At 59.5% G+C, this 56844-nt stretch carries 51 protein-coding genes and 1 pseudogene (1 of these 52 only partly in view); 25 read left to right on the top strand and 27 right to left on the bottom strand.

Going from position 1 to position 56844, the window contains the following annotated elements; genetic code table 11:
* From AC1D1M_RS30130 to rpsU, 4 genes are all read right to left on the bottom strand, one after another.
* A protein-coding gene (locus AC1D1M_RS30130; RefSeq protein WP_477778499.1) for a bifunctional diguanylate cyclase/phosphodiesterase crosses the window boundary here: on the bottom strand, positions 1-402 show its 5' portion. It extends 3345 nt beyond the left edge of the window; the window shows 402 of its 3747 coding nt (coding positions 1-402); it begins with the start codon at positions 400-402; its stop codon lies off the left edge, out of view.
* Between the two features lie 122 nt (positions 403-524).
* Complete coding sequence (rpoD, locus tag AC1D1M_RS30125; protein ID WP_477778498.1) at positions 525-2372, bottom strand: RNA polymerase sigma factor RpoD; 1848 nt, start codon at positions 2370-2372, stop codon at positions 525-527.
* Positions 2373-2439: 67 nt separating this feature from the next.
* Complete coding sequence (gene dnaG / locus AC1D1M_RS30120; RefSeq protein WP_477778497.1) at positions 2440-4407, bottom strand: DNA primase; 1968 nt, start codon at positions 4405-4407, stop codon at positions 2440-2442.
* 480 nt (positions 4408-4887) lie between these two features.
* A complete protein-coding gene (rpsU, locus tag AC1D1M_RS30115; RefSeq protein ID WP_002551877.1) occupies positions 4888-5103 on the bottom strand; it encodes a 30S ribosomal protein S21 in 216 nt (71 codons plus the stop codon).
* A gap of 199 nt (positions 5104-5302) precedes the next feature.
* Here rpsU and tsaD point away from each other — a divergent pair, with 199 nt between their 5' ends.
* Positions 5303-6328: a tRNA (adenosine(37)-N6)-threonylcarbamoyltransferase complex transferase subunit TsaD gene (tsaD, locus tag AC1D1M_RS30110; RefSeq protein WP_477778496.1), complete on the top strand. Its 1026-nt coding sequence runs from the start codon at positions 5303-5305 to the stop codon at positions 6326-6328.
* A gap of 23 nt (positions 6329-6351) precedes the next feature.
* On the opposite strand, the gene plsY is transcribed toward tsaD, so the two are convergent.
* Positions 6352-6921, bottom strand: coding sequence for a glycerol-3-phosphate 1-O-acyltransferase PlsY (gene plsY / locus AC1D1M_RS30105; protein WP_007993197.1), 570 nt, complete (start codon positions 6919-6921; stop codon positions 6352-6354).
* 74 nt (positions 6922-6995) lie between these two features.
* Here plsY and folB point away from each other — a divergent pair, with 74 nt between their 5' ends.
* The gene (gene folB, locus AC1D1M_RS30100) at positions 6996-7352 is read left to right on the top strand and encodes a dihydroneopterin aldolase (RefSeq protein ID WP_111285655.1); all 357 of its coding nucleotides are present in this window, start codon (positions 6996-6998) and stop codon (positions 7350-7352) included.
* Positions 7343-7861, top strand: coding sequence for a 2-amino-4-hydroxy-6-hydroxymethyldihydropteridine diphosphokinase (folK, locus tag AC1D1M_RS30095; RefSeq protein ID WP_477778495.1), 519 nt, complete (start codon positions 7343-7345; stop codon positions 7859-7861). The genes folB and folK overlap by 10 nt, the downstream gene beginning before the upstream one ends.
* A gap of 71 nt (positions 7862-7932) precedes the next feature.
* Here the strand turns inward: folK and AC1D1M_RS30090 are convergent, their stop codons facing one another.
* From AC1D1M_RS30090 to AC1D1M_RS30040, 11 genes are all read right to left on the bottom strand, one after another.
* On the bottom strand, positions 7933-9162 hold the full coding sequence (locus AC1D1M_RS30090) for a multifunctional CCA addition/repair protein (RefSeq protein WP_477778494.1): 1230 nt from the start codon (positions 9160-9162) through the stop codon (positions 7933-7935).
* A gap of 63 nt (positions 9163-9225) precedes the next feature.
* Positions 9226-10788 (bottom strand): SpoVR family protein, encoded by a 1563-nt coding sequence (locus tag AC1D1M_RS30085; RefSeq protein WP_477778493.1) that lies wholly within the window; start codon positions 10786-10788, stop codon positions 9226-9228.
* Positions 10785-12056 carry a YeaH/YhbH family protein gene (locus AC1D1M_RS30080; protein ID WP_007993202.1) on the bottom strand — a complete coding sequence of 424 codons (1272 nt, stop codon included), beginning with the start codon at positions 12054-12056 and terminating at the stop codon, positions 10785-10787. Before AC1D1M_RS30080 ends, AC1D1M_RS30085 begins: the two co-directional genes overlap by 4 nt.
* A gap of 203 nt (positions 12057-12259) precedes the next feature.
* Positions 12260-14182, bottom strand: a complete 1923-nt coding sequence (locus AC1D1M_RS30075; protein WP_007993203.1) for a PrkA family serine protein kinase — start codon at positions 14180-14182, stop codon at positions 12260-12262.
* Between the two features lie 297 nt (positions 14183-14479).
* Entirely contained in the window at positions 14480-14809 is a 330-nt protein-coding gene (gene glpE, locus AC1D1M_RS30070) for a thiosulfate sulfurtransferase GlpE (RefSeq protein WP_007982657.1), read from the bottom strand.
* Between the two features lie 33 nt (positions 14810-14842).
* Complete coding sequence (locus tag AC1D1M_RS30065) at positions 14843-15724, bottom strand: symmetrical bis(5'-nucleosyl)-tetraphosphatase (protein ID WP_477778492.1); 882 nt, start codon at positions 15722-15724, stop codon at positions 14843-14845.
* A complete protein-coding gene (gene apaG, locus AC1D1M_RS30060) occupies positions 15724-16104 on the bottom strand; it encodes a Co2+/Mg2+ efflux protein ApaG (RefSeq protein WP_477778491.1) in 381 nt (126 codons plus the stop codon). The genes AC1D1M_RS30065 and apaG overlap by 1 nt, the downstream gene beginning before the upstream one ends.
* A 115-nt stretch (positions 16105-16219) precedes the next feature.
* Positions 16220-17038, bottom strand: coding sequence for a 16S rRNA (adenine(1518)-N(6)/adenine(1519)-N(6))-dimethyltransferase RsmA (gene rsmA / locus AC1D1M_RS30055; protein ID WP_103396625.1), 819 nt, complete (start codon positions 17036-17038; stop codon positions 16220-16222).
* Entirely contained in the window at positions 17035-18024 is a 990-nt protein-coding gene (gene pdxA / locus AC1D1M_RS30050) for a 4-hydroxythreonine-4-phosphate dehydrogenase PdxA (RefSeq protein WP_477778490.1), read from the bottom strand. Before pdxA ends, rsmA begins: the two co-directional genes overlap by 4 nt.
* On the bottom strand, positions 18021-19337 hold the full coding sequence (gene surA, locus AC1D1M_RS30045; protein ID WP_477778489.1) for a peptidylprolyl isomerase SurA: 1317 nt from the start codon (positions 19335-19337) through the stop codon (positions 18021-18023). Before surA ends, pdxA begins: the two co-directional genes overlap by 4 nt.
* Positions 19318-22128 carry an LPS-assembly protein LptD gene (locus tag AC1D1M_RS30040; protein WP_477778488.1) on the bottom strand — a complete coding sequence of 937 codons (2811 nt, stop codon included), beginning with the start codon at positions 22126-22128 and terminating at the stop codon, positions 19318-19320. The genes surA and AC1D1M_RS30040 overlap by 20 nt, the downstream gene beginning before the upstream one ends.
* Before the next feature lie 130 nt (positions 22129-22258).
* Here AC1D1M_RS30040 and AC1D1M_RS30035 point away from each other — a divergent pair, with 130 nt between their 5' ends.
* Genes AC1D1M_RS30035 through AC1D1M_RS30025 form a run of 3 tightly spaced genes read left to right on the top strand, consistent with a single transcriptional unit; the run spans position 22259 to position 24715 of the window.
* A complete protein-coding gene (locus AC1D1M_RS30035) occupies positions 22259-23278 on the top strand; it encodes an aminoglycoside phosphotransferase family protein (RefSeq protein WP_477778487.1) in 1020 nt (339 codons plus the stop codon).
* Positions 23275-23946: an N-acetylmuramate alpha-1-phosphate uridylyltransferase MurU gene (gene murU, locus AC1D1M_RS30030; RefSeq protein ID WP_477778486.1), complete on the top strand. Its 672-nt coding sequence runs from the start codon at positions 23275-23277 to the stop codon at positions 23944-23946. Before AC1D1M_RS30035 ends, murU begins: the two co-directional genes overlap by 4 nt.
* 1 nt (position 23947) lies before the next feature.
* The gene (locus tag AC1D1M_RS30025; protein ID WP_477778485.1) at positions 23948-24715 is read left to right on the top strand and encodes a TerB family tellurite resistance protein; all 768 of its coding nucleotides are present in this window, start codon (positions 23948-23950) and stop codon (positions 24713-24715) included.
* 116 nt (positions 24716-24831) lie between these two features.
* On the opposite strand, the gene AC1D1M_RS30020 is transcribed toward AC1D1M_RS30025, so the two are convergent.
* The gene (locus AC1D1M_RS30020; protein WP_477778484.1) at positions 24832-25821 is read right to left on the bottom strand and encodes an alpha/beta hydrolase family protein; all 990 of its coding nucleotides are present in this window, start codon (positions 25819-25821) and stop codon (positions 24832-24834) included.
* A 73-nt stretch (positions 25822-25894) separates the two neighbouring features.
* Here AC1D1M_RS30020 and AC1D1M_RS30015 point away from each other — a divergent pair, with 73 nt between their 5' ends.
* The 10 genes and pseudogenes from AC1D1M_RS30015 (at position 25895) to trpE (ending at position 38119) form a co-directional block, all read left to right on the top strand.
* The gene (locus tag AC1D1M_RS30015; protein ID WP_477778483.1) at positions 25895-28291 is read left to right on the top strand and encodes a PAS domain-containing sensor histidine kinase; all 2397 of its coding nucleotides are present in this window, start codon (positions 25895-25897) and stop codon (positions 28289-28291) included.
* A gap of 70 nt (positions 28292-28361) precedes the next feature.
* Positions 28362-28991, top strand: a complete 630-nt coding sequence (locus tag AC1D1M_RS30010) for a response regulator (RefSeq protein WP_103396764.1) — start codon at positions 28362-28364, stop codon at positions 28989-28991.
* 272 nt (positions 28992-29263) lie between these two features.
* Positions 29264-30388 (top strand): ABC transporter ATP-binding protein, encoded by a 1125-nt coding sequence (locus AC1D1M_RS30005; RefSeq protein WP_477778482.1) that lies wholly within the window; start codon positions 29264-29266, stop codon positions 30386-30388.
* Positions 30389-30436: 48 nt separating this feature from the next.
* On the top strand, positions 30437-31480 hold the full coding sequence (locus AC1D1M_RS30000) for an ABC transporter substrate-binding protein (RefSeq protein WP_477778481.1): 1044 nt from the start codon (positions 30437-30439) through the stop codon (positions 31478-31480).
* A gap of 181 nt (positions 31481-31661) precedes the next feature.
* Positions 31662-32909, top strand: a complete 1248-nt coding sequence (locus AC1D1M_RS29995; protein ID WP_007980201.1) for an ABC transporter permease — start codon at positions 31662-31664, stop codon at positions 32907-32909.
* Between the two features lie 12 nt (positions 32910-32921).
* Positions 32922-33668 (top strand): annotated as a pseudogene (locus AC1D1M_RS29990) (ABC transporter permease); the annotation flags it as partial.
* 146 nt (positions 33669-33814) lie between these two features.
* Entirely contained in the window at positions 33815-34963 is a 1149-nt protein-coding gene (locus tag AC1D1M_RS29985) for an iron-containing alcohol dehydrogenase (RefSeq protein ID WP_477778480.1), read from the top strand.
* A gap of 115 nt (positions 34964-35078) precedes the next feature.
* Positions 35079-35753 carry a ribulose-phosphate 3-epimerase gene (gene rpe / locus AC1D1M_RS29980; RefSeq protein WP_429490243.1) on the top strand — a complete coding sequence of 225 codons (675 nt, stop codon included), beginning with the start codon at positions 35079-35081 and terminating at the stop codon, positions 35751-35753.
* A complete protein-coding gene (locus AC1D1M_RS29975) occupies positions 35750-36568 on the top strand; it encodes a phosphoglycolate phosphatase (protein WP_477778479.1) in 819 nt (272 codons plus the stop codon). The genes rpe and AC1D1M_RS29975 overlap by 4 nt, the downstream gene beginning before the upstream one ends.
* 69 nt (positions 36569-36637) lie before the next feature.
* On the top strand, positions 36638-38119 hold the full coding sequence (gene trpE, locus AC1D1M_RS29970) for an anthranilate synthase component I (RefSeq protein WP_477778478.1): 1482 nt from the start codon (positions 36638-36640) through the stop codon (positions 38117-38119).
* A 75-nt stretch (positions 38120-38194) separates the two neighbouring features.
* On the opposite strand, the gene estP is transcribed toward trpE, so the two are convergent.
* Positions 38195-40105, bottom strand: a complete 1911-nt coding sequence (estP, locus tag AC1D1M_RS29965) for an esterase EstP (protein WP_477778477.1) — start codon at positions 40103-40105, stop codon at positions 38195-38197.
* Between the two features lie 408 nt (positions 40106-40513).
* Here estP and AC1D1M_RS29960 point away from each other — a divergent pair, with 408 nt between their 5' ends.
* From AC1D1M_RS29960 to AC1D1M_RS29945, 4 genes are all read left to right on the top strand, one after another.
* Positions 40514-41107 (top strand): aminodeoxychorismate/anthranilate synthase component II, encoded by a 594-nt coding sequence (locus AC1D1M_RS29960; RefSeq protein ID WP_007980194.1) that lies wholly within the window; start codon positions 40514-40516, stop codon positions 41105-41107.
* Between the two features lie 9 nt (positions 41108-41116).
* On the top strand, positions 41117-42166 hold the full coding sequence (gene trpD / locus AC1D1M_RS29955; protein WP_223548332.1) for an anthranilate phosphoribosyltransferase: 1050 nt from the start codon (positions 41117-41119) through the stop codon (positions 42164-42166).
* The gene (gene trpC, locus AC1D1M_RS29950) at positions 42163-42999 is read left to right on the top strand and encodes an indole-3-glycerol phosphate synthase TrpC (protein ID WP_477778476.1); all 837 of its coding nucleotides are present in this window, start codon (positions 42163-42165) and stop codon (positions 42997-42999) included. The genes trpD and trpC overlap by 4 nt, the downstream gene beginning before the upstream one ends.
* A gap of 143 nt (positions 43000-43142) precedes the next feature.
* Positions 43143-43844 carry a lipoate--protein ligase family protein gene (locus AC1D1M_RS29945; protein WP_477778475.1) on the top strand — a complete coding sequence of 234 codons (702 nt, stop codon included), beginning with the start codon at positions 43143-43145 and terminating at the stop codon, positions 43842-43844.
* Positions 43845-43854: 10 nt separating this feature from the next.
* Here the strand turns inward: AC1D1M_RS29945 and crp are convergent, their stop codons facing one another.
* Positions 43855-44499, bottom strand: coding sequence for a cAMP-activated global transcriptional regulator CRP (crp, locus tag AC1D1M_RS29940; protein WP_150756616.1), 645 nt, complete (start codon positions 44497-44499; stop codon positions 43855-43857).
* A 227-nt stretch (positions 44500-44726) separates the two neighbouring features.
* On the opposite strand from crp, the gene AC1D1M_RS29935 reads away from it, so the two are divergent.
* Positions 44727-45149, top strand: a complete 423-nt coding sequence (locus AC1D1M_RS29935) for an OsmC family protein (RefSeq protein WP_007941657.1) — start codon at positions 44727-44729, stop codon at positions 45147-45149.
* A gap of 240 nt (positions 45150-45389) precedes the next feature.
* Positions 45390-46181: an adenosylmethionine decarboxylase gene (gene speD, locus AC1D1M_RS29930; protein ID WP_477778474.1), complete on the top strand. Its 792-nt coding sequence runs from the start codon at positions 45390-45392 to the stop codon at positions 46179-46181.
* 105 nt (positions 46182-46286) lie between these two features.
* Here speD and coq7 read toward each other — a convergent pair whose 3' ends face one another.
* The 6 genes from coq7 to hemJ form a co-directional block, all read right to left on the bottom strand.
* Entirely contained in the window at positions 46287-46934 is a 648-nt protein-coding gene (gene coq7 / locus AC1D1M_RS29925; protein ID WP_008051652.1) for a 2-polyprenyl-3-methyl-6-methoxy-1,4-benzoquinone monooxygenase, read from the bottom strand.
* A gap of 148 nt (positions 46935-47082) precedes the next feature.
* A complete protein-coding gene (locus AC1D1M_RS29920) occupies positions 47083-47421 on the bottom strand; it encodes a histidine triad nucleotide-binding protein (RefSeq protein ID WP_007986008.1) in 339 nt (112 codons plus the stop codon).
* Positions 47422-47501: 80 nt separating this feature from the next.
* On the bottom strand, positions 47502-48290 hold the full coding sequence (locus AC1D1M_RS29915) for an SDR family NAD(P)-dependent oxidoreductase (RefSeq protein ID WP_477778473.1): 789 nt from the start codon (positions 48288-48290) through the stop codon (positions 47502-47504).
* A 61-nt stretch (positions 48291-48351) separates the two neighbouring features.
* Positions 48352-49317, bottom strand: coding sequence for a DUF805 domain-containing protein (locus AC1D1M_RS29910; protein ID WP_477778472.1), 966 nt, complete (start codon positions 49315-49317; stop codon positions 48352-48354).
* 92 nt (positions 49318-49409) lie between these two features.
* The gene (locus AC1D1M_RS29905) at positions 49410-50378 is read right to left on the bottom strand and encodes an NAD(P)H-dependent flavin oxidoreductase (RefSeq protein ID WP_477778471.1); all 969 of its coding nucleotides are present in this window, start codon (positions 50376-50378) and stop codon (positions 49410-49412) included.
* A 33-nt stretch (positions 50379-50411) separates the two neighbouring features.
* Complete coding sequence (hemJ, locus tag AC1D1M_RS29900; RefSeq protein ID WP_477778470.1) at positions 50412-50840, bottom strand: protoporphyrinogen oxidase HemJ; 429 nt, start codon at positions 50838-50840, stop codon at positions 50412-50414.
* Positions 50841-50974: 134 nt separating this feature from the next.
* Here hemJ and argC point away from each other — a divergent pair, with 134 nt between their 5' ends.
* Positions 50975-52009 carry an N-acetyl-gamma-glutamyl-phosphate reductase gene (argC, locus tag AC1D1M_RS29895; RefSeq protein ID WP_007980174.1) on the top strand — a complete coding sequence of 345 codons (1035 nt, stop codon included), beginning with the start codon at positions 50975-50977 and terminating at the stop codon, positions 52007-52009.
* A gap of 166 nt (positions 52010-52175) precedes the next feature.
* Complete coding sequence (erpA, locus tag AC1D1M_RS29890) at positions 52176-52526, top strand: iron-sulfur cluster insertion protein ErpA (RefSeq protein WP_007906865.1); 351 nt, start codon at positions 52176-52178, stop codon at positions 52524-52526.
* Positions 52527-52594: 68 nt separating this feature from the next.
* Here erpA and AC1D1M_RS29885 read toward each other — a convergent pair whose 3' ends face one another.
* Both AC1D1M_RS29885 and AC1D1M_RS29880 read right to left on the bottom strand, forming a co-directional pair.
* Positions 52595-53686, bottom strand: coding sequence for an anhydro-N-acetylmuramic acid kinase (locus AC1D1M_RS29885; protein WP_477778469.1), 1092 nt, complete (start codon positions 53684-53686; stop codon positions 52595-52597).
* Positions 53687-53689: 3 nt separating this feature from the next.
* Positions 53690-55114 carry a peptidoglycan DD-metalloendopeptidase family protein gene (locus tag AC1D1M_RS29880; protein WP_477778468.1) on the bottom strand — a complete coding sequence of 475 codons (1425 nt, stop codon included), beginning with the start codon at positions 55112-55114 and terminating at the stop codon, positions 53690-53692.
* A gap of 212 nt (positions 55115-55326) precedes the next feature.
* On the opposite strand from AC1D1M_RS29880, the gene tyrS reads away from it, so the two are divergent.
* Positions 55327-56526: a tyrosine--tRNA ligase gene (gene tyrS / locus AC1D1M_RS29875; RefSeq protein WP_477778517.1), complete on the top strand. Its 1200-nt coding sequence runs from the start codon at positions 55327-55329 to the stop codon at positions 56524-56526.
* The last annotated feature ends 318 nt before the right edge of the window (positions 56527-56844 follow it).

Raw genomic sequence — 56844 nt, 5'->3', positions numbered from 1 at the left:
TGGGCCCCCGACATGGGCCAGGATGACAATTGGAAAGTCCAGATAGGGGCGGGTGAACGACAGGTATTYCTGGCGTTCCGGGGTCGACATGATGCCCGGCAGCAGGTCCAGTTTGCCCTTTTTGGCTTGTTCCAGAACTGCGGTCCAGCTCACCGGTTCGATGGGCGTGAGCCGGGTTGCCAGCCTTTTGCGGATGACTTCGATGTAATCCGCGGCAAGACCCTGGTAGCGGCCCTCATCGTCACGAAACTCGAAAGGCGGCCACGACGCATCGACACCCAGGCGCAAGTCCGGGTGAGCCGCCAGCCAGCTACGTTCATCGTCAGTGAGAGTCAGCGCGCCAGCCGTTGCGGTCCAGGTCATCAGCGACAGCAAAAAAAGCACGGTCGGCAGTCTGGGCATAACGGTCTCGTTATGGCTCTGGGGAATGTTTCGAGTGTAGACGGCTACAGGGCGGAGGGGAGGTGCGGAGATATTAATCTGCCATAAAACAAAACCCCCGGCCTGGGCCGGGGGTTCTGGTATCACTCGTCGAGGAAGGAGCGCAGATGCTCGCTTCTCGTCGGGTGGCGCAGCTTGCGCAGCGCCTTGGCTTCGATCTGACGAATCCGCTCACGGGTCACGTCGAACTGCTTACCAACCTCCTCGAGGGTGTGGTCGGTATTCATGTCGATACCGAAGCGCATGCGCAGTACCTTGGCTTCACGGGCAGTGAGGCCGGACAGCACTTCGCGAGTCGCTTCTTTTAGGCTCTCAACGGTTGCAACATCGATTGGCGACTGCATGGTCGAGTCTTCGATGAAGTCACCCAGATGGGAGTCTTCGTCATCACCGATCGGGGTTTCCATGGAGATCGGCTCTTTTGCGATCTTCAATACCTTGCGGATTTTGTCCTCAGGCATTTCCATGCGTTCACCCAGCTCTTCCGGGGTCGGTTCGCGACCCATTTCCTGCAGCATCTGGCGGGAAATGCGGTTGAGCTTGTTGATCGTCTCGATCATGTGCACCGGAATACGGATGGTGCGGGCCTGGTCGGCGATCGAGCGAGTGATCGCCTGACGGATCCACCAGGTGGCATAAGTCGAGAACTTGTAGCCGCGACGGTATTCGAACTTGTCTACCGCTTTCATCAAGCCGATGTTGCCTTCCTGGATCAGATCGAGGAATTGCAGGCCACGGTTGGTGTACTTCTTGGCGATCGAGATCACCAGACGCAAGTTGGCTTCAACCATCTCTTTCTTCGCGCGGCGGGCCTTGGCCTCACCGATCGACATGCGACGGTTGATGTCCTTGATTTCAGCGATGGTCAAACCTGTTTCGGTTTCCAGCGCGGTCAGTTTCTGCTGGCAACGGATGATGTCCGGCTGCAGACGACCAATGGCTTCAGCGTATTTGCCTTTGCCTTTGGCCAGGGCGTCACTCCAGCTTTCGTCGACTTCGTTGCCCGGGAACTGGCGCAGGAAGTCGGCACGCGGCATGCGTGCATCACGAACGCAGAGTTGCATGATTGCGCGCTCTTGCTGACGCAGGCGATCCAGGGCACTGCGAACACGCTCGACCAGGCCTTCGAATTGCTTCGGCACCAGTTTGATCGGCATGAACAGCTCGGCCAGGGCCAACAGCTCGGCAATCGTTGCCTTGTTGTTGCGACCGTGCTTTTTCAGCGCCTTGCGGGTGATTTCCATCTGATCGGCCACAGCGCCGAAGCGCTGTGCAGCGATGATCGGATCCGGACCGCTTTCGGCTTCTTCCTCGTCATCCGAGGCTTCACCGTCTTCGTCGTCGGAATCGTCATCCGCCTTGACGGCTTTTGCGTCAATCGGCGGCGGCACTTCTGCCGCAGGCGGCGCGATGCCATCGTCCGGGTCGATATAACCGCTCAGGACATCGGACAGGCGACCACCTTCGGTGGTGACGCGGGTGTACTCGGAGAGAATATGATCAACCGTGCCGGGGAAGTGCGCGATTGCGCTCATCACCTCACGGATGCCCTCTTCAATACGCTTGGCGATTTCGATTTCGCCTTCACGAGTGAGGAGCTCCACCGTACCCATTTCGCGCATATACATGCGCACCGGGTCGGTAGTGCGACCAATGTCGGTCTCGACCGCAGCCAACGCTGCAGCGGCCTCTTCGGCTGCGGCTTCGTCGGTATCGGCGTCGGCCAGCATAAGGGAATCCTTATCTGGCGCAACCTCGAATACGTTGATCCCCATGTCATTGATCATGCGGATGATGTCTTCCACCTGTTCCGGATCTGAAATATCCTCCGGCAGGTGGTCGTTGACCTCCGCGTAAGTCAGGTAGCCCTGCTCACGACCAAGTGTGATCAACTCTTTGATACGAGACTGCTGTTGCGCTTTTCCGGACATAACACCCTATCCACTGAAGGTCTTGGCGGGCAAAAAACAAGCCGAGGATTATACCTGAGCTATGACCTCACGCGCCAGTTGAGGTCGGGTTTGATGCGGAAACATTGCGACTCAAGAGGTCGCGCAGTTGATTTTTCTCTTCGCTGGACAATTCGCTTTGACGCGCTTTTCTAAGAAGTTGTTCCAGATTTCGCTCGCGTTGGCGGGCTGACAAGCTAGTAATGGTGTCGAAAAACTGTTGTTCAAGGTTATCTCCGTCAATCAGCCATTCCTTTTCCGCCAGGGCTTTGAGCAAACGGCCTTGTTCTGTGCCGTGCCAACGCGCAATCAGTTGAATTGAGTTTAGCTTGGGATTCTTCTGCACGGCTTCGAGCAGCGCCACCAGCAATTGCGTGTTGGTGTGATCCTCGGCGGCGAAGTGCCCGGCATCCTCGACTTTTTCGGCCAGTTGCGGGTGATGCAGCAGCGTGCGCAAGGCGGCGAGGGTCGGCGGTTCTACGGCGGCGGGCACCCGTGGCGCGCGGGGTTGATCGCGATCACCGCCCCGTTTGCCATTCTTGTCCCACGGTTTCTTGTCCCATTTCTTGCCTCCTGCACCGGGTTTCTTCGGCGTCCATTCCTGCTGCGGCACATACATTTCCTGTGCCTGCGGCTGATGATAGTCGCTGTAATCGGGCATCGCGTCGTAATCGATGCCCGGATCGTAGGCCGGCGGTGCTTCTTGCGGGGCGCTTTGTGCCAGTTGGCTCACCGCTTCGCCGCTAAGGCCGGTGATTTCGCTAAGGCGCTGACGCATCAAGGTGCGCAGGTTGGCGCCCGGGACTTTGTCGATCAGCGGCGCGGCGAGGGTGGCCATGTGGGCCTTGCCCTCGAGCGAGCGCGGGTCGGCTTCTTCCGTCAGTTGCTGGAAGAAATAATCGGCCAACGGCTGCGCATGCTGGTTGATCCGTGCGCGGAAGGCGTCGGTGCCTTCGGAGCGGACCAGGGTGTCCGGGTCTTCGCCTTCAGGCAGGAACAGAAAGCGTGCACGACGACCGTCCTGCAAGCTCGAAAGTGTTGCCTCCAGCGCCCGCCATGCAGCGTTGCGGCCGGCCTGATCGCCGTCGAAGCAGAACAGCACGCTGGGCACGACGCGAAACAGCCGCTTGAGGTGTTCCTCGCTGGTGGCGGTGCCCAGGGTCGCGACGGCATTGCGCAGGCCTTGCTGGGCCAGGGCTATGACGTCCATATAACCCTCGACGACGATGATCTCGTCGAGGTTGCGATTGGTCTTGCGCGCTTCGTACAGGCCGTAGAGTTCCTGGCCTTTATGGAAAACCGGGGTTTCCGGAGAGTTCAGGTATTTCGGCTTGTCGTCGCCCAATACCCGGCCGCCAAAGGCAATGACACGCCCGCGACTGTCGCGGATCGGGAACATCACGCGGTCGCGGAAGCGGTCGTAACGTTTACCGCTTTCGGCGTTTTCGATCAGCAGGCCGGCATCGATCATGGCTTTTTGTTGCAGGATATCGCTGCTCAAGTGTTTGAACAGGTTGTCCCAGCCGGGTGGAGCAAAGCCGAGGCCGAAGTCCCTGGCGATTTCGCCGGTCAGCCCGCGCCCTTTCAGGTAGTCCACGGCGGCCTTGCGCGATGGATGGCTTTTCAGGGCCTGGCGATAAAAGTCGGCAGCGGCGCTGAGTAGCGGATACAGCGGCGAATCGGTCGGCTGCCGCGGTTTGTGCGGGCGGCCGCTTTCTTCGCGGGGGATTTCCATGCCGGCGGCTTTGGCCAGTTCTTCGACGGCCTGGACGAAATCCAGGTTGTCGTGGTCCATGATGAAGCCGAGGGCGTTGCCGCCAGCGCCGCAGCCGAAGCAGTAATAGAACTGCTTGTCGGGGCTGACGCTGAACGACGGAGTCTTTTCCTTGTGGAACGGGCAGCAGGCGGTGTGGTTCTTGCCGGCCTTTTTCAATTGCAGGCGCGAGCTGACCACGTCGACGATGTCGGTGCGGTTCAGAAGGTCGTCAATGAAGCTCTGGGGAATTAGCCCGGCCATGGCGTTCTCGTCATCTGCGCTGAAAGGAACCCGAAACGTACGGCGACCGAACGCGGTCATTGCTTGAGGCGCGCAAAGTGTGCGGCTCGACCAGTGTCGTCTGCGTAATCGCTGTCGGGAAGTGTATCTGCCGAAAATCCACTGACGTTAATGCCAATCAGTATTCGACTGTTTGAATGTGTTGCGCTGAATCCGCTGCGGCCAATCATCGGCCTCGGATGGCTCATCATTTGGCACGCAAGCAGGTGCCTTGGGCTGATCGTCGTGAGAGGAATCAGTGGGTGTGCTCGTCAGTAGCCTTGAAAGGCTCGTCAGAAAAGACGTGCACCGCTGGCAAAAGAGCCAGGTCTGACGCGGTGAAGCAGATTTGTCTCGGTCGCGTCTGCGGCTTTGACGGTGAAGCATCAAGCGTTTTACGCAAATGCCATAAGCCCGGCTGAGGGCCGGGCTTGGCAGAAGCTTGCTACGATCGTCTGTGTATTAGTACAGACGAACGGCGCGGCGCTGTTCGCGCTGAACTTTCTTGGCGTGACGCTTAACAGCGGCTGCTGCTTTGCGCTTACGCTCAGAAGTTGGCTTCTCGTAAAATTCGCGGCTACGAACTTCAGCCAGTACACCGGCTTTTTCGCAGGAGCGCTTGAAACGACGCAGAGCTACGTCGAAGGGTTCGTTCTCTTTTACTTTGACGGCTGGCATCCAGAGCTACCTTCATTCATTACCGGGGTCAACATCCTCGCGGCAAAAGAGCACTTGAAGACGTCGGTTTTTAAGGGTTGCGGATGTTAACCCCTCAACGCTCGGAATGCAAAGCCTCTGATCGAAAACCGCTGGTCGGGGCATCACGCGACGACTATTATGCGCGCCTTCGAATTCAGCCTAAACAAGGCGCAAACCCATGCTAGTACTGGGATTAGAAACCTCCTGCGACGAAACCGGTGTCGCACTTTACGACAGTGAACGCGGCCTGCTGGCCGACGCGCTGTTCAGTCAGATCGACCTGCACCGCGCCTATGGCGGCGTGGTGCCGGAGCTGGCTTCTCGCGATCACGTCAAACGCATGCTGCCCTTGATTCGTCAGGTGTTGGCCGAGGCCGACTGCGTGCCGACCGAGATCGATGCGATCGCCTACACCGCGGGTCCTGGCCTGGTGGGCGCGTTGCTGGTAGGGGCTTCCTGTGCTCAGGCGCTGGCCTTTGCCTGGGGCATTCCGGCCCTTGGCGTGCATCACATGGAAGGCCACTTGCTGGCACCAATGCTGGAGTCGCAACCGCCGGAATTCCCGTTCGTCGCTTTGTTGGTGTCGGGTGGCCATACGCAACTGGTTCAGGTCGATGGAATTGGTCAGTACACGCTTCTGGGTGAGACCCTGGATGACGCCGCTGGCGAGGCCTTCGACAAGACGGCCAAGATGATGGGCCTCAATTATCCGGGCGGACCAGAGATCGCTCGCCTTGCAGAGCAGGGCGTTGCAGGACGTTTCGTCTTTCCGCGTCCGATGTGTGACCGCCCGGGCCTGGATTTCAGCTTCAGTGGCCTGAAAACCTTTGCGTTGAACACCTGGCAACAGTGTGTCAGAGCCGGGGACGACGGCCAGCAAGCCCAATGCGACATCGCGCTGGCGTTCCAGCAGGCCGTGGTGGAGACTTTGACCATCAAGTGCAAGCGCGCCCTGAAAGTCGCCGGCATGAAGCGCCTGGTGATCGCAGGGGGCGTCAGTGCCAACAAGGCGTTGCGCACTTCTCTGGAGAAAATGCTCGGCGATATGAAGGGCGATGTGTTTTATGCCCGTCCGCAGTTCTGCACCGATAACGGCGCGATGATCGCCTTTGCCGGCTGCCAGCGCTTGCAGGCCGGTCAGCAGGAAAGCCTGGCGATCAGTGTGCAGGCGCGTTGGCCGATGGAGCAATTGTCGGCGTTGTGATTAGCAGCGCTCATGCCCGGCAATTAAAAATGCCGTTCGCGCCCGGCAAACAGGTCGCGTAGATTGCCGCGATGACGCCAGACAATCAGCCCGGTGAGCGTGCTCATGGGCAGCAGGGCGGCCGGTTCTTGCCAGGCCAGTAGCGGCAGGGTCAGCGGTGTGGCGATGAGGGCGGCCAGGGAGCTGGTGCGGGTCAGGTAGAACGTCAAGAGCCAGGCGCAGACCGCCAGAAGGGCTGCGGGCGGGTACAGCCCCAGCAACATGCCGGCAGCGGTGGCGACACCCTTGCCGCCGCGAAAGCGAAAGTACAACGGAAACAGATGGCCGATGACGGCATAGACGCCGATCCAGGCCTGTTCCTGCTGCGAAAGACCCGCAAGACGTGCAATCAGTACCGGCAGCAGGCCTTTGCAAAGGTCGCCGAGGAGGGTCAGGATGGCGAGTTTCTTGCCGGCCAGGCGCAACATGTTGGTGGCACCGGCATTGCCCGAGCCACTCATTCGCGGATCGGGGTTACCGGTCAGGCGGCTGAGCAAAATGGCAAAGGACAGAGAGCCGAGCAGGTAGGCGAGGATCGCCAGTAACCAAAACATGCTAACTATTCCGGGCGAGGAAGCCCTGATTCTAACGGCGCATTGCGCCCTTGTCGTGTAGCGGAGAGAAGTGCTTGGACAGAGTGTTTATCGAGGGCCTGGAAGTCGACACGGTGATTGGTGCCTACGACTGGGAGCGAGGCATCCGACAGTGCTTGCGTCTTGATCTGAGCTTCGCCTGGGATAATCGCCCGGCCGCAGCCGGTGATGACCTGACCCTGGCGCTCGACTACGCCAGTGTTTCCTCGCGCATCCAGGCGTTTGCCGAGCAGGCGCAATTCCAGCTGGTCGAAACCTTTGCCGAGCGTCTGGTTGAAGTGCTGATGAGCGAATTCAAGATCACCTGGGTGCGCCTGAAGCTGACCAAACCCGGCGCCATCCCGGCTGCCACCGGCGGTGTGGGCGTGGAGATCGAGCGCGGATGTCGCTGACTCAGGTGTACCTTGGGCTCGGTAGCAATATCGAGCGTGAAACCCATTTGCGGGCGGGGCTCGATGCTTTGGCGGCGTTCCTTGTCGATATCCGCTGTTCAGCGGTGTTCGAAAGCCAGCCAGTCGGTATCAAGAGCGGGCCGTTCTTCAATTTCGTGGTGTCGGCGTATACCGATCTGTCGTTGATGGAGCTCGATCGTCGGTTGAAGTTCATCGAGGCGGATAACGGCCGTTACGCCCCGGATCGCCGAGGTTTGCCGCTGGATATTGATGTGTTGTTGTTCGGTGAGCTGGCGGGCAACTTCGACGGTTTGATCCTGCCGCGGGCAGAAATTCTGAAAAATGCCTTCGTTCTGTGGCCGTTGTCGTTGATAGCGCCGGATCGGGTGCACCCGGGCGTAGGTAAAAGTTTCGCAACGTTGTGGGCCGAATCGCAGATCGATCAGGTGCTGGCGCCGGTGGCTTTCGAATGGCGCGGTGAGCAACTGACACCTTCAGATTTGATGTGATCTGACTGGAGCAAGCCCGCTCCCACAGGTTTGCGCTAACCCTGTGGGAGCGGGCTTGCTCGCTAAGCTTTTCAGGCAGGCGCCGCCTGTTTGTAAGCCTTCAACGCCTTCAGCCGTTCACGCTTGATCTCCTCCCCCAGTTCCGGCCCCTTGAAGCCTTTCTCCAGCAACGGCTGAACCGCCACGCTACGAGCAGCGGTTGCCGCGCCGCGCAAATAATCCGCCTGTGGATAACTTCTTTCTTCCAGTCCTTCGCGCCCACGCGCATCCATCTCGCATGCCGCGATGAACTCTTCGAACCGCTGTGGCCGACGGTAAATGTCGAAACTTTGCAGCAATTCCAGCAATGTCGATGGCTTCAGCTCAAGGGCGCGATGCCCGTGGGTGTGGTACTCGCCCACCAGCAGCGCCAGTTCCTGGCAGTCTCTCGGCACCTTGAAGCGTTCATTGATCGCTTTGATCAGCTTCAGGCCCTTGAACTCGTGGGCAATGTGCCGCGGCCATTCTTCCTCCGGCGTCAGGCCCTTGCCCAAGTCGTGCAGCAGGCAGGCCCAGCGCACGGTCAGCGGCTGTTTGTGCCGTGCTGCTTGCTGCAAAACGCTCAGGGTATGCGCGCCAGTATCGATTTCCGGGTGGTGGGCTGGTGGTTGCGGAACGCCAAACAGCGCGTCGACCTCTGGCATCAGTACCTTGAGTGCGTCGCATGCGCGCAAAACCTCAACAAACACCTGTGGCTGATCTTCCATCAGGGCGCGGGAAATTTCCTTCCAGCTGCGCTCCGGGGTCAGCGCCTCAAGCTCGCCTGACTCGCTGAGTTGTCGCATCAGTTCCAGGGTTTCCGGGGCGACGGTAAAGCCCAGCGCCGCATAACGCGCCGCAAAGCGGGCTACACGCAGGACCCGGAGCGGATCTTCGGCAAATGCCGGGGAAACATGACGCAACAGGCGCGCTTCGAGATCGCGTTGGCCGTGGTATGGGTCGGTCAGGTTCTGCTGATCGTCTTCGGCCATGGCATTGATGGTCAGGTCGCGGCGGATCAGGTCCTCTTCGAGGCTGACTTCAGGGCTGGCGTGAAATGTGAACCCGCCGTAACCGCGCCCGCTTTTGCGCTCGGTGCGGGCGAGGGCGTATTCCTCACCGCTTTTTGGATGAAGGAACACCGGGAAATCCGCACCCACCGGGCGAAAGCCCTTGGCGAGCATTTCTTCGGTAGTGGCGCCAACCACGACCCAGTCGATATCGGTGACCGGGTTGCCCAGCAGGCGATCGCGTACTGCACCGCCGACTTTATAAATACGCATAAAAAACCTCCGTTAGCTCGACAGGATAACCGTTGCATCGAGCTTTCGGAGGCGCAAACCGGATCAAAGATGGATGACGGCCAGGTCCAGGCGGCCGTAATCACCTTCGCTGTGCTCGCTTCTGGGCGGCACATGGTGGGTTTTCATCACGGTTTCCCCTTGCAGGGTTTCCAGGTGAATGTCGAAGCCCCAGAGGCGGTGCAGGTGTTTGAGCACTTCTTCGGTCGAGTCCCCCAGCGGTTTGCGGTCGTGTTGCTGGTGACGCAGGGTCAGGGAGCGATCACCACGCCGGTCGATGCTGTAGATCTGCACGTTGGGCTCGCGATTACCCAGGTTGTACTGTGCCGCGAGAGTTTCACGGATGATGCGGTAGCCACCTTCATCGTGAATGGCCGGCACCAGCAGGTCGTCCTTCTGGTCGTCATCGAGAATGCTGAACAGCTTCAGGTCACGGATCACCTTCGGCGACAGGTATTGCAGGATGAAGCTTTCATCCTTGAAGCTGCTCATGGCGAACTTGATGGCTGCCAGCCAGTCGGTGCCGGCAATTTCCGGGAACCAGCGGCGATCCTCGTCGGTGGGTTCTTCGCACATGCGCCGGATGTCCCGGTACATGGCAAACCCGAGTGTGTAGGGGTTGATTCCGTTGTAGTAAGGGCTGTCGAAGCCCGGCTGAAAGACCACGCTGGTATGGGATGTCAGGAATTCCATCATGAAGCCGTCGGTGACCAGGCCTTCGTCGTACAGGTCATTCATCAGGGTGTAGTGCCAGAAAGTGGCCCAACCCTCGTTCATCACCTGGGTCTGACGCTGTGGATAAAAATACTGGGCGATCTTGCGCACGATCCGCACGATTTCCCGCTGCCACGGCTCCAGTAGCGGAGCGTGTTTTTCGATGAAGTACAGGATGTTTTCCTGAGGTTCGGCGGGGAAGCGTGCATTGTCCTTGTCGCTGTACTTGTCAGCGCCTTTTGGAATGGTGCGCCACAAATCGTTGATCTGCTTCTGCAAATGCTCTTCCCGATCCTTTTGCCGGCGCCGTTCTTCTTCAGCGGAAATCGGGTAGGGGCGTTTGTAGCGGTCGACGCCGTAGTTCATTAGCGCGTGGCAGGAGTCGAGCAAATCCTCCACCGCGTCGATGCCGTGGCGCTCCTCGCACTGCATGATGTACTGCTTGGCGAATACCAGGTAATCAATGATCGAACTGGCGTCGGTCCAGGTGCGGAACAGGTAATTGCCTTTGAAAAAGCTGTTGTGCCCGTAGCAGGCATGCGCAACGACGAGCGCTTGCATGCAGATGGTGTTTTCTTCCATCAGGTAAGCGATGCAAGGGTCCGAGTTGATCACGATCTCGTAGGCCAGCCCCATCTGCCCGCGAGTATAGGATTTCTCCGTGCTGAGGAAGTGTTTGCCATATGACCAATGGTGATAACCCAGCGGCATACCGACAGAGGCGTAGGCGTCCATCATCTGCTCGGCGGTGATCACTTCGATCTGGTTGGGATACGTGTCGAGTGCGTAACGAGCCGCCAGGCGACTGATTTCGCGGTCGTAGGCCTGGATCAGCTCGAATGTCCATTCGGAGCCGGTGGAAATGGGTTGGCGCTTCTGCTCTTTGGCGGTCATGTCACTAACCTGCGCTGGAAGAGTTCACGGAAGACCGGATAGATATCCCCGGCCGAGACCAGTTGTTGCTGGGCAAAAGTGTCGGAAAAGGCTTCGGCGATGCGCTCGTATTCGAACCACAGGGCCTGGTGTTCGCGCGGAGTGATCTCAACGTAAGTGTAGTACTGCACGAATGGCATGATCTGGTTGATCAGGATGTCGCGGCAGATCGGCGAGTCGTCGTTCCAGTTGTCACCGTCGGAGGCCTGGGCGGCGTAGATGTTCCACTCGTTGCTCGGATAACGCTCGGCCATGATCTCCTGCATCAGTTTCAGGGCGCTGGAGACGATGGTGCCGCCGGTTTCCCGGGAGTAGAAAAATTCCTCTTCATCCACTTCGCGGGCGCTGGTGTGGTGACGGATGAACACGACGTCGATCTTTTCGTAGTTCCGCTTGAGAAACAGGTAAAGCAGGATAAAGAAGCGTTTGGCGATGTCCTTGGTCGCTTGGGTCATCGAGCCGGACACGTCCATCAGGCAGAACATCACAGCCTTGGAACTGGGGTTGGGTTGCTTGATGAGCAGGTTGTACTTGAGGTCGAATGTGTCGAGAAACGGTATGCGGTGAATGCGCGCACTGAGTTTTTCGATTTCTGCTTCGATTTCCTGAATATCGCCGAAGTTGTCCGGTTCTTCCTGCTTGAGTCGAAGAAGTTCTTCCTTGGCTTCGCGCAGTTTTGCCCGGCTGCTGCCGGACAGGGCGATCCGCCGGGCGTGGGCTGAGCGCAGGGTACGAATGATGTTAATCCGCGACGGGTTGCCCTCGTTGCTGATCCCTGCTCGCACGGTCTTGAAGGTGTCGGTGCCGGTCAGGTTGCGCTTGACCAGGTTGGGCAGTTCGAGATCCTCGAACATGAATTCGAGGAATTCTTCCTGGGTGATCTGGAAGACGAATTCGTCCATCCCTTCGCCGGAATTGCCGGCCTTGCCGGGGCCTCGACCGCCACCGCCTCCCGGTGGACGGGCGATATGTTCGCCACTGGTGAATTCCTTGTTGCCCGGGTGCACGACCGTTTGCTTGCCGCCGCGACCGTGGTGGAGCACCGGCTCGTCGATGTCGCGGCCGGGAATGCTGATTTGTTCGCCGTGTTCCATATCGGTAATGGAGCGCCGGCTGACCGCCTCTTCGACAGCCTTTTTAATGTGATCACGGTAGCGCCGCAGAAACCGCTGGCGGTTCACCGTGCTTTTGTTCTTGCCATTGAGACGTCGGTCGATCACATAGCTCATGACTGCTCCTTAGAAGCTGTCCTGAAAGGGGCGAGCGGTGATACAGCATCGAACCGAGAGCCGAGGGATATTGAACGCTCCCCCAAGCGCTTTGGATGCTGCCTGAACTCGCTACCGACTTTCGAACACCTTCCAGAGGCCTGTGTAACAGAAAAGCCCACACAGGTCTCTGGCTGACGACAACCGGTCTGACCGGCAGCGGGTTATTGTGATTTTCTGACCCGCAGGTACCACTCGGACAGTAGTCGTACCTGTTTGTCGGTGTAGCCCCGCTCGACCATCCGTGTGACGAAGTCGTTGTGTTTTTGCTGGTCCTCTTTGCTGGCCTTGGCATTGAAGCTGATGACTGGCAGCAGGTCCTCGGTGTTGGAGAACATTTTCTTCTCGATGACCACCCGCAGTTTTTCGTAGCTGAGCCAGGTCGGGTTCTTGCCGTTGTTGTTGGCCCGGGCACGCAGGACGAAGTTGACGATTTCGTTGCGGAAATCCTTCGGATTGCTGATGCCGGCCGGCTTTTCGATTTTCTCCAGTTCTTCGTTCAGCGCTACGCGATTGAGGATTTCTCCGGTTTCCGGGTCTCGGTATTCCTGGTCCTGGATCCAGAAGTCGGCGTACAGCACATAACGATCGAAGATGTTCTGGCCGTACTCGCTGTAGGACTCGAGGTAGGCTGTCTGGATCTCCTTGCCGATGAATTCGATGTAGCGCGGTGCCAGGTACTCCTTGAGGAAGCGCAGATAGCGTTCGCGGGTCTCCGCCTGGAACTGTTCCTGTTCGATCTGTTGTTCCAGCACGTAGAGCAGATGCACCGGGTTGGCGGCAATTTCGTGCGGATCGAAGTTGAACACTTTCGACAGGATCTTGAACGCGAACCGGGTGGAGAGACCGTTCATGCCTTCATCGACACCGGCGTTGTCGCGGTATTCCTGGATCGACTTGGCTTTCGGATCGGTGTCCTTGAGGTTCTCGCCGTCATACACGCGCATCTTCGAGTAGATGTTGGAGTTTTCCGGCTCCTTGAGGCGCGAGAGCACGGTGAACTGAGCCAGCATCTTCAGGGTATCCGGTGCGCAATGCGCCTTGGCCAGCGAACTGTTGAACAGCAGCTTGTCGTAGATCTTCACTTCGTCACTGACCCGCAGGCAGTACGGCACTTTGACGATGTAGATCCGGTCGATGAAGGCTTCGTTGTTCTTGTTGTTGCGGAAGGTGTGCCACTCCGATTCGTTGGAGTGGGCCAGCAGGATGCCGGTGAACGGAATCGCGCCGAGGCCTTCGGTACTGTTGTAGTTGCCTTCCTGGGTGGCGGTCAGCAGTGGGTGCAGCACCTTGATCGGTGCCTTGAACATTTCGACGAATTCCATCAGGCCCTGGTTGGACCGGCACAGTGCGCCCGAGTAGCTGTAGGCATCGGCGTCGTTCTGTGGGAATTCTTCCAGCTTGCGGATATCGACCTTGCCCACCAGTGCTGAGATGTCCTGGTTGTTTTCATCGCCCGGTTCGGTCTTGGCCACCGCGATCTGGTTGAGGATTGACGGATAGAGTTTGACCACGCGGAACTGGCTGATGTCGCCGCCGAATTCGGCCAGGCGTTTGGTGGCCCATGGTGACATGATGGTGTTGAGGTAGCGCCGTGGAATGCCGAAGTCTTCCTCGAGGATCGCGCCATCTTCGGTGGCGTTGAACAGACCCAGGGGCGACTCGAAAACCGGCGAGCCCTTGATGGCATAGAAGGGCACTTTTTCCATCAGTTGCTTGAGCTTCTCGGCCAGGGACGATTTACCGCCACCAACAGGGCCGAGCAGGTAGAGAATCTGTTTCTTTTCTTCCAGGCCCTGAGCGGCGTGGCGGAAATACGACACGATCTGGTCGATGCATTCTTCCATCCCGTGGAAGTCTTCAAAGGCCGGATAGCGGCGGATCACCTTGTTGGAAAAGATTCGCGACAGTCTCGAGTTGGTCGAGGTGTCGAGCAGCTCCGGTTCTCCGATGGCCAGCAGCAGACGCTCGGCGGCGGAAGCGTAGGCGCTGCGGTCCTTTTTGCACAGCTCCAGGTACTCTTGCAGAGAGAGTTCTTCCTGGCGTGTGGACTCGAAGCGTTGTTGGAAGTGGCTAAAGATACTCATGACGTCACCTCGCTCGATACGTGGAGCCGACGCCGGATCATTCAGTCGATGCTGGCAGCAACCGAACAGGCGGTTGCTGTTTACCCCCCAGAACTCCCTCAAGGCTTACCGCCCCGAAAGCTACTCCCGATGACCCGTGCGCCGGTGTACCGGCTCTCCCCTGTTTTGGATGGCCTGCGCTTAAGGATAGTTGGGAATTCGGCAGGTAAAGGCGAGATACGTAATTGTTTGTGGCAGACCGTTCGTCTGCCACCGCGCCAGCCCGCGGGGGCCGGGGCCTGCAACGTTACAAAAAAATTATTCGGAGGTGCCTTGCGCCGTTTCCGCAGGATACGTCGTACGCCACAACTCAAATCCGCCATCCATGCTGTAGACGTCGGAGAAGCCCTGGCTGATCAGGTAAGCGGCCGCGCCCTGGCTGGAATTGCCGTGATAGCAGACCACCACGGTCGGTGCATCGAGGTCGGCACCCTGGATGAAGGCGTGCAGGGAGTGATTGTCCAGATGCTTCGAGCCTGCGATGTGCAGGGCGGCAAAAGTGGCCGGGTCGCGGACGTCGACCACCACTGCGCCTTGTTCGCGCAGGGCCTGGGCCTGTTCCGGGGGGATACGTTTGAATTCGCTCATGGCGGGCTCCTGTGGCTCGGCAGAATGGGCAGTCTAGCGCGGGGCGCTGGCTGACGATGTTTCGGGAGTGGATGAGGCGACTGGCGGCACGGCATGACCGTGTTCGTCGCATTTGCAGGACAGGCGCTCACCGCTGTCGACGTTCATCAGGGTCAGGGCGCCGCCCCAGACGCAACCGGTGTCGAGGGCCGAGATACCCGGCTCGTCGCACTTGCCTTCAAGTGCTGCCCAGTGACCGAAGAGGATTTTCAGATCCTTGGTCTTGCGTTCCTTGTGCTGGAACCAGGGCTTGTAGCCAGGTGGTGCGGTATCGAGGCCTTCCTTGCTCTTGTGGTCGAGTTTGCCTTCGGCGGTGCAAAAACGCATGCGGGTGAAATAGTTGGTGATCACCCGCAGGCGCGTCACGCCTTTGAGGTCGTTGTCCCATTTCGCCGGATCGTTGCCGTACATGCCATCGAGGTAGGGCGGCAACAGGTTGTCGTCACGCAAGGCCGTCTCGACTTCGGCAGCACACTTCAAGGCTTTGCGCAGCGACCACTGGGGTGGAATGCCGGCATGGACCAGTGCAATGTTGCGCTGTTCGTCGTAGTGCATGAGCTTTTGCTGGCGCAGCCATTCGAGTAGTTCGGCGCTATCCGGCGCTTCAATGATCTCGCGCAGGGTATCGGCCTTCTTCAGGCGTTCGATGTTGCGTCCGGCCGCCAGCAGGTGCAGGTCGTGGTTGCCGAGCACGCACACCAGCGATTCGCGAATGCTGTAGAGGAAGCGCAAGGTTTCCAGAGACTGCGGGCCGCGGTTGACCAGGTCGCCCACCAGCCAGAGGCGATCCTGCTGCGGATCGAAAGAGACTTGCTTGAGCAGGCATTGCAACGCTTCAAGGCAGCCTTGCAGGTCACCGACCGCGTACGTTGCCATCAGTGCAGGGCTCCGGGCACCGCCAGGCGGAAGGGCGCGATGATGGCATCGAAATGTTTGCCGTCGTCGGAAAGCATCTGATAGGTGCCTTGCATGGTGCCGACCTTGGTGGTCATGACCGTGCCGCTGCTGTAGGTGTGGCTCTTGCCGGGGTCGATCAACGGCTGCTGGCCAACCACGCCTGCGCCTCGCACTTCTTCGACATGCCCGTCACCGTCGGTGATGACCCAGTGCCGCGAAAGCAGTTTGGCGGGAAACTGGCCATTGTTTTGCACGGTGATGGTGTAGGCGAAGGCAAAGCGGTCGTGCTCGGGTTGCGATTGTTCTGCCAGATAGCGGGTGACGACGCTGACGTCGACCTGATAACGAGGATCGGACATGCAAAGGGCCTTAAAAACGAAGCGGGACGCGGGGCGTAGCTGATTGAGTTCAGTCTAGGCCAAGTATCGGGTAGTAGACCAGAGTGGCGTCCTACCCGATAGCGCTCTTCGCCTGTCAGTCAGCGGCAGGCTTTTGTGGCGCTTGCTCGCTGAGCTTGTCGGCCAGGCGCACGAAGGCTGCCAGGTCGAGTTGCTCGGGACGCAGGCTGCCATCGACGCCGGCGGCTTCGATTTCAGCATTGCTCAGCAACAGCTTGAGGGTGTTGCGCAGGGTTTTGCGGCGCTGGTTGAAAGCCTCGCGCACGACGCGCTCCAGCAAGCGGTGATCCTTGGCCGGGTGCGGCAGTACCGCGTGGGGTACCAGGCGTACGATGGCCGAGTCGACTTTCGGCGGCGGGTTGAAAGCACCCGGGCCGACGTTGAACAGGTGCTCGACCCGGCAGTGGTACTGAACCATGATCGACAGGCGGCCCCAGTCACCACCACCCGGGCCGGCAGCCAGGCGCTCGACCACTTCCTTTTGCAGCATGAAGTGCATGTCGCGAATCAGGTGCGAGTTGTGCAGGAGGTGAAAAATCAGTGGCGTGGAAATGTTATACGGCAGGTTGCCGACCACTCGCAGACTGCCTGGCGCGGCATTGAGGCTATTGAAGTCGAACTTCAGCGCATCGCCCTGATGCAGGTTGAAGTTGCTCTTGCCGGCAAACTGCTGGTTGAGAATCGGGATCAGGTCCTTGTCCAGTTCCACCACGTCGAGTTGCGCGCCGCTGCTGAGCAGGCCTTGGGTCAGTGCGCCCTGGCCCGGGCCGATTTCCAGCAGGCGATCTTCTGCCTTGGCATGAATGGAGCGCAGGATGCGGTCGATAACGCCGGCATCGTGCAGGAAGTTCTGGCCAAAGCGTTTGCGCGCCTTGTGTTGGTATTGCTCGGTCATAAACGGGTCTCGGCCATCTGGTAGGCGGTTTCCAGGGCGACTTGCAGGCTGCCGGTGTCGATCTTGCCGCTGCCGGCCAGGTCCAGGGCGGTGCCGTGGTCGACCGATGTGCGGATGATCGGCAAGCCGAGGGTCACGTTGACTGCCGCGCCGAAGCCTTTGTACTTCAGCACCGGCAAGCCCTGGTCGTGGTACATCGCCAGCACCGCATCGCAGTGCTCCAGATATTTGGGGGTAAACAGAGTGTCGGCGGGCAGGGGGCCTCGAAGGTCCATGCCCTCGCCGCGCAAGCGCTCTAATGTGGGTTCGATGATATCGATTTCTTCATGGCCCAGGTGTCCGCCTTCGCCGGCATGGGGGTTGAGCCCGCAGACCAGGATGCGTGGCCGGGCGATGCCGAACTTTTTTTGCAGGTCGGCGTGCAGGATTCGCGTGACGCGTTCCAGACGCTCCGGCGTGATTGCATCGGCAATCTCGCGAAGGGGCAGGTGAGTGGTCACCAGAGCCACGCGCAAACCGCGTGTGGCCAGCATCATCACCACTTGCGCGGTGTGGGTCAGGTCGGCGAGGAATTCGGTGTGCCCGGAAAAGGCGATGCCGGATTCGTTGATCACACCCTTGTGCACCGGCGCGGTAATCATGCCGGCAAAATCCCCGCTCAGGCAGCCCTGGCCGGCGCGGGTCAGGGTTTCCAGAACGAAGGCAGCGTTGGCCTTGTCCAGTTGCCCGGCAACGACCTTGGCATTGAGCGGTGTATCCCAGACATACAGACTGTTGGCTGGCGCAGGTGCATCCGGCCAGTTGTCCGGTGTGACCGGCAGCAAGTCGACAGCCACGCCCAGTTGCGCGGCCCGCTCAATGAGCAGGTCGCGGCTGGTAATGGCAATCAGGGGGTGAGGCTGGGCTTGCGAGGCGAGCAGCAGGCACAGGTCGGGACCTATGCCGGCCGGTTCACCGGGTGTCAGCGCAAAACGTTGAGGTTTCACTGCGCTGCCTGGTCGGCGCCAGGGAGTTTGATTTCCACGTACGCTTCGTCACGGATCTGACGCAGCCAGGTTTGCAGCTCTTCGTCGTATTTGCGGTTACGCAATACAGTCATTGCTTGCTGCTCGCGAGCCTGTGTGGTGCTGTCGGTGGCGCGACGGCCAAGGACTTCCAGAACGTGCCAGCCGTATTGAGTCTGGAACGGCTTGGACAGCTGACCTTGCGGGGTCTTGGCCATCACTTCGCGGAACTCGGGCACCAGCGCGCTCGGGTCGATCCAGTTCAGGTCGCCGCCGTTGAGGGCAGAACCCGGGTCTTCCGAGTAGCTTTTCGCCAGCTCGCCGAAGTCTTCGCCAGCCTCGATGCGGCTGTAGAGCGACTCCACCAGGGCCTTGGTTTTCGCTTCGTCGCGGATCGGGCTCGGTTTGACCAGGATGTGGCGCACATGCACTTCATCGCGCATCTGGGTCTCGCCGCCACGCTTGCCGAGGATCTTCAGGATGATGAAGCCGCCCGGGGTACGCATTGGCTGAGTGACATCACCCACCGGCATGGTGCTCAGCAGGCGATCGAACGGCGGAGGCAGTTGAGCGGCTTTACGCCAGCCCATGTCACCACCTTCCAGTGCGGTTTCGCTGGCGGACTTGGCGATTGCCAACTGACCGAAGTCAGCGCCTTGCTTGAGCTGCTGGTAAATCGCATCGGCCTGTTTGGCTGCATTCTGAATCGCGTCGGAGTTGGCGCTTTCCGGCGTTGGAATCAGGATGTTGGCAAGGTGGAACTCTTCGGACAGCTGCATTTTGCCCAGGTCGGACGCCAGGAAGTTCTTCACTTCCTGCTCGGAGACCTGAATGCGTTCGGCGACCCGGCGCTGGCGCACGCGGCTGATGACCATTTCGCGACGAATCTGCTCACGCGCGTCGTCGTAGGACAGGCCGTCGCGAGTCAAGGCGGCGCGGAACTGCTCGACCGACATGTTGTTGCGCTGGGCAATGGTGCCGACTGCCTGGTTCAACTCTTCATCGGTAATGCGGATACCGGAGCGATCACCGATCTGCAATTGCAGGTTTTCGACGATCAGGCGCTCAAGTACCTGCTGCTCCAGGACGCTGGCCGGCGGCACGGCAGAACCACGCTTGGCAATGGTTTGCTGAACATCATGAACGCGTTGGTCCAGTTGGCTCTGCATGACCACGTCGTTGTCGACGATGGCCACCACTTTATCGATGGACTGTACGGCGGCGCTGGCCGCCGTACTCAGGAACAGCGCGCCCAGCATCAGCGGGCGCAGACAATCAGAAAGCTTGGTCTTCACGTTCACGATAACCTTGAATGCCTTTGTCGAGGAAGCTCTCTGCCTTGGCGCCGGTGAGGCCGCCGAGTCCCTTCAGAACAATTTGGAGGAAGACGCCATGGTCGCCTTTTTCGTTTTGCGGTGCTTGCTGGCTGAACTCGTCATAATCAACGAAGTAGCGGTTGATCAGGCGCAGTTTCCAGCAGCAGCTGTCGTACTCGAAACCACCGAAGGCTTCCAGGGTACGGTTGCGGTTGTAGTCATACTGCCAACGGCTGATAGCGCTCCATTGCGGCACGATCGGCCAGATCACCGAGAAGTCGTGCTGCTGGATCTTGTAGTAATCCTTCACGAAGTCAGGCTGGCCAGGGGTGCCGTAGTCACCGCCGAACTGCCATTTACCGGTGTTCTGGTTGTAGATCACCTGGTCGTTACGATAGCGATAGCCAACGTTGACGACCTTGTTCGGGTTGTCTTCAGGCTGGTAGTGGAACATCGCGCTGCCCGAACGAGGGCTGCGGCTGTCCGGGTCCCAGTTGTAGTCGGCCGTGGTACGCCAGTCGCGGTTCCAGCGATACTCGTATTCCAGTGCATATGGGGAAACGCTGGCTTTGGCGTCGTCACGGTCGTTGAAGTTCACGCCTGGCAACTGGACTTCACGGTCCTTGAAGTACAAGGCCTGGCCGACACTGATGCGTTGACGCTCGAAACCGTTGTCTTCGATCCAGCGGCTGGTCACACCCAGGGACAATTTGTTCTCGTCGCCGACACGGTCGGAGCCGGAGAAACGGTTGTCACGGAACAGCGACGCAAAGTTGAAGGTGTATTCGCTGGTATCGAATACCGGGATGTCTTCCTGGTCGACCTCAGGCACGTACAGGTAGAACAGGCGCGGCTCGAGGGTCTGGCGGTAGTTCTTGCCGAAATACTGGGTATTGCGATCGAAGTATAGGCCGCTGTCGATGCTGGCGATCGGTACGCCGCGGTTCTGGTTGCTGTCAAATTGGCCGTTGAAATTTTTAGTCCCGGCTGCAGCTGCGGCTTGATCTTGAGCCACGATTTGACTTTTGCCGGTACTGTCCAGATCCAGTTGGTACTGGGTGTACTGGTACTTGAGCGTCGGTTTCAGGAAGCCGTAGGTCCAGTTCAATGGCAGGCTGACAGCCGGAGCCAGGTTGAGTCGGTCGCCATTGGCGCGAGCCAGGCCTTGAATGTTGTTATCAAGACGGGGAGAGCCAACGCCGTCTTCGTCAAAGTATTCCCCGTTCTGCAGATCCCGGTCAAACCGTACGACTTCGGTGTTGTACGTGAAATCCAGGCCTTCCGGATGATAAGGCAGCATACCGTCGAGGGTGATCTGCGGCAGGCGGTCGTACGGCGTAATGTTCGAAACGGTCGCCAGCTGAAAGGCCTGGGCATTTACGCGAGCGGTATAGCTGTCGCCGCGATAGGTGACGGAACCCTGCTGGTTCACGTAGTCCTGGCTTTTCACGCCAATCTGGTCGGTCTGCAGATCCTGGAAGTAATACGGATCGCTGATCTTGGTGTAGTCGACTTGCGTGAGCACTCGCGAGTCGAGGCCACCCTTGTGCTGCCAGTTGTACATGTAGCGGGTTTTTTCGGCGTCTGACTGCTTGTCGCGCTCGTCGCTTTCGTCGTTGAGGTACGCCGCACCGAACTGGCCTTCACTGGACTTGGTCAGGTAGCGGAATTCGCCTTCCATCAACAAACCGTGCTTTTCCATGTAGCGCGGGTACAACGTGGCATCGTAGTTCGGCGCCAGGTTGAAGTAGTACGGGGTGACCAGCATGAAGCCGGTATCGCTGCCGGTGCCGATGGTTGGCGGCAGGAAGCCGGACTGGCGACGGTCGTCGATCGGGAAATAGATGTACGGCGTGTACAGGACCGGAATGTCCTTGACCCGCAGCGTCACGTTGGTCGCCGTACCGAAGCCGGTGGCCGGGTTCAGGGTGATGTTGTTGCCCTTGAGCTGCCAGGCGTTGCTGTTCGGTTCGCACGTGGTGTACGTACCGTCCTTGAGGCGGATGATCGCGTTCTCGGCACGTTTGGCGTACAGCGCATTACCGCGGACGCGGGATTTGTGCATCACGTATTCGGCGTTGTCGACCTTGGCTTCACCGGTGTCGAGCTGCACGTCGGCGTGGTCGCCGACGATCAGCGCGCCGTTGTCGCGAATGCGCACGTTGCCGTTCAGGTCGCCACGGCTCTCGGCCTGGTACAGGTTGGCTTCGTCGGCTTCGACCTGCATGCTGCCCTGACGCATGACAACGTCGCCGGCCAGGGTCGCGACCTGCTCATCCTGCTTATAGCGGGAGGCTTTTGCACCGATAAAGGTGGGTGCGTCACTTTTATTCGTCTTGTCATTCATGCCAGGACGAATCGGTTCGATATAGGAACCAGAGCAATAAGGACCGGTTTCGGCCAATTGTGCGGCGGTGAGCTGCTCGCGCGGAACCCAGTCGAGGTGACTGTAGTCTGCGCTACGCGACTTCAGGCCACGGCCTTTGGATTCGGTGACCAGCGCGGGTTTGGCGCCAGAGTCTTCGCTGGAACCGTTCTCGGCCGGGGCTTCGCCGGTGGCGGAAACTGCGCCGCCGTCATGGACGGGGCGCGGTGGCAATGCAGCAGCCGGCGACTTTGGCGCACAGTCCCAGGAACCCGAAGCAGAGACTGAGCAGTCAAACTGTTCCGCGGCGACCACGTAGGAAGTGGCGAGGGGTTGCAGCGCCAGCAAACTGCCGGTAACCAACAACGGAAATTTTTTACGAAACGCGGGGGATTTCAATGCCATCTTATTAGTCCGGGCTTCCTGCGTGCCATCTGCCCGCGGTGTGGGCCGCACGCCTCTCGATGGTCTGAAAAAGATGCTGGATAATAAAGCATGACCCGCTTGACGGCTAGCGCCGTCGGAGACCCTTGCAATGCCTGATCAAGATGTACGCTTGCAACACCTGAAAGTTTGGCTCGATGAACAATTGGCGACCCTTTTTGCCGAGCAGGGCTGGGGCGACGTACCCCCGGCCACGTTGACTGCGGCCAGCAGTGACGCGAGTTTTCGGCGGTATTTCCGTTGGGAAGGCGGTGACAAAAGTTTCATCGTGATGGACGCGCCGCCACCCCAGGAAAACTGTAAACCCTTCGTGGATATCGCCTTTTTGCTGGCGAAATCCGGAATAAATGTGCCGAAAATTTATGCCGAAGACCTCGAGCGCGGTTTTCTTTTGCTCAATGACCTGGGCAACAAGACCTATCTGGACGTCATCGACAGCGAAAACGCCGACGATTTGTTCGAGGATGCCCTGCAAGCGTTGCTGGCTTTCCAGCAGTTGCCGATGGTTGCGCCGCTGCCGAGCTATGACGTGGCCTTGCTGCGCCGCGAGCTGGAACTGTTCCCCGAGTGGTACGTGAAGCGCGAATTGGGCATCGAATTTGACGCGGCGCAGCAAGTGCTCTGGCAGCAGGTCAGCGAGCTGTTGATCGACAGCGCCCTGGCACAGCCAAAAGTCCTGGTGCATCGCGACTACATGCCGCGCAACCTGATGCTCAGCGAGCCCAATCCCGGAGTACTGGATTTCCAGGATGCGGTGTATGGCCCGGTGACCTACGACGTGACCTGCCTGTTCAAGGACGCCTTCCTCAGCTGGCCGCAAGAGCGCGTGCACGGCTGGCTCGAAAGCTACTGGCAGCAGGCGGGCGCCCTCGGTATTCCGGTTCAACCCGAGTTCGAGGACTTCCTGCGTGCCAGCGACTTGATGGGTGTGCAGCGTCACCTGAAAGTCATCGGTATTTTCGCGCGCATCTGTCATCGCGACGGCAAGCCGCGTTATCTGGGCGATGTGCCGCGTTTCTTTGCCTACATAGAAGCTGTGATCGCCCGTCGCCCTGAACTGGCCGAGCTGGATGTGTTGCTGGCCAGTCTGCGTGCCGGAGTGAAAGCATGAAGGCAATGATTCTGGCCGCGGGCAAAGGCGAGCGCATGCGCCCGCTGACCCTGACCACGCCAAAACCGCTGGTTCGTGCCGGCGGCGTGCCGCTGATCGAATATCACCTGCGAGCGCTGGCTGCCGCCGGGTTCACCGACATCGTGATCAATCACGCCTGGCTCGGTCAGCAGATCGAAGACTATTTGGGCGATGGTTCGCGCTATGGCGTGAGCATTCAGTACTCGGCGGAAGGTGAGCCCCTGGAAACCGGCGGCGGGATTTTCCGCGCGTTGCCGTTGTTGGGGGATGAAGCGTTTGTCGTGGTCAACGGCGACATCTGGACCGACTACGACTTCAGCGTGCTGCATCAGCCCATCAATGGCCTGGCGCACCTGGTGCTGGCCGGCAACCCGCCCCATCATCCGGCCGGGGACTTCAGCCTGGTCGGAACCCAGGTGCGCGACGGTCAGCCGCGGGCCCCTACCCTGACTTACAGCGGCATCGCCGTGTTGCATCCGCAGTTGTTCGACGGTTGCACCGCGGGGGCCTTCAAGCTCGCGCCGCTGTTGCGCAAGGCCATGGCTGACGGTCAGGTGACCGGCGAGCAATTGAGGGGGCACTGGGTCGATGTCGGCACTCACGAGCGTCTGGCCGAAGTTGAAACATTAATAGAAGCGAGCCGCTGACATGCTGTGGCCAGGGACTCTGATTGGAGCCGGAGCGGGTTTTGCCATAGCCAGCATTCCGGGGGCCTTGCTTGGCGCGTTGTTGGGGCAGGCGCTGGACCGGCGCTTGCACCTGCAGAGCTGGGGGCACTTGCGGGAAAAGCTGGGCGGTCGCCCGGTGTTGCGTAACGATGAATTGCTGTTTGTCCTGTTGGGGCGCCTGGCCAAGTGCGACGGCCAGGTGATGGCCGGGCACATCGATCAGGCACGAGCGGAAATGCGCGCGCTGGACATGTCCGAACCGGCCCAGCGTCGTGCGATTGCCGCGTTCAATCGCGGCAAGTCGGGCCGCGACCGGCTACGCGGTTATCTGCGTCGCCTGAGTGCCCAGCCCCATGCGGCAGAAGGCGTGTTGCGCGCCTGCTGGCGGATGGTCTGGGCCGATGGTCGTGCCGGCAGCAGTGAGCGTGAAATGATCGGTCAATGGGGCAAGTGGCTGGGCTGGACGCCGCACCAGGTGCAGGCGTTGGCCCACGACTATGAACCGCAGAAACGGCCATTGGGCAGCAGCGTGCCAAGTTATCAGGACGCGTTAAGGCTTTTGGGGGTGTCGGCCACCACTGAACCGGCGCAGATCAAGCGTGCCTATCGGCGCCTGCTCAGTCGTCATCACCCGGACAAGATTGCTGGCAGCGGGGCGACGGCGACGCAGGTTCGTGAGGCCACCGAGAGAACGCGTGAATTGCATAACGCCTACACGCTGATTCGGGAACGGCGGGATTTTCGCTAACTAGTGCTACCGCTATCGCGAGCAAGCTCGCTCCCACAGGTTTTGTGTCGTACGCAATTTTGTGATCGGCATAAAACCTGTGGGAGCGTGGCTTGCCCGCGATGAAGGCGACGCGGTCAGTCTGTCGCAGGCTGCGGATTCAACCAACCCCGCACCCGCCGGAATAGTTGCTCCTGTTCGGCCTTGGTATCGGGCAACGCCTTGAGCGCGACCTGGCTGAATGCCGGTGACTTCAAGCGCTTGCTGGCTTGCAGGCGCTCAAGTGCTGCGTTGCGATCCGGCGCTTTGTCCTTGTAGAAAATATCCGCGGTCGGCAGTTTCAGGGTCGGGGTCAGCTCCGCCAACTCGGGCTTTGCTGCTGCTGGTGTCCGGGCGGCGACCATCACCAGCTTTTCGACCTGCGATGACTGCTTCTCGCTCAGGTAGCGCGCGGCCCAATAGGCGCCGGAACCATGCCCCAACACCACGATATTGCGGGCGCTTTGCTGTTCGGCGAAGGCGAGCGCGGCGTCGATCCGGGCGAAGATGCGCTCGGCGTCTGCCTTGGATTGCTCTTCGGTGGTTTCGGCGATGGTCTTGTCGGCCACATCGGCCTCGCCACCGGCCACCTGTTCGATGGGGGCCGCGGTGGTCGAGTCTTTACTGCCGGTTTCGGGGGCCTTGGGAGCAGGCGTCCCTTCTACGATTCGTGGCGCAATGGCATCGCTTTGCAGATCCGGCAAGGTGATGCTCAGGCTGCTCCACTCGGCGTCCGGCAATTTGCGCCGCAAAGGGCCGACCGCTTGCGGCCAGTCAACGGTTTCGCCGGCGCCCGGGATGATAATCACCGCGCCTTTGGGTTCGGCGGTATTGGCCGGTTTCCACAAGGCCAGAAACGTGTCGGTGCCCGCTTGCAGTTGTTGCTGTTCCTGAGCCGGGATTCTTCGCTCAAGTGCATTCGCTTCTTCCTGACTACGCTCAGGCAGCGGCTGACGTTCGAGTGGTTTTTCTTCGGCGGTTTTTTCATCAGCGGCAGGCGCCGGGTCGGCCGCCTCGACGGAAAAAACGCAAGGCAGGATCAGCGACAGGCACAATGCTGGCAGTGCCAGGCGGTAGACAGGGGGCATTGGATATTCCAGGCCAGAAGTTGTTCCGGCAGCCTAATGGGTTGGTCATTATTTGTCAGTGTGTGAGAGTTCAATGATGCGTTTTCGCTGCCTGTGGGTTATCGGCTGTTTGTGGTTTCCCTTGATGGGTTGGGCGGCCGCCGCGCCTCCGGCGCCTGTTGCCCAACTGTCCCCGAAACAGCAGCACTGGCTGGCGCAGCAGGGCGAGTTGCGGGTCGGCGTGGTGCTGCAGGCGCCCTATGCGCAATACGATCGTCGCTTGCAGCGCCTGTCCGGGGTGAACGTCGAGTTGATGAAGTGGCTCGCAAAAAACCTCAATGTCGAACTGAGCTGGCGCAATTTTCCCGACCTTGAACAATTGGAAGCCGCGGCCCGCGAGGGCGAAATCGACATCGCCCCGGGGTTGACTCAAACCCCTGGCGGGTTGCGCCTCTGGCAGTTTTCCGACCCCTACATGCGGGTGCCGCAATTGGTGGTCAGCGACCAGAAAAGCGCCGGTGCGGTCGAGCTGGAAAAGCTCGACAGCCAGACCCGCGTCGCCGTGCGCATGCCCAGTGCCATCGCCGATTACCTGCGCGGCAACTACCCGCACCTGAATCTGCAAGGCGTACCGATGGAACGCCAGGCATTGCAATTATTGGTTGGCCAGCAGGCGGCTTATGCGGTGATCGATGAGGCGCAGCTGGGACGCTTGTCGGTCGAGCCGGAGTTTGCCGGGTTGGTGGTAGTCGGGGATGTCGGCCTGCCGCAGCTGTTGCGGGTGGCCACGCGCCGCGACAAGCCGGAGCTGGTGGGCATCGTCGAAAGTGCGTTGCGGGCGATCCCGGCCAAGGATCTGGAACAACTGCACAATCAATGGTTGCAACCCAAGTATCCGCGACTCACCGAGTCCCCGGGGTTCTGGCAAAACCTCTGCCTGTTGCTGGTCGTGCTGACGTTGAGTTGCATGGCCATCGTGTTCTGGCAGCGGCGCCAGCAGCACAGCCTGGAACAACGCCTGCTGGCCGCGCAGGAAGACATTGCCTTGCGTGCCGCCAGCGAGGAGGCATTGCGGCTCACTCAGTTTTCCATCGATCAAAGCACCGTCGGCATCCTCTGGGTCAACTGGGACAGCCACGTGCGCTATGCCAACCATGCGGCAGAAAGCATGCTCGGCTACCTGCCCGGCGGGATCATCGATCGGCCCTTGATCGATTTCGAACCTGGCCTGCACATGGACCGCTGGCTCAATCTGTGGAAGCGCGCCCGGGCCAGTGAAGACGGCCCGCAAAGCTTCGAAACCAACTGCGTGCGCGCCAACGGTAGCATTCTGCCGGCTGATGTCTCGTTGAGCTTTCTGCGCTTTCGCGAAGGCGAATACCTGGTGGTTTACCTCAACGACGTCACCGAGCGGCGCCGCGCCCTGGCGGCCTTGCAGGAAAGCGAGGCGAGGTTGCAAGGCATCGCCGCCAACGTTCCGGGGCTGGTTTTCCGCCTGGAGCGGGCGCCGGTGACCGGCCAGATCGACTTTGCCTACATCAGCGAAGGCAGCGAAAGCCTGGTGGGTTACTCGCCGGCCACGCTGGCGCATCGCGACAAAGGCTTGCGCAGCCTGGTGCATCCGGATGACAAGGCCAGTTATCACCAGACCCAGGATCATGCGCTGGATACCGACAGCGACTGGTCGTGGCAGGGGCGAATCCTCACGCGTCAGGGCGAGCAGCGTTGGGCTGAAATCAAGGCCATCACCCGTCAGCTGGAAGACGGCGCCTATGTCTGGGACGGGATCGTCTGGGACATCAGCGAGAGCAAGCGCATCGAACTTGAACTGGCCAGCTCCCGGGAACAACTGCGTGAGTTGTCCGCGCACCTGGAAAGCGTGCGCGAAGAAGAAAAAGCGCGCATCGCCCGGGAAGTTCACGATGAGTTGGGTCAGATGCTCACCGTGTTGAAGCTGGAAACCTCCATGTGCGAACTGGCTTACGCGCAACTTGATCCGGGCCTTAACGAGCGCCTGGGCAGCATGAAGCGCCTGATCGCTCAACTGTTCCAATTGGTTCGCGACGTGGCGACCGCATTGCGCCCGCCGATTCTCGATGCCGGTATCGCCTCGGCCATCGAATGGCAGGCCCGGCGTTTCGAGGCGCGCACGCAGATTCCGTGTCTGGTGCGGGTACCGGACAACTTGCCGGTGCTCAGCGATGCCAAGGCGATCGGTTTGTTCCGGATCCTTCAGGAAGCGCTGACCAATGTCATGCGCCATGCCCAGGCGCATACTGTCGAACTGACACTGGCGCTGGAAGGCGACGAGTTGTGTCTGACGGTCAGCGATGATGGCGTAGGATTTGTCGCCGCACCTGGCAGGCCAACGTCTTTTGGGATCGTCGGAATGCGTGAGCGGGTGTTGATCCTGGGCGGTGAGTTATCCCTTGAGAGTGAGCCGGGTGAAGGCACCTCCTTGAGTGTGCGCGTTCCTCTGGATGCAGCCTGATGTTTATCTATTGTTTGCTCTGACGTCATCGCGAACCTGCTCGCGATAGATCTTGAACCTGGAGAAGAACGTGATCCGTGTACTGGTAGCCGAAGACCACACCATCGTTCGCGAAGGCATCAAGCAATTGATCGGCCTGGCCAAGGACTTGCTAGTGGTGGGGGAGGCGAGTAATGGCGAGCAGTTGCTCGACACCTTGCGTCATGTGCCCTGCGAAGTGGTGTTGCTGGACATCTCCATGCCGGGCGTCAACGGCCTGGAAGCGATTCCGCGGATTCGCGCCCTGAACAATCCGCCGGCGATCCTGGTGTTGTCGATGCACGACGAAGCGCAGATGGCCGCCCGGGCGCTGAAGGTCGGGGCTGCGGGTTATGCGACCAAGGACAGCGACCCGGCGCTGTTGCTGACGGCCATTCGCAAAGTGGCGTCAGGCGGGCGCTATATCGATCCGGATCTGGCCGACCGCATGGTTTTCGAGGTCGGTCTTACCGACTCGCGTCCATTGCACTCGTTACTCTCCGAGCGCGAATTTTCCGTGTTCGAACGCCTGGCCCAGGGCGCCAACGTCAACGACATCGCCCAGCAACTGGCGCTGAGCAGCAAGACCATCAGCACTCACAAGGCGCGGCTGATGCAGAAGCTCAACATCACCTCGCTGGCGGAACTGGTGAAGTACGCGATGGAGCACAAGCTCCTCTAAACAACACCGCGCTCCCACAGGGATCTGCATTAGCTATGTATTGGTGCACATATCCAATAACGACGTGCCTGATGAGCCGCTTTTGCCATTACTTGCGGCTTGTAGCTGATCGCTGCCCCTGCATTTGCCAAAACGCGCCATTCTTGTAGGGCAATCCCTACCCCAAGCCTTCCATCCGGCTGAGGCGAATCTCTCTTGCCCCCCGATTTGCGCGGTCCCCAGCGTCCACTAGGCTTAATCCCACAGCAGTCATCAATAACAAAGGTGTGGGTATGAGCCAGGTCGATTCAAGCGCAGGGGCCAATGATGTTCTGGTCAGCTTTCGTGGAGTGCAGAAGAGCTACGACGGCGAGAACCTGATCGTCAAAGACCTCAACCTGGACATTCGCAAAGGCGAATTCCTCACGTTGCTCGGGCCGTCCGGCTCCGGCAAGACCACCAGCCTGATGATGCTCGCCGGCTTCGAAACACCGACCGCGGGCGAAATTCTGTTGGCCGGGCGCGCAATCAACAACGTGCCGCCGCACAAGCGCGACATCGGCATGGTGTTCCAGAACTACGCCTTGTTCCCGCACATGACGGTAGCCGAGAACCTGGCGTTCCCGCTGACCGTGCGCGGCATGAACAAGAGCGACGTCAGTGCCCGGGTCAAGCGCGTGCTGAGCATGGTTCAGCTCGATGCCTTCGCCCAGCGCTACCCGGCGCAGCTTTCCGGCGGTCAGCAACAGCGTGTGGCATTGGCCCGTGCGCTGGTGTTCGAGCCGCAACTGGTGCTGATGGACGAACCCCTCGGCGCGCTCGACAAACAGCTGCGTGAACACATGCAGATGGAGATCAAGCACCTGCACCAGCGCCTGGGCGTCACCGTGGTCTACGTGACCCACGATCAGGGCGAAGCCTTGACCATGTCCGACCGTGTGGCGGTGTTCCATCAGGGCGAAATCCAGCAGATCGCTCCGCCGCGCACCCTCTACGAAGAACCGAAGAACACCTTCGTCGCCAACTTCATTGGCGAGAACAACCGCCTCAATGGCCGACTGGTCAGCCAGAACGGCGAGCGCTGCGTGGTCGAGCTTGGTCGCGGGGAAAAAGTCGAAGCGCTGGCGGTCAACATCGGCCAGACCGGCGAGCCGGTGACCCTGTCCATTCGTCCGGAGCGGGTGAGCCTCAATGGCTCCAGCGACCAATGCGTCAACCGCTTCTCCGGGCGAGTCGAGGAATTCATCTATCTGGGCGACCACGTCCGGGTTCGCATGGAAGTCTGCGGCAAGACCGACTTCTTCGTGAAACAGCCGATTGCCGAGCTTGATCCCTCGCTCGCCGTCGGCGACGTGGTACCGCTTGGCTGGCAGGTCGAACACGTTCGCGCGCTCGACCCACTTCTAGAGGCGCATTGATCGCCCCGGCAATACCAACACCAACCCTGCACGTGGAGAGAACAATAAATGTTGAGATCCCTGAAATTCACCGCTTTGGCACTGGGCATGATGGGCGCGGCACACGCAATGGCGGCCGGCCCGGACCTGACCGTGGTGTCCTTTGGCGGGGCGAACAAGGCGGCTCAGGTCAAAGCCTTCTACGCACCGTGGGAAGCGGCAGGCAACGGCAAGATTGTGGCCGGCGAGTACAACGGCGAAATGGCCAAGGTCAAGGCCATGGTCGATACCAAGAGCGTTTCCTGGGATCTGGTAGAGGTTGAATCGCCGGAACTGTCCCGTGGTTGCGACGAAGACATGTTCGAACAGCTTGATCCGAAGTTGTTCGGCAAGACCGAAGACTACGTCAAGGGCGCCATCCAGCCTTGCGGCGTGGGTTTCTTCGTGTGGTCGACCGTGCTGGCCTACAACGCCGACAAGCTGAAAAGCGCACCGACCAGCTGGGTGGATTTCTGGGACACCAAGCAGTTCCCGGGCAAGCGCGGCCTGCGTAAAGGCGCCAAGTACACCCTGGAATTCGCACTGATGGCCGACGGCGTTGCGCCGAAAGACGTCTACAAAGTGCTGGCCGGCAAGGACGGTCAGGACCGCGCGTTCAAGAAGCTCGATGAGCTCAAGCCGAACATCCAGTGGTGGGAAGCCGGCGCACAACCGCCGCAATACCTTGCTTCCGGTGACGTGGTCATGAGCTCGGCCTACAACGGCCGGATCGCTGCCGTGCAGAAAGAAAGCAACCTGAAAGTGGTGTGGAACGGCGGTATCTACGACTTCGACGCATGGGCCATTCCAAAAGGCCTGGACAAGGCACGGGCCGAAGCGGCGAAGAAGTTCATCGCTTACTCGGTGATGCCACAGCAGCAGAAGACCTACTCGGAAAACATCGCCTACGGCCCGGCCAACACCCAGGCCGTACCGTTGCTGACCAAGGATGTCCTGAAAGACATGCCGACCACCCCGGAAAACATCGCCAACCAGGTGCAGATCGATGTCAGCTTCTGGGCTGACAACGGCGAGCAACTGGAACAGCGCTTCAACGCCTGGGCTGCGAAGTAATCCTTCGCCTGTAGGAGCTGCCGAAGGCTGCGATCTCTTAACTTTGCCTTTCCAAGATCAAGAGATCGCAGCCTCGTTGCACTCGACAGCTCCTACAGCGGCAGGTGTGTTTCATGAGTGTTGATGTAATGCGGCATCACCGTGGGTGGTGCCGCCCATTCAAAGATTCCCGGAGTACGTCATGGCTATCGCCGTTCCCCTGAACGAGGGCACCAGCCCCACCTTGAAGCAGCGGCTCAAACACGCCGAGCGGGTCAACCGCTGGAAGGCCCAGGCGTTGATCGCGCCGCTGGTGCTGTTTCTGTTGCTGGTGTTCCTGGTGCCGATCGTGGCGCTGCTCTACAAAAGCGTTGGCAACCCGGAAGTGGTCGGCGGCATGCCGCGCACCGTGACCGCCATCGCCAGTTGGGACGGCCGCGGCCTGCCCGCTGAACCGGTTTACAAAGCAGCGGCCGAAGACCTCGCCGAGGCTCGCAAGAATCAGACCCTGGGCGATCTGTCCAAGCGCCTGAACATGGAACTGGCCGGCTACCGCAGCCTGCTGACCAAAACCGCTCGCGCCTTGCCGCTCGCCACTGAGCCGGCTTCTTATAAAGAAGCGCTGGAAGGCCTCGACGAGCGTTGGGGCGACCCGGCCTACTGGCAAGCGGTACGCCGCAACACCAGCAGCATCACCCCGTATTACCTGCTGGCGGCCGTCGATCATCGCATCGACGACCTCGGTGAAATCGCCCCGGCTACCCCGGATCAGGCGATCTACCTCGACATCTTCGCCCGCACCTTCTGGATGGGCCTGATCATCACCGTGATCTGCCTGGTGCTGGCGTATCCCCTGGCCTACCTGTTGGCGAACCTGCCGTCGCGGCAGAGCAACCTGCTGATGATTCTGGTGCTGTTGCCGTTCTGGACCTCGATCCTGGTGCGGGTCGCGGCGTGGATCGTGTTGCTGCAATCCGGTGGCCTGATCAACAGCGGCCTGATGGCCATGGGCATCATCGATAAGCCGATCGAACTGGTGTTCAACCGTGTCGGTGTCTACATCTCGATGGTGCACATCCTGCTGCCGTTCATGATCCTGCCGATCTACAGCGTGATGAAAGGCATCTCGCCGACCTACATGCGCGCCGCGATTTCCCTCGGCTGCCATCCGTTCGCCAGCTTCTGGCGGGTGTACTTCCCGCAGACCTATGCCGGTGTCGGCGCCGGTTGCCTGTTGGTTTTCATCCTCGCCATCGGCTACTACATCACCCCGGCATTGCTGGGCAGCCCGAACGATCAGATGGTCAGCTACTTCGTCGCCTTCTACACCAACACCAGCATCAACTGGGGCATGGCGACCGCACTGGGTGGGCTGTTGCTTCTGGCGACCGTGGTGCTTTATCTGATTTACAGCTGGCTGGTGGGCGCAAGCCGCCTGCGCCTGAGCTAAGGGGAGAACGAAATGCTGAGTCCTTATATGTCGCCCATCGAACGGGTGTGGTTCTACAGCTTGCGGATTCTCTGCGGCTTGATTCTGTTGTTCCTGATCCTGCCGGTGCTGGTGATCATTCCGCTGTCGTTCAACTCGGGGAGTTTTCTGGTCTATCCGCTGCAAGGCTTTTCGCTGCACTGGTACCAGGATTTTTTTGCCTCGGCGGAATGGATGCGTTCGTTGAAAAACAGCATCATCGTGGCCCCGGCAGCGACGGTACTGGCGATGATCTTCGGCACGCTGGCGGCGATCGGCCTGACCCGAGGCGATTTCCCGGGCAAGCCGCTGGTGATGGCGCTAGTGATTTCGCCGATGGTGGTGCCGGTGGTGATCATTGGTGTGGCCAGTTACCTGACCTTCGCTCCACTGGGATTTGGCAACAGCTATACCTCGCTGATCGTCGTGCATGCCGTGCTCGGTGTCCCGTTTGTGATCATCACAGTGTCGGCGACCTTGCAGGGGTTCAACCAGAACCTGGTACGGGCTGCGGCAAGCCTGGGCGCTTCGCCGCTGACCACGTTCCGCCGGGTGACCTTGCCACTGATTGCGCCGGGCGTGATCTCCGGCGCGCTGTTTGCCTTTGCGACTTCGTTCGATGAAGTGGTGGTGACGCTGTTCCTCGCCGGCCCTGAACAAGCGACCCTGCCACGGCAGATGTTCAGCGGCATCCGCGAAAACCTCAGCCCGACCATCGCCGCCGCCGCGACGCTGCTGATTGAACTACCTCATCGCGAGCAAGCTCGCTCCCACAGGGATTTTTGGCGTTTTCGAGGTCCTCGGTCATTCACGACCTGAATAGAAGACAACCTCTAATCCCCAGCTACTATTGTGCCCAGCTCCCCTACCTATAAGAGGCTGCGCACATGAGTCTTTCCTCTTTCAAAATCGCTCACAAATTGATCACCGGCGCAGGTGCCATCGAGCAACTGTCTGCCGAACTGGCGCGTCTGGACATAGACAACCCACTGATCGTTACTGATGCCGCTTTGGTGAAATCCGGCACGGTAGAACTGGCACTGGCGCAGCTGGGCGAACGCAGTTACGAGATTTTCGACAGGGTACTGCCGGACCCGGAAATCGCCATCGTCGAAGACTGCATGCGGGTCTACCGCGAAGGCGGGCACGATGGCTTGATCGGCCTGGGTGGCGGCAGTGCCATCGACATCGCCAAGAGCGTGGCGGCCTACGCCGGGTACCACGGTGCGCTGGAGGACTTGTTCGGTATCGATCAGGTACCGCGCAAAGGCCCGCCGCTGATCGCCATCCCGACCACCGCCGGCACCGGCTCGGAGGTGACCAACGTGGCCATCCTTTCCGACAAGGTCGCGCAACTGAAGAAGGGCATCGTCAGCGACTACCTGTTGCCGGACGTGGCGCTGGTCAGTCCGCAAATGACCCTGACCTGCCCGCGCAGCGTCACGGCGGCCAGCGGCGTCGATGCGCTGGTGCATGCCATCGAGTCCTATCTGTCGGTCAACGCCTCGCCGATTACCGATGCCCTGGCCATCGGCGCCATCAAGTTGATCGCCAAGGCTTTGCCCAAGGCCTACGCCAACCCGTCGAACCTGCAAGCCCGGGAAGACATGGCCACCGCCAGCCTGATGGCCGGCATGGCGTTCGGCAATGCCGGGGTTGGCGCGGTGCATGCGCTGGCGTATCCGCTGGGCGGGCGTTTCAACATTGCCCATGGGGTCAGTAATGCCTTGCTACTGCCCCATGTCATGACCTGGAACAAGATGGCCTGCATCGAACGCATGCAGGATATCGCTGAGGCCATGGGCGTGAAGACCACTCACTTGAGCATCAACGAAGCGGCCGACAAAGCCGTGCAAGCCATGTCCGAACTGTGCGCCACCGTGGAAATTCCCCAGGGCCTGCGCAGCTTCGGTGTGCCCGAGGAGGCCATCCCGTCCATGGCCGTGGAAGCAGCGGGGATCGAGCGCTTGATGCGCAACAATCCGCGCAAGTTGAGTGCCGTCGATATCGAAAAAATCTATCGCGCGGCGTACTAGAGCCTTTGCTGTTATTGGATGATGGCAAGGTCCAATCATCGCGCTCACGGTGCGCGCGTCAAAGCATGAGGTATACAATGCGCGCCATCGTGATTCTGCTCAGAAAAGGTGCGTCATGCAGCCCTTCGTAATTGCTCCGTCGATTCTCTCCGCCGACTTCGCCCGCCTGGGTGAGGAGGTGGACAACGTCCTGGCCGCCGGCGCCGACTTCGTGCACTTCGATGTCATGGACAACCACTACGTACCGAACCTGACCATCGGCCCGATGGTCTGCTCGGCGCTGCGCAAGTACGGTGTGACTGCACCGATCGACGCGCACCTGATGGTCAGCCCGGTGGACCGCATCGTCGGCGACTTTATCGAAGCCGGCGCTACTTACATCACCTTCCACCCGGAAGCTACGCAGCACATCGACCGCTCCCTGCAATTGATCCGCGAAGGCGGCTGCAAGTCGGGCCTGGTGTTCAACCCGGCGACCCCGCTGGACGTGCTCAAGCACGTCATGGACAAGGTCGACATGATCCTGTTGATGAGCGTCAACCCGGGCTTCGGCGGGCAGAAGTTCATCCCCGGCACCCTCGACAAGCTGCGTGAAGTGCGGGCGCTGATCGATGCGTCGGGCCGTGACATTCGCCTGGAAATCGACGGTGGCGTGAACGTGAATAACATTCGCGAAATCGCAGCGGCAGGCGCTGATACCTTCGTCGCCGGCTCGGCCATCTTCAATGCGCCGAACTATCAGGAAGTCATCGACAAGATGCGTTCCGAACTGGCGCTGGCTCGCCCATGAGTGGTTTTGAGCAGCTGTTCCCGGGGCAACTGCCGCGGCTGGTGATGTTCGATCTGGACGGTACCTTGATCGACTCGGTCCCGGACCTGGCAGTGGCTGTGGACAAGATGCTGCTCAAACTCGGTCGTAAGCCCGCCGGTCTGGAAGCGGTACGCGAATGGGTCGGCAACGGCGCGCCGGTGCTGGTGCGTCGTGCGTTGGCTGGCGCTATCGATCATTCGACGGTCGATGACCACGAGGCCGAACGGGCGCTGGAGTATTTCATGCAGGCTTATGGCGAGAGCCATGAGTTGACCGTGGTTTACCCCGGCGTGCGCGACACCCTCAAATGGCTGCAAAAGCAGGGCGTCGAGATGGCGCTGATCACCAACAAGCCGGAGCGTTTCGTCGCGCCGCTGCTGGATCAGATGAAAATCGGCCGTTATTTCCGCTGGATCATCGGCGGCGACACCCTGCCACAGAAAAAACCCGATCCGGCCGCGCTGTTTTTCGTGATGAAAATGGCCAACATTCCGGCTTCGCAATCGTTGTTCGTCGGTGATTCGCGCAGCGATGTGCTGGCGGCGAAAGCGGCGGGGGTCAAGTGCGTGGCCCTGAGCTACGGCTATAACCACGGCCGGCCAATTGCCGAAGAATCGCCGGCGTTGGTGATCGACGATCTGCGCAAGCTAATTCCCGGTTGCCTGGATCCGGCGGCTGGGATAACGTTGGCCGACGCTGTCAAACCCCCTTCTGGAAACGCCATCGTGGTGGTCACTCGCAAACTCTGGATGAAAGTCATCAAGGCCCTGGCCCGCTGGCGTTGGCGCGCCTGACTTGATCCTGGCCGGCTTCCGGCGCGTTTGCACACCTGACTGTTCGACCCTCAAGCCACGAGGCACCTCATGATCCGCGAAGAATTCCTGCGTTTGGCCGCTGCCGGCTACAACCGCATCCCGCTTGCCTGTGAAACCCTGGCCGACTTCGACACGCCGCTGTCGATCTACCTGAAGCTGGCCGACGAGCCCAATTCCTACTTGCTGGAGTCCGTACAGGGCGGCGAGAAGTGGGGCCGTTACTCGATCATCGGCCTGCCGTGCCGCACCGTGCTGCGGGTTCACGACCATCATGTCAGCGTGACCGTCGACGGCGTCGAGACCGAAAGCCACGACGTGGAAGACCCGCTGGCCTTCGTCGAAACCTTCAAGGCTCGCTACAACGTGCCGACCATCGCCGGCCTGCCACGTTTCAACGGCGGCCTGGTGGGCTACTTCGGTTATGACTGCGTGCGTTACGTGGAGAAGCGTTTGGGCAAGTGCCCGAACCCGGATCCGCTGGGCGTGCCGGACATTCTGCTGATGGTCTCCGACGCCGTCGTGGTGTTCGATAACCTGGCTGGCAAGATGCACGCCATCGTTCTGGCCGCCCCGTCCCAAGACAACGCCTTCGAGCAAGGCCAGGCACGCCTGGAAGAGCTGCTGGAAAAACTCCGTCAGCCAATCACGCCGCGCCGTGGCCTGGACTTCAGCAAGCAACAATCGGCCGATCCGATATTCCGCTCCAGTTTCACCCAGGACGATTACGAAAAAGCCGTCGACACCATCAAGGAATACATCCTGGCCGGTGACTGCATGCAGGTCGTGCCGTCCCAGCGCATGTCGATCGACTTCAAGGCTGCACCGATCGATCTGTACCGCGCGCTGCGTTGCTTCAACCCGACGCCTTACATGTACTTCTTCAACTTCGGTGACTTCCACGTCGTCGGCAGTTCGCCGGAAGTGCTGGTGCGGGTCGAAGACAACCTGATCACCGTGCGCCCGATTGCCGGTACCCGTCCACGGGGGGCCAACGAAGAGGCTGACCTGGCGCTGGAAAAAGACCTGCTGTCGGACGACAAGGAGATCGCCGAGCACTTGATGCTGATCGACCTCGGTCGCAACGACACCGGTCGTGTATCGGAAATCGGCTCGGTGAAACTCACCGAGAAAATGGTCATCGAGCGTTACTCCAACGTGATGCACATCGTGTCCAACGTCACCGGGCAACTGAAAGCCGGACTGACGGCCATGGATGCACTGCGAGCGATTCTGCCGGCGGGCACCTTGTCCGGTGCGCCGAAGATTCGCGCGATGGAAATCATCGACGAACTGGAGCCGGTCAAGCGTGGTGTCTACGGCGGTGCGGTCGGTTACTTCGCCTGGAACGGCAACATGGACACCGCCATTGCGATCCGCACGGCGGTGATCAAGAACGGCGAACTGCATGTGCAGGCCGGTGGCGGCATCGTCGCCGACTCGGTGCCAGCGCTGGAATGGGAAGAAACCCTGAACAAGCGCCGCGCGATGTTCCGCGCCGTTGCCCTGGCGGAACAGACCCCGGAAAGCTGAGTTCACCACTAGGGTTGCACCACCATAAAAAAACGCGGCGCCTGTGAGGGCGCCGCGTTTTTTATTGGCTACACATCAGAAGTCCAGCGCAACACCTACGTTGATGCCCTGTTGGGTGAAGTCATCGTCCTTGCGGATGTTGTAGCTGGCGCGCAGTGCCAGGTCTTTGGTGAGGTTGTGACTCACTCCCAGGTTCACACGTTGCAAGTGACTTTGCGGGGTGTAGCCTTCCAGCGTGAACTGGTTGTTCGGCAGGCTGTTGAGGTTGATGTCCACGTCCTGGGTATCGTCGTTGTACTCGCGCTCGATTGCCGCTTCGCCGAAAACCTGGGTTTGCGGGGTGATCTGGTATTTGCCCTGCAGGCCAGCGCCCAGACGCCGGGAAATACGCTCCTGATCGGCGAAGGTCAGCGCCGTGGAATCGTTGCCGTCCTCCGAGTAACCGTCGACCTGCACCTTGGCGAAATCGGCGCTGACAAACGGCGACAGGTGCCAAGGGCTGCTGGCTTGTTGCGCAATGTCGTAACCCACGCGTGCGCTGAAGGCTTCGACGTAACCGCTGGTATCGCCTTTTTCGCCGCGTTCGTTGACGCCCAACTGGAATTTACGCTTGAGGCTATCGTAATCCAGATGCCCGGCCGTCAACGCCGCATCAGCCCACACACGGTTTTGCTGGTACTGGGCGAATGCCGTACCCAGGTAAGTGTTGAGCTTGTAGTCGGAGTCGTTGCTGCCAGCTTCGAGTTTCTGGTTATAGAAACCGGCCACCAGGCCAACACGCCAGGCATCGTCGAGACGATAGCTGCCACCGATGTTCAGGTTGGCTCCGTTTCCGTCGGCGCTTGCTACGCTGTCCTGACCGTCAAAGTCCTGATGCTGTCCGCCGCCGGAAACAATGGCTCGCCATTGGCCGACGCCTTGCCAGTTTTCCCAGTCGGCCAGCCACTGATTGCGCAATTCATCCTGATGCGCGCGCACGGTGCCCTGGGCCATTTCCGGCAGCAAGGTCAGCTCCCACGGCGCCGCCAGCAGGGAATACGCGTAATCGGCAATCAGGCGCTGCCCGGTTTCGGTGGGGTGCACCGAGTCGTTGTAGATCAGCTTGGTCGGGTCCGGCGTGGCGCTGTTGATGCCGTAGCGGGCGTTCTCGGTGCAGCCGCTGCCGCTGAAGCAAGTGGCGATGAGGTTCTGGTCGGTGGCCAGGCCAAACTGTGCCGGGTTGGCGAACGTCTCTTTGAGCAGTACCGGAATGTTGAGCGGGATGACTTCGGCATTGATGTTTTGCAGTCGGCTTACCAGTTCAGTGTTGAACTGGGCGCTGAGTTGGGACGTGAACGCTTGCAGCGGGGTGCCGTTGAACGCCGGGGTAAAGCCGATATCGGGCAGCAACCAGACCATGACGTATTTGGCGCCGGCGGTTTGCAGCGTCTGCACGCTGTCGGCCAGGCGGTCGGCGGCGGCGCTGGCCTGGGGCAGGCTGGTGACGCGACCTTGCAGGAAGTCGTTACCGCCACCCGACAGGTAATACAGTGCGTTCGGGTCGGCACGGAAGTTATTGGATGGAAGATAGCCGGCCCGGGTGCGTTCGCCGGTGGCGGAGGTGCTGGTAATCGAATCAAGAATCTGGTCGGTACGGTAGCCGCTTACAGCCCAGTTGTTACCATCAGGCAGGCCTTCGTTGGCGCGAACTGCTGAAGCAGAGGATGCCGTCTGGTCCGGTGAAAACCCCAGTTTCCCACCCAGAATCTGTGTGGAGTTGAGCGAGCGGACTTCGCCGCTGCCATCCAGGTACACCGGCCCCGTCCGGTTGGTGAAGCGCTGTGTCGCCCCGGCAGGCCCGCCCGTGTCGGCAAAGGTCCCTGCATCGTTGAGGCTGTCCCCGAAGACAATGAAACTTGTATAAGGATTAGGTGCGGCGTTCGCCTGGGCGCATGCGATCGCGAGCAAGCATCCTGCGAGCGGTACAAACAACGACTGTTTGATCATGAGCAAGTCCGTTTATTTATTGTTTTAGTGAACGAAACGACAGTACCAAAAACCTTCGGCCTTTTGCCATCTGTCGCGAAGCCTTTGATAGTTTCGCGGGCAGTGCCCCCGGCGATATTGCGCGCTCTGCCCAGCTAAGTTACTGTGCCGGGACGTACGAACGAGACCTTCCCCGTGTTGATCATCAGTAAACTCCTGGATCAAGTCATCAAGGCACACGCCCGCTGGCGTTGGCGCGCCTGAATTCTTTTGCCGGCCTCGCCGGACCTGTATCGCTTCGCCTTCTTTACCTGTTTGAAATGCCGCTTTGCTGGCGCTGCTCCAGCACCTGACAAAGCGCAGCGCTCTGCGGGTAAGTCATTCGAAAGCCATCTTTAAAGTCAGTGAATTCAAGAGGTTCTTAACGCCATGTTGCTGATGATCGATAACTACGACTCCTTTACCTACAACGTTGTGCAATACCTGGGCGAGCTCGGTTCCCAGGTCAAAGTCGTGCGCAACGATGAACTGACCATCGCTGAAATCGAAGCCCTCAATCCTGAGCGCATTGTTGTGTCCCCCGGTCCTTGCACTCCGACCGAAGCCGGCATCTCGATTGAAGCGATCAAGCATTTCGCCGGCAAACTACCGATTCTTGGCGTCTGCCTCGGCCATCAGTCCATCGGACAGGCCTTTGGCGGTGATGTGGTGCGTGCCCGCCAAGTGATGCACGGTAAGACTAGCCCGGTATTTCACGAGGACAAGGGCGTGTTTGCAGGCCTGAATCGTCCTCTGACGGTGACCCGCTATCATTCATTGATCGTCAAGCGCGAAACCCTGCCCGATTGTCTGGAGCTGACGGCCTGGACCCAGCTCGAAGACGGCTCGGTCGACGAGATCATGGGCCTGCGTCACAAGACTCTGAACATCGAAGGCGTGCAGTTCCACCCTGAGTCGATCCTCACCGAACAGGGCCACGAACTGTTCGCCAACTTCCTCAAACAAACCGGCGGCACGCGCTAAGGACTTTTCATGAATATCAAGACAGCCCTGAGCCGAATCGTCGATCACCTCGACCTCAGCACCGATGAAATGCGCGATGTGATGCGCGAAATCATGACCGGGCAATGCTCGGACGCGCAGATTGGCGCGTTCATGATGGCCATGCGCATGAAGAGCGAAAGCATCGACGAAATCGTCGGCGCGGTGTCGGTGATGCGCGAGCTGGCGGACAAGGTCGAACTCAAGACCCTCGACGGTGTGGTCGATGTGGTCGGTACCGGCGGTGACGGTGCCAATATCTTCAACGTGTCGACCGCTGCTGCGTTCGTGGTTTCCGCTGCTGGCTGCACCGTGGCCAAGCATGGCAACCGTGCAGTCTCGGGCAAGAGCGGCAGTGCCGACCTGCTGGAGGCGGCCGGTATCTACCTGAACCTGACCCCGGTGCAAGTGGCGCGTTGCATTGACAACGTTGGTATTGGTTTCATGTTTGCCCAGACTCATCACTCTGCGATGAAATACGCCGCCAGCCCGCGCCGCGAGCTGGGCCTGCGTACTTTGTTCAACATGCTCGGCCCGCTTACGAATCCGGCCGGTGTGAAACATCAGGTGGTGGGCGTGTTCACCCAGGCCTTGTGCCGGCCGCTGGCGGAAGTGTTGCAGCGTCTGGGCAGCAAGCATGTACTGGTGGTGCATTCGAAGGACGGCCTGGATGAGTTCAGCTTGGCAGCACCGACCTTCGTGGCAGAACTGAAAAACGACCAGATCACCGAGTATTGGGTCGAGCCGGAAGACCTGGGCATGAAGAGTCAGAGCTTGCATGGCCTGGCGGTGGATAGCCCGGCGGCGTCCCTGGAACTGATTCGCGATGCCCTGGGCAAGCGCAAGACCGAGAACGGTCAGAAAGCGGCCGAGATGATCATGCTCAATGCCGGTGCCGCACTGTATGCGGCCGACCATGCCAGCAGCCTGAAAGAAGGCGTCGCCTTGGCGCACGATGCGCTGCACACCGGTCTTGCTCGAGAAAAGCTTGAGGAGCTGGGTGCATTTACCGCGGTATTCAAAGTGGAGAATGAGGGATGAGTGTACCGACGGTTCTGGAAAAGATTCTGGCGCGCAAAGTCGAGGAAGTCGCCGAGCGTAGCGCCCGTCTCAGCCTTGCCGAGCTGGAAAATCTGGCCAAGGCGGCCGATGCACCCCGTGGTTTTGCCAAGGCCTTGCTGGCTCAGGCCAAGCTGAAGCAGCCGGCAGTCATTGCCGAAATCAAGAAAGCCTCGCCGAGCAAAGGCGTGATCCGCGAGAACTTCATTCCCGCCGACATCGCTAAAAGCTACGAGAAAGGCGGCGCGACCTGCCTGTCAGTACTCACCGATATCGATTACTTCCAGGGCGCCGATGTCTATCTGCAGCAGGCCCGTGCGGCGTGCAAACTGCCGGTGATCCGCAAGGACTTCATGATCGATCCATACCAGATCGTCGAAGCCCGGGCCCTGGGTGCGGATTGCGTGCTGTTGATCGTTTCCGCGCTGGATGACGTGAAAATGGCCGAGCTGGCAGCCGTGGCCAAAAGCGTCAACCTCGATGTGCTGGTGGAAGTCCACGATGGCGACGAACTGGAGCGGGCCTTGAAAACCCTCGACACTCCGCTGGTTGGCGTGAACAACCGCAATCTGCACACCTTCGAAGTCAGTCTGGAAACCACCCTCGACCTGTTGCCGCGTATCCCGCGTGATCGTCTGGTCATCACCGAGAGCGGCATTCTCAACCGCGCCGATGTCGAATTGATGGAAATCAGCGACGTCTACGCGTTCCTGGTCGGCGAGGCGTTCATGCGCGCGGAAAGCCCGGGTACCGAGTTGCAGCGTCTGTTCTTCCCTGAGCGCGGTATTCCCGTCAGCGGCTCGACCCTCGACTAAAAAGCATCGCGAGCAAGCTCGCTCCCACAGGGTTTGATGGTGGCCACAAAATCTATGAGCTGCCGGGATCAAATGTGGGAGCGAGCTTGCTCGCGATAGCGGCATAAGAAGCACCACAGACTTTATGTCCTACGGAATACCTTATGACCTCACCTATTTCCCTGACCATCGAAGCCGGCCTGCAAGCTGAACAGGATCTGTTGGCCTCGGTCTGCGCCGGCGACGCGGAGTTCGGCCTGCTGTTCTGGCAGCCGAGTGATCGGGCGCTGGTCATGCCGCGCCGTTTGAATCGCCTGCCCGGTTTCGAGGCTGCATGTGAAGTGTCGGCAGAGGCAGGTTGGCCAGTACTGTTGCGTGAAACCGGTGGCGAGCCGGTGCCGCAATCGGCCTCAACGATCAACATTGCACTGGTTTACGCGCCGCCGCGCGGCGAAGGGGATCTGAACCGCATCGAAACCGGTTACCGCCGCTTGTGCGATCCAATTTGTCAGTTGCTCGATGAGTTGGGTGGTACTTCATCCCTGGGTGAAATCGAAGGCGCGTTCTGTGACGGTCGCTTCAACGTCAACCTCGATGGTCGCAAGATGGTCGGCACCGCCCAGCGCTGGCGCCAGAGCCAGGGTGGGCAGCGTCCGGTAGGACTGGTGCACGGAGCGATGCTGATCGATAACGAGCGAGAGTCGATGGTCGCCGCGGTCAATCGTTTCAACGAGGCCTGCGGGCTGGAGCAACGCGTGCGCGCCGAAAGCCACATCGCGCTGCATGAGAAGTTCACGGCACCCAATGCTCTGGCACGTCTGGACGAACTCTACCGGTTGATGCTGGCGCAGATGTTCAGCGGCTAGGTTTTCGAGCTTATCGCGTACCAAAGACCACCATGGTCTTGCCTTTGACGCCCACCAGGTTGCGTTCTTCCAGATCCTTGAGCACGCGACCGACCATCTCCCGGGAACAACCGACAATCCGCCCGATTTCCTGACGGGTCACCTTGATTTGCATGCCATCGGGGTGAGTCATGGCGTCTGGCTGTTTACACAGTTCCAGCAGGCAGCGGGCAACGCGGCCGGTCACGTCAAAAAATGCCAGGTCACCGACCTTGCGCGTGGTGTTGCGCAGGCGCTGTGCGATTTGTCCGCTGAGCACGTAAAGAATGTCCGGATCCAGCAGGGATAACTCGCGGAATTTTGCGTAGCTGATTTCCGCGACTTCGCATTCAACCTTGGCCCGCACCCAGGCGCTGCGCTCCTGCTCCAGGCCAGCTTGCTCAAACAGGCCCAACTCGCCGAAAAAGTCCCCGGTGTTCAGGTAGGAAATGATCATTTCCCGACCGTCGTCATCTTCGATCAGGATGGTGACTGAGCCTTTGATGATGAAGAACAGCGTTTCCGAGCGGTCGCCGGCACAAATGATGTTGCTCTTGGCCTGATAACGGCGGCGCTGGCAATGCATCAACAGCTTGTCGAGGTTCTTGATCTTGGGGTTGGGGGCAATCGCAACCATGGTTGTATCCCGAAAAGACTGCACGGTGTGTTTGGTTTTTATAAATAGCGAACGCTGGAATAAAGCTGGCCATGCGCCATTGAATTGGCGTCAGCTTAACAGACACTTCCTGAAATATTCGAGCATTTACCTACAAGGCGGCGGGATATGTCCTAGGACGCCGGGCGCTGTCAATCACGGGGCCTGTGCTAAGCTGGCGACCCTTTTTATACAGTGGAGTCTTGGCGATGAAGGCACGCATCCAATGGGCTGGCGAAGCCATGTTCCTCGGCGAATCCGGTAGCGGTCATGTCGTGGTCATGGACGGTCCGCCCGATGCCGGCGGACGTAACCTGGGTGTCCGGCCGATGGAAATGCTGCTGCTGGGTGTCGGCGGTTGCAGCAATTTCGATGTGGTCAGCATCCTCAAGAAGTCCCGCCAGGCGGTCGAAAGCTGTGAAGCCTTCCTCGAAGCCGAGCGTGCGACCGAAGATCCAAAAGTGTTCACCAAGATCCACATGCACTTTGTGGTCAAGGGCCGCGGGCTGAAAGAAGCCCAGGTCAAACGCGCCATCGAGCTGTCTGCCGAGAAGTATTGCTCAGCCTCGATCATGCTCGGCGCGGCCGGCGTGGCAATTACCCACGACTACGAGATCATCGAGCTCGGTTGAATCGACATTCAACTATCATAAAAGCAGTGCAGACTCTGGCGAACACAAGCTGACGTCTGCATAATGCGCCACTTTTTTCAGGGTAGTGGCCCGTCAGCCGACAGGCCTCGCACCCGAAACAGACAACCAAAATCGCCATCGCGAAGAGGTGTTAACCGTCCTACGCAGGTGCGTTGTTCGCATTTGACGGGCATGCTTGATCACGCGGCCGGGCCGCAAACACATAGAGAGTTTTTAACGGTGAAAAGCAGACTCAAGCTCCACGGGTTCAATAACCTGACAAAGACCTTGAGCTTCAACATCTATGACATCTGCTACGCGGAAACCCCGCAAGACCAGCAGGCTTACGTCGAGTACATCAATAAAGAGTACAACGCGAAACGCCTGACGCAGATCCTCACGGAAGTTGTCGATATCATTGGTGCCAACATCCTGAACATTGCCAGTCAGGACTATGAGCCGCAGGGCGCCAGCGTCACGATCCTGATCTCGGAAGAGCCGGTAACCCCGACCGACAGTCAGATCGAAGAATCCCCGGGCCCGCTGCCTGAAATCATTCTGGCTCACCTCGACAAGAGCCACATCACGGTGCACACCTACCCGGAAATCCATCCGGTCAGCGGTATTGCAACCTTCCGTGTGGACATCGACGTGTCGACTTGCGGGGTCATTTCACCGCTTAAAGCGCTCAACTTCCTGATTCACCAGTTCGATTCGGACATCGTGACCGTGGACTACCGTGTGCGCGGCTTCACCCGTGACGTTGAGGGCAAAAAGCACTTCATCGACCACGAGATCAATTCGATCCAGAACTACCTCTCCGATGACACGTACGACGCGTACCAGATGACCGACGTGAACGTGTATCAGGAAAACCTGTTCCACACCAAGATGCTGCTGAAGAACTTCGAACTGGATAACTACCTGTTCGGCGACGCCACCAGCAACCTGTCCTCTGAGCAACGCGCCCAGGTGACCGAGCGGGTGAAACACGAAATGCTCGAAATCTTCTACGCGCGCAATATGGCGTAAGATTCTCGAACGCAAAAAAGGCGACTCCCTCACGGCAGTCGCCTTTTTTATTGTTATTGTCGAGCCTCTGTAGAAGCAGGCTTGCCCTATCGGGCAACAGAGATATCAGATCCGATAAGTACTCTTTGTCATCACCTTGGCCATCAGACTCATCCCGAACTTCACTGGTGCCGGAAAGCGGAACCCGCCAGCATCCAGCGCACTTTCGGCATGCTGTTCTTCATCGATGCGCATCTGCTCAAGAATCGCCCGGGACTTTTCATCCTCGGCCGGCAATTGCTCCAGATGTTCGTTCAGGTGTTTGCACACCTGGTCTTCCGTCGCCGCAACGAACCCCAGGCTGACTTTATCGCTGATCAGGCCGGCCACTGCGCCAATCCCGAACGACATGCCATAGAACAGCGGATTGAGGATGCTGGTGTGGCTACCCAGTTGATGGATGCGTTGTTCGCACCAGACCAGGTGATCGATTTCTTCTTCGGCGGCATGCTCCATCGCAGCACGCACTTGCGGCAGCTTGGCGGTCAGCGCCTGCCCTTGATACAGCGCCTGGGCGCAGACTTCGCCGGTATGGTTGATGCGCATCAAGCCGGCAACGTGGCGCGTGTCTTCGTCGCTCATTTTCGCATCAGGCTGCACGATGGCAGGCGACGGACGGTACGGCTGGCCGCTGAAGGGCAGCAGGGTGCGCATCGCGGCATCGGCTTGCAGCAGAAGGCGGTCAATTGGCGAGTAGTGACGTTGGGTAGTCATGCTGACCTCCGGGGGAATTTCGGCGGCCAGTTTAACCCAATCGGCCGGGGAAGGTTTGCGCTGGGTCATTGTGATGCAGAGGCTGTGACAGTGTTGTGATGCCTTTTGTGGAAGCGGCAGTGCGCCGCTTCCACAAGGTTTGGCGCAATCAGCCCGGCGGCCAGTGCATTTGGCGCTGACCCAGCACGTGCATATGAATGTGGTAGACGGTTTGTCCGCCTTCTTCATTGCAGTTCATGACGACGCGGAAACCTTTTTCGCAGCCCAGTTCCAGTGCCAGGCGCTGGGCGGTGAACAAAATGTGCCCGGCCAATGCCTTGTCGTCCTCGGTCAGGTCGTTCAAAGTGCGAACCGGTTTCTTCGGGACCACCAGGAAATGTACCGGTGCCTGTGGGGCAATGTCGTGGAAGGCCAGTACCTGGTCGTCCTCGTAAATGATCTTCGCCGGGATTTCCCGGTTGATGATCTTGGTGAACAGAGTATCCACAGCTGTTTTCTCCGTTGTTTGGGCTGGCCTGAGTGTACTCATGGTGTATGCCAGCGCCCAGCCTTTTACCTTGAGTTGGATCAGCGCGGGCAGTAAGCCTTGTTGACCATGCCGGCGATGGTGCGAGTCAGCCAGCGCGAGCCGAGCCGCGGCAGGAAGGCGAACCAGCGGTTGCGCCGTCCCGGAATAATGATCGCTTGATTCTTTTCCAGTGCGCGCACGGTGTAGAGCGCCACTTCCTCGGGGCTCATCAGCAGTTTGCTGTTGGCCAGTTTGTCGCTGTTGAGTTGTGCGGTACGGAAAAATGCCGTGCGGGTCGGCCCGGGACAGAGCACCGAAACCTTGATCGCACATTTTTTCAGCTCAACGCGCAATCCTTCGGAAAAGTGCAGCACATACGCCTTGCTGGCGTAATAGGTGCTCATCCACGGCCCCGGTTGAAACGCCGCCACCGAGGCAACATTCAGAATCTGCCCGCCGCCTTGCAGGGCCATGCTGTTGCCGATCGCGTGGCACAGGCGGGTGAGGGCGAGGATATTCACTTCGATCAGGTCTTGCTCGGTCATCCAGTCCTGGGCCAGAAACGGGCCGCATGTACCGATACCGGCGCAATTGACCAGCAGATCGATCTGCCGGTCGCCTTCTTCCAGCTCCAGCAGGAATCCGGACAGGCGCAGCGGTTCGCCCAGGTCACAGGCACGGAACAAGACTTCCACGCCGAACCTTTGGGTCAGTTCAATCGCAATACTTTCCAGCTGATCACGTTGTCGGGCCACCAGAATCAGGCTGCGGCCGCGCCGGGCCAGCGCTTCCGCCATTGCCAGGCCGATGCCACTGGAAGCGCCAGTGATCAGAGCGTAACGGGTCATGCAGTTCTCCATCGCAACAGCTCCGCGCCGCGACGCAGGTGTCACGGGCCAGGAGCGCTGTTCATTCTTTCGCAGAGTCTACAGGGGGCTGGGCCTTTTCGGCTGTATCGTCGGTGGAATTTGGCACCGGTTCGACCTCGACGTCGATTTCATCGGTGGTGACCGAACTGCTTTCGTAGCTGCTCTGGGCGGCGCTTTTGTATTCTTCCTGTATCGTCGCGAAACTACCGGCCAGCGCGCCGACCAGGATCAGCGCGATAACGATCAGCCACAGCGAAGACAATACCTTGACCGCGGTACTGTTCGGCGGAGGCGGCGGGCCGTAGCGGTTGGCAGTGTCGTTGCCCGGTACGACCATGATCACGAACGGAAAGAAACTGCCAACGAGCGGCACCAGGTTCAGCAGCCACAGCCAGCCAGACCAGCCGACATCGTGCAAGCGTTGAACAGTGATCTGGATGCTGATGAATACAAATCCGACGAACAGGATCAAGGCCAGCAAGCTGCCCAATATCAGGCCGGCGGTCGAATCCGCGCCGATGAGAGCCAAGGCGACCAAGGCAAACACCCCGCAAACGGCCAGGAGCACAGTTGACAGCACCAGCGTCCAGGCGAGGTAACGCAAGCGGCCGATACGGCCATCGAAACTGAAGGGCTTGAGCGTGGCGAATTCCGCCGCGGCTTCGCCGACGGGCGCGCGAGGCGGCGCGTAAGGGGACTGCGGATCTGCAAAAGACGCCTGGCTGCTGGCCGGAGCATGGTCATGAACGTCGGCGAGGTTCAGCTCGATCGGCGTTTCGGCTTCGATGCGGGCGTCGATACCGGTTTTGCTCAGCGCGTGGAGATAGGTCTGGGCATCGGCTTGCGACAGGTTGCGTTTGAGCGCTACCGGACGTCCGGTGAACAGGCGCTCGATGGCCGTGACATCGCTTTTGAACAACTCGGCGAGATTGAGCTTTGCCGTGGTGATGTCGACACCGGGCAGCAAGGCGCCCTCGAATACGATCTTGAAATGATTTTCGCCCATGTGCGAAGCATCCTTGTCGCGAGAGGTTGAAAGTAGAATGTTGTGTTCGGCGAGTGTAGGACCAGCCGGGCAAGACTGGCCAAGGTTTGCTGTCAGCTCGGCCAGCGTTTGGTCAACTGGGCAGCCTGCTCCAGGGCCTTGCGGTACTCCGCGTCGAGACGTGCAATCAACTGCTCGACACTCGGCAAGTCCTCGATTTCTCCCACGCCCTGGCCGGCAGACCAAACGGTTTTCCAGGCTTTGGCCTCATCGCTCACGGGTTTGAGCTTGGAACCGAAGTTGATCTCTCCCTTGCCTTGCAAGGCGTTCATGTCGAAACCGGCGGCCTCCAGGCTCTGGCGCATGAAGCTCGCCGGAACACCTGACACGGCTGGAGTATGGATGATGTCTGCCGCTTTGGATGTCAGCAGCATTTCTTTGTAGGCGTCAGGCGCGTGACTTTCGGTCGTGCCGATAAATCGTGTGCCAAAGTAGGCCAAATCCGCGCCGAGCAATTGTGCGGCAAGAATTTCGTGGCCATGGTTCAAGCAGCCGGCCAGCAACAGGGTCTTGTCGAAGAACTGGCGGATTTCGGCAATCAGTGAGAACGGACTCCAGGTCCCGGCGTGTCCACCGGCGCCGGCAGCCACAGCGATCAAGCCATCCACGCCTGCTTCGGCCGCTTTCTCGGCGTGACGACGAGTCGTCACATCATGGAACACCAGGCCGCCGTAGCTGTGGACCGCATCGACCAGTTCTTTCACGGCACCGAGGCTGGTGATCACGATCGGCACTTTGTGTTCGACGCAGATCTGCAGATCCGCTTGTAAACGTGGATTGCTGTTATGGACGATCAGGTTAACGGCATAAGGCGCGGGGTTTTCCAGTGTCGCCAGCCCGGCTTCGATTTCTTCCAGCCAGGCCTTGAAACCGCTGCTTTCGCGCTGGTTCAGCGCCGGGAAGCTGCCGACCACGCCCTGACGACAACAGGCGAGTACCAGTTGCGGATTGGAAATCAGGAACATCGGCGCCGCCACCACGGGCAGACGCAAACGTTGTTCGAGCAAAGCGGGCAGCGACATTGGAAGTACCCCGGTGAGTGGTGCCTATTGGATTTAGAACGGCCGAACGACGACCAGAATTACGATAGCCAGCAATATCAGAACCGGCACTTCATTGAACCAGCGATAAAAGACATGGCTGCGGGTGTTCTCGCCACGGGCAAAACGTTTTACCTGGGCACCGCACATGTGGTGGTAGCCGATGAGCAACACGACCAGGGTCAGTTTGGCGTGTATCCAGCCGCCCTGGCTGAAGATGCCTGGATTGAGGTAGATGAGCCAGCCGCCGAAGATCAGCGTGGCGATCATCGCCGGGCCCATGATGCCCCGGTACAGCTTGCGCTCCATGATGCTGAAGCGTTCCTTGCTGACGCTGTCCTCGCTTTGAGCGTGATAGACGAACAGTCGCGGCAAGTAAAACAGACCGGCAAACCAGCTGACGACGCTGACGATGTGAAGCGCTTTGATCCACAGATAGAGCATTTTTGGTTATTCCAGGTTCACGGTAGCCCGAATAGTAGAGGCTTGAGGCTCCGCACGTCACCTTGACGGTTGTCGCAGGCGCGCGCGGCCCCTATTATCGACGGCTTTCCAGTGGGTTCGTTGAGGGCAGGTTTATGGTCAAGGTCGGTATCGTCGGCGGCACGGGTTACACCGGTGTCGAACTGCTGCGTCTGTTGGCGCAACATCCGCAAGCTGAGGTGGTTGTCATCACTTCCCGATCCGAGGCTGGCCTGGCCGTGGCCGACATGTACCCGAACCTGCGAGGCCATTACGACGGCCTGGCGTTCAGCGTTCCGGACATCAAGACCCTGGGTGCCTGCGATGTGGTGTTCTTCGCCACACCGCACGGTGTTGCCCATGCCTTGGCGGGCGAACTGCTGGCGGCCGGGACCAAGGTCATCGACCTGTCGGCCGACTTCCGTCTGCAAGACGCGGATGAATGGGCCAAGTGGTACGGCCAGCCGCACGGTGCACCGGAGTTGCTGGACGAGGCGGTCTACGGCTTGCCGGAAGTCAATCGCGAGCAGATCAAGAAAGCGCGCCTGATTGCCGTGCCGGGCTGCTACCCGACTGCAACGCAATTGGGTTTCCTGCCATTGCTCGAAGCAGGCCTGGCCGATGCTGCGCATCTGATTGCTGACTGCAAGTCCGGTGTCAGCGGTGCCGGTCGTGGTGCTTCCGTAGGTTCGCTGTACTCCGAGACGTCGGAAAGCATGAAGGCCTATGCGGTCAAAGGTCACCGTCACCTGCCGGAGATTCGCCAGGGGCTGCGTCGTGCAGCAGGCAAGGACGTCGGCCTGACCTTCGTTCCGCACCTGACGCCGATGATTCGTGGCATTCACTCCACGCTCTACGCAACCGTTGTTGATCGCTCGGTAGACCTGCAGGCGTTGTTTGAAAAGCGTTATGCCAACGAGCCGTTCGTCGATGTGATGCCGGCCGGCAGCCATCCGGAGACTCGTAGCGTACGTGGTGCCAATGTTTGCCGTATCGCGGTGCACCGCCCTCAGGACGGCGATCTGGTGGTGGTGCTGTCGGTGATCGACAACCTGGTCAAGGGGGCTTCGGGCCAGGCCGTGCAGAACATGAACATTCTGTTCGGGCTGGACGAGCGTCTGGGGCTGTCCCACGCCGGCATGCTGCCGTAAGCGTTATCGCGTACAGCAAAAGGCCCGTCTGACGGGCCTTTTTGCATTCCGGGCCGGCGACTGGATTGGTTGATATACCATAACAATAGTTGACCGCTTTTCTAGGAGAAGCGGATAATGCGCGTCATCACGCAATATGACGGCGTAACGCCGGGAGATAGTCAGCATGAGCGTCGAATCCTTCACCCCCACGGCTTTGCAATTCACCCACGGTGCCGCGCACAAGGTGAAGAGCCTGGTCGATGAAGAGGGGAATGATCGCTTGAAGCTGCGCGTATTCGTTACGGGCGGCGGTTGTTCAGGTTTTCAGTACGGCTTCACCTTCGATGAAGAAGTGGCCGATGACGACACCATCGTCGAGCGCGAAGGTGTGAGTCTGGTTGTCGATCCGATGAGCTTCCAGTACCTGGCAGGTGCCGAGGTGGACTACCAGGAAGGTTTGGAAGGTTCGCGTTTCGTCATCAAGAACCCGAATGCGACCACCACCTGTGGCTGCGGTTCTTCGTTCTCGATCTGATCAGCGCACCTGTTTCACAGAGCGCCGCACGACCTCAGGGTCTTGCGGCGTTTTGCTGTGTGGAGAATTTATGCGGGGTAGATGGCGCCGAGTACGCGCAAACCACGGGCACCGGTAACGCTCGGACGGTTGGCTGCGATGCCTTCGAGGCAGCAATGAGCCAGCCACGCGAAGGCCATGGCTTCGACCCAGTCGGGGTCTACACCGTAAGTAGTGGTGCTGCTGACGCTTGCGTTTGGCAGCAAGCTGGCCAAGCGGTTCATCAAGGCAGTGTTGTGGGCGCCGCCGCCGCAGACTAGCAACTCCTGCGTATCTGTCTGGGCGCTTTGCAGTGATTCGATGATGGTCAGCGCGGTCAGCTCAAGCAGTGTCGCCTGAACATCTTCGGCGGCGAAGGCTGGCAGTTGTGCCAGATGCTGTGTCAGCCAAGGCAGGTTGAATACTTCCCGACCGGTACTCTTCGGGCCTTTGGTTACGAAGAACGGATCGCTGAGCAGTGCATTCAACAGCACCAGTTCTACGTTGCCGCTGGCAGCCCATTGGCCGTCACGGTCAAAGTGGTCGCCGCGTTGCTGGTGAATCCAGGCATCCAGCAGCACATTGCCTGGGCCACAGTCGAAACCGGCGACCGGCTTGCCGGGCTCGATAAGGCTGAGGTTGCTGAAGCCGCCAACGTTCAGTACTGCGCGATTACCAGCCCGCTCTTCAAACAGGGCTTCGTGAAAGGCGGGAACCAGCGGCGCGCCTTGTCCGCCGGCAGCGACGTCGCGGCTGCGGAAGTCGCTGACCACGGTGATGCCGGTCAGCTCGGTCAGCAGGGCCGGGTTGCCGATCTGCACAGTGAAGCCGCGTGCCGGTTCATGGCGGATGGTCTGGCCATGACTGCCAATCGCACGAATGTCGTCAGGCTTCAGTTGCTGTTGGGCGAGGAGGGCATGAATCCCTTGGGCTGCCAGTTTCACCCAGTTCTGCTGGGCGATGGCGGAGCGGGCGATTTCGTCCGGGCCGCTGGCGCACAAACCGAGCAGCTCGGCGCGCAGGGAGTCGGGCATCGGGATGTAGTGGGAGGCGATCAGTCTGATCGCCGGGGCTTGCTCGATCAGTGCGATATCCAGGCCATCAAGGCTGGTTCCGGACATCACACCTATATAGAGCGCCATGGCTTAGCGCTTGCTCGAAGCCAGCAGAGTGGCTTTTTCCTGTTCCATGCGCGCCATCAGTGGCTGGCTTTGGGCGAGGAAGCGTGCGCGTTCAGCCTTGGCAATCGGATCGGCCATTGGCAGTTTCTGGCCCAGCGGATCGACGTGTACACCGTTGACCTGGAACTCGTAGTGCAGGTGTGGCCCGGTGGAGAGACCGGTGGTGCCGATATAGCCAATCACCTGGCCCTGTTTCACCGTGCCGCCAGTCTTCACGCCTTTGGCGAAGCCTTGCATGTGGCCGTAGAGCGTGGTGTAGGTGTTGCCGTGCTGGAGGACCACGGTATTGCCGTAGCCACCACGGCGGCCGGCCAGCAAGACCTTACCATCACCGGCAGCCTTGATCGGCGTGCCGCGCGGTGCTGCGTAGTCGACGCCTTTGTGGGCGCGGATCTTGTTCAGGATCGGGTGTTTGCGGCCCATGGAAAACTTGGAGCTGATGCGGGCGAAGTCCACCGGTGTGCGGATGAACGCCTTGCGCATGCTGTTGCCGTCAGCAGTGTAGTAGCTGCTGTTGCCTTGTTTGTTGGTGTAGCGCACGGCGGTGTAGGTCTTGCCGCGGTTGGTGAAGCGCGCCGACAGGATCGGGCCAGTGCCGACGGCCTTGCCGTTGACCACCTTTTGCTCGTAGATCACGTCGAACTCGTCGCCCTGGCGAATATCCTGGGCGAAGTCCACGTCGTAGCCAAACACACTGGCCATGTCCATGGTCAGGCTGTGAGACAGGCCAGCCCGGGCTGCGGACTGCGACAGCGAGCTGTTGATCACACCGTGTACATAGGCAGAGCGCACCGTCGGTTTGGCGGTAATGCGGTTGAAGGTGTAACCCTTGTCGTTCTTGGTCAGGCTGATGCTTTCGATGTCGTTGAGCTTGCTGTGCAGGTTGGTCAACTGACCGTCAGGACTCAGTTCGAATTCGAGTTTTTGCCCGTGCTTGAGCTGGCTGAACTGCTTGGCCTGCTTGTCGCTGGCCAGCACGTCATGCACTGAGGCGGCTGGGAGGCCGACCTTCTCGAACAGTGTAGAGAGGGTATCGCCCTTGGTGACGATCACTTCCCTGTGGCTTGCTGGCTTCTTTTCTTCGACGACCGGCCCCGGCGCAGGTTCGGCTTGAGCGGTTTCCTGGGGGGCTTCGGCGCTGTTGTCGATCTGCGCGAAGGGGGATGTTGCGGGTTCATTTGTGGCTTGAACGACGTCAGCAGCGTCTTGATCTTGTGTCAGTTGTTCAGCAGGACTTTCCAGTTCAAGACTAAGGGTCGTCTTTTTGGCTTCGACATCGCTGGAAGGGAATACCAGGAGCGCCAGACTGAGAAGGGCGGCGATGCCACTTGCGGCAAGCAAGTGGGTTTTCGGGTAAAGCGGCGGCGCTTTAGACGATTCTGTGGTCATAAGTGGCTTTGACTTTGAAAAAAGATGAATTGGAAAAGATGAATGACATGATGAAGATGAAATAACTGTATAAAATATAACCAAATCATCTCTGAAGCAAGTCCGCAGACGCGCTGTCTGCGGATTGGCGTCCGTGCGCCGGGCAAACCTTGTATTTGACGCGCGATCTTGTATGGTTGGTTCCCTTTGAATCTGAGCCTTGCGGGTCTGTTATGAAGTCGGTTGAAGAGCAGCTAGCGCTGATCAAACGTGGTGCGGAAGAACTGTTGGTCGAGTCCGAGCTGATTGAAAAGCTCAAGCGTGGCCAGCCGCTGCGTATTAAGGCGGGCTTCGATCCAACGGCTCCGGATCTGCACTTGGGTCACACCGTGCTTATTAATAAGCTGCGCCAGTTCCAGGAGCTGGGGCATCAGGTGATCTTCCTTATAGGTGACTTCACCGGGATGATCGGCGATCCGAGTGGCAAGAGTGCCACGCGCCCGCCGCTCACTCGCGAGCAGGTCCTCGAGAATGCCGAGACCTACAAGACTCAGGTCTTCAAGATTCTGGATCCGGCAAAAACCGAAGTGGCATTCAACTCCACCTGGATGGATCAGATGGGGCCGGCCGACTTCATTCGCCTGACTTCGCAGTACACTGTGGCTCGCATGCTCGAGCGCGATGACTTCGACAAGCGCTACACCACCAATCAGCCAATCGCCATCCATGAGTTCCTTTATCCGCTGGTTCAGGGTTATGACTCGGTAGCTCTGCGCGCAGACGTCGAACTCGGCGGCACCGATCAGAAGTTCAACCTGCTGATGGGGCGTGAGCTGCAGCGTGGTTATGGTCAGGAAGCCCAGTGCATTTTGACCATGCCGCTGCTTGAAGGTCTGGATGGCGTGAAGAAGATGTCCAAGTCCTTGGGCAACTACGTCGGTATCCAGGAAGCGCCTGGCGTGATGTACAGCAAGCTGGTTTCCATTCCGGATGCGCTGATGTGGCGTTACTTCGAGTTGCTCAGCTTCCGCTCCATGGATGAGATCAATGCGTTCCGCGCTGATGTGGAGGCGGGTGCCAATCCGCGCGACATCAAGATCAAGCTGGCTGAAGAAATTGTTGCGCGCTTCCATGGTGAGGAGGCTGCGGCCAATGCTCACCGTGCCGCCGGTAATCGTATGAAGGATGGCGAGCTGCCGGATGATCTGCCGGAAATCGAATTGACTGCTGCCGAAGATATGCCGATCGCTGCCGTCCTTAATAAGACTGGCTTGGTGAAGAACTCGGCGATGGCGCGAGATCTTCTCGGTTCGGGTGGTGTGCGTATAGATGGTGAGGTGGTTGATCGCACCTTTATGTATGCGCTGGGCGCAACCCATGTTTGCCAGGCCGGCAAGAAGGCATTTGCGCGTATTACGCTCAAGGCTGAATAAAGTTGAAATGAAGTATTGACGGCGAATTTTAGAGGCCTATAATTCGCCCCACTTCCGGCGCAGTCGAAACGGAAAACTCCTTGGTAAACAACGAGTTACGCGGTTTTCGACAGCAGGTGCTTCAGTTCATCGAAGCCAAAAGGGAGTTGAAAAAGAGGTGTTGACAGCTGCGTGTAACGCTGTAGAATTCGCCTCCCGCTGACGAGAGATCTGAAGCGCAAGTGGTTGAAGTTACAAAGGAAACTTTGAAAGCTTCTGAAAATAATCACTTGACAGCAAATGAGGCTGCTGTAGAATGCGCGCCTCGGTTGAGACGAA

The organism is Pseudomonas sp. P1_F7, from assembly GCF_056405655.1.
Note: the sequence above shows the minus strand (reverse complement) of the source record. Positions and strands in the feature narration are given on the sequence as shown.

What these genes read in the sequence shown, in the direction of transcription:
- AC1D1M_RS29885 (WP_477778469.1), bottom strand. Translation starts at nt 53,686, where the DNA reads ATGGCGCTCTATATAGGTGTGATGTCCGGAACCAGCCTTGATGGCCTG.
- trpD (WP_223548332.1), top strand. Translation starts at nt 41,117, where the DNA reads ATGAATATCAAGACAGCCCTGAGCCGAATCGTCGATCACCTCGACCTC.
- AC1D1M_RS29960 (WP_007980194.1), top strand. Translation starts at nt 40,514, where the DNA reads ATGTTGCTGATGATCGATAACTACGACTCCTTTACCTACAACGTTGTG.
- AC1D1M_RS30065 (WP_477778492.1), bottom strand. Translation starts at nt 15,724, where the DNA reads ATGGCAACGTACGCGGTCGGTGACCTGCAAGGCTGCCTTGAAGCGTTG.
- rpoD (WP_477778498.1), bottom strand. Translation starts at nt 2,372, where the DNA reads ATGTCCGGAAAAGCGCAACAGCAGTCTCGTATCAAAGAGTTGATCACA.
- AC1D1M_RS30035 (WP_477778487.1), top strand. Translation starts at nt 22,259, where the DNA reads ATGCCTGATCAAGATGTACGCTTGCAACACCTGAAAGTTTGGCTCGAT.
- AC1D1M_RS29975 (WP_477778479.1), top strand. Translation starts at nt 35,750, where the DNA reads ATGAGTGGTTTTGAGCAGCTGTTCCCGGGGCAACTGCCGCGGCTGGTG.
- AC1D1M_RS30005 (WP_477778482.1), top strand. Translation starts at nt 29,264, where the DNA reads ATGAGCCAGGTCGATTCAAGCGCAGGGGCCAATGATGTTCTGGTCAGC.
- tyrS (WP_477778517.1), top strand. Translation starts at nt 55,327, where the DNA reads ATGAAGTCGGTTGAAGAGCAGCTAGCGCTGATCAAACGTGGTGCGGAA.
- rsmA (WP_103396625.1), bottom strand. Translation starts at nt 17,038, where the DNA reads ATGACCGAGCAATACCAACACAAGGCGCGCAAACGCTTTGGCCAGAAC.
- folK (WP_477778495.1), top strand. Translation starts at nt 7,343, where the DNA reads ATGTCGCTGACTCAGGTGTACCTTGGGCTCGGTAGCAATATCGAGCGT.
- estP (WP_477778477.1), bottom strand. Translation starts at nt 40,105, where the DNA reads ATGATCAAACAGTCGTTGTTTGTACCGCTCGCAGGATGCTTGCTCGCG.
- AC1D1M_RS29935 (WP_007941657.1), top strand. Translation starts at nt 44,727, where the DNA reads ATGAAGGCACGCATCCAATGGGCTGGCGAAGCCATGTTCCTCGGCGAA.
- AC1D1M_RS30075 (WP_007993203.1), bottom strand. Translation starts at nt 14,182, where the DNA reads ATGAGTATCTTTAGCCACTTCCAACAACGCTTCGAGTCCACACGCCAG.
- AC1D1M_RS30090 (WP_477778494.1), bottom strand. Translation starts at nt 9,162, where the DNA reads ATGCGTATTTATAAAGTCGGCGGTGCAGTACGCGATCGCCTGCTGGGC.
- crp (WP_150756616.1), bottom strand. Translation starts at nt 44,499, where the DNA reads ATGGTTGCGATTGCCCCCAACCCCAAGATCAAGAACCTCGACAAGCTG.
- AC1D1M_RS29905 (WP_477778471.1), bottom strand. Translation starts at nt 50,378, where the DNA reads ATGTCGCTGCCCGCTTTGCTCGAACAACGTTTGCGTCTGCCCGTGGTG.
- AC1D1M_RS30015 (WP_477778483.1), top strand. Translation starts at nt 25,895, where the DNA reads ATGATGCGTTTTCGCTGCCTGTGGGTTATCGGCTGTTTGTGGTTTCCC.
- argC (WP_007980174.1), top strand. Translation starts at nt 50,975, where the DNA reads ATGGTCAAGGTCGGTATCGTCGGCGGCACGGGTTACACCGGTGTCGAA.
- AC1D1M_RS30085 (WP_477778493.1), bottom strand. Translation starts at nt 10,788, where the DNA reads ATGACCGCCAAAGAGCAGAAGCGCCAACCCATTTCCACCGGCTCCGAA.
- apaG (WP_477778491.1), bottom strand. Translation starts at nt 16,104, where the DNA reads ATGTCCGATCCTCGTTATCAGGTCGACGTCAGCGTCGTCACCCGCTAT.
- AC1D1M_RS29910 (WP_477778472.1), bottom strand. Translation starts at nt 49,317, where the DNA reads ATGGGCGAAAATCATTTCAAGATCGTATTCGAGGGCGCCTTGCTGCCC.
- dnaG (WP_477778497.1), bottom strand. Translation starts at nt 4,407, where the DNA reads ATGGCCGGGCTAATTCCCCAGAGCTTCATTGACGACCTTCTGAACCGC.
- murU (WP_477778486.1), top strand. Translation starts at nt 23,275, where the DNA reads ATGAAGGCAATGATTCTGGCCGCGGGCAAAGGCGAGCGCATGCGCCCG.
- AC1D1M_RS30040 (WP_477778488.1), bottom strand. Translation starts at nt 22,128, where the DNA reads ATGGCATTGAAATCCCCCGCGTTTCGTAAAAAATTTCCGTTGTTGGTT.
- glpE (WP_007982657.1), bottom strand. Translation starts at nt 14,809, where the DNA reads ATGAGCGAATTCAAACGTATCCCCCCGGAACAGGCCCAGGCCCTGCGC.
- hemJ (WP_477778470.1), bottom strand. Translation starts at nt 50,840, where the DNA reads ATGCTCTATCTGTGGATCAAAGCGCTTCACATCGTCAGCGTCGTCAGC.
- rpsU (WP_002551877.1), bottom strand. Translation starts at nt 5,103, where the DNA reads ATGCCAGCCGTCAAAGTAAAAGAGAACGAACCCTTCGACGTAGCTCTG.
- trpC (WP_477778476.1), top strand. Translation starts at nt 42,163, where the DNA reads ATGAGTGTACCGACGGTTCTGGAAAAGATTCTGGCGCGCAAAGTCGAG.
- trpE (WP_477778478.1), top strand. Translation starts at nt 36,638, where the DNA reads ATGATCCGCGAAGAATTCCTGCGTTTGGCCGCTGCCGGCTACAACCGC.
- AC1D1M_RS30020 (WP_477778484.1), bottom strand. Translation starts at nt 25,821, where the DNA reads ATGCCCCCTGTCTACCGCCTGGCACTGCCAGCATTGTGCCTGTCGCTG.
- AC1D1M_RS29985 (WP_477778480.1), top strand. Translation starts at nt 33,815, where the DNA reads ATGAGTCTTTCCTCTTTCAAAATCGCTCACAAATTGATCACCGGCGCA.
- AC1D1M_RS30025 (WP_477778485.1), top strand. Translation starts at nt 23,948, where the DNA reads ATGCTGTGGCCAGGGACTCTGATTGGAGCCGGAGCGGGTTTTGCCATA.
- AC1D1M_RS29880 (WP_477778468.1), bottom strand. Translation starts at nt 55,114, where the DNA reads ATGACCACAGAATCGTCTAAAGCGCCGCCGCTTTACCCGAAAACCCAC.
- AC1D1M_RS29995 (WP_007980201.1), top strand. Translation starts at nt 31,662, where the DNA reads ATGGCTATCGCCGTTCCCCTGAACGAGGGCACCAGCCCCACCTTGAAG.
- plsY (WP_007993197.1), bottom strand. Translation starts at nt 6,921, where the DNA reads ATGTTTTGGTTACTGGCGATCCTCGCCTACCTGCTCGGCTCTCTGTCC.
- AC1D1M_RS29945 (WP_477778475.1), top strand. Translation starts at nt 43,143, where the DNA reads ATGACCTCACCTATTTCCCTGACCATCGAAGCCGGCCTGCAAGCTGAA.
- erpA (WP_007906865.1), top strand. Translation starts at nt 52,176, where the DNA reads ATGAGCGTCGAATCCTTCACCCCCACGGCTTTGCAATTCACCCACGGT.
- tsaD (WP_477778496.1), top strand. Translation starts at nt 5,303, where the DNA reads ATGCTAGTACTGGGATTAGAAACCTCCTGCGACGAAACCGGTGTCGCA.
- AC1D1M_RS30080 (WP_007993202.1), bottom strand. Translation starts at nt 12,056, where the DNA reads ATGAGCTATGTGATCGACCGACGTCTCAATGGCAAGAACAAAAGCACG.
- AC1D1M_RS30000 (WP_477778481.1), top strand. Translation starts at nt 30,437, where the DNA reads ATGTTGAGATCCCTGAAATTCACCGCTTTGGCACTGGGCATGATGGGC.
- coq7 (WP_008051652.1), bottom strand. Translation starts at nt 46,934, where the DNA reads ATGACTACCCAACGTCACTACTCGCCAATTGACCGCCTTCTGCTGCAA.
- rpe (WP_429490243.1), top strand. Translation starts at nt 35,079, where the DNA reads ATGCAGCCCTTCGTAATTGCTCCGTCGATTCTCTCCGCCGACTTCGCC.
- AC1D1M_RS29915 (WP_477778473.1), bottom strand. Translation starts at nt 48,290, where the DNA reads ATGACCCGTTACGCTCTGATCACTGGCGCTTCCAGTGGCATCGGCCTG.